59 protein-coding genes and 5 tRNA genes are annotated in these 49,498 nt (G+C 29.8%); 6 read left to right on the top strand and 58 right to left on the bottom strand.

The window, feature by feature from the left end:
- On the bottom strand, positions 1–1,369 hold a 1,369-nt coding region (gene mgtE / locus ACTT83_RS03430), incomplete at its 3' end, for a magnesium transporter (protein ID WP_440918744.1).
- Positions 1,370–1,429: 60 nt separating this feature from the next.
- On the opposite strand from mgtE, the gene lipB reads away from it, so the two are divergent.
- Positions 1,430–2,059 carry a lipoyl(octanoyl) transferase LipB gene (lipB, locus tag ACTT83_RS03425; protein ID WP_440918743.1) on the top strand — a complete coding sequence of 210 codons (630 nt, stop codon included), beginning with the start codon at positions 1,430–1,432 and terminating at the stop codon, positions 2,057–2,059.
- On the opposite strand, the gene ACTT83_RS03420 is transcribed toward lipB, so the two are convergent.
- The 42 genes from ACTT83_RS03420 to ACTT83_RS03215 all read right to left on the bottom strand — a co-directional run bounded on the left by ACTT83_RS03420 (position 2,034) and on the right by ACTT83_RS03215 (position 31,602).
- Entirely contained in the window at positions 2,034–2,945 is a 912-nt protein-coding gene (locus tag ACTT83_RS03420; protein WP_440918742.1) for an RluA family pseudouridine synthase, read from the bottom strand. The genes lipB and ACTT83_RS03420 overlap by 26 nt on opposite strands.
- A 19-nt stretch (positions 2,946–2,964) precedes the next feature.
- Positions 2,965–3,408 carry a 50S ribosomal protein L17 gene (rplQ, locus tag ACTT83_RS03415; RefSeq protein ID WP_440918741.1) on the bottom strand — a complete coding sequence of 148 codons (444 nt, stop codon included), beginning with the start codon at positions 3,406–3,408 and terminating at the stop codon, positions 2,965–2,967.
- Positions 3,408–4,436 carry a DNA-directed RNA polymerase subunit alpha gene (locus ACTT83_RS03410; protein WP_440916351.1) on the bottom strand — a complete coding sequence of 343 codons (1,029 nt, stop codon included), beginning with the start codon at positions 4,434–4,436 and terminating at the stop codon, positions 3,408–3,410. The genes rplQ and ACTT83_RS03410 overlap by 1 nt, the downstream gene beginning before the upstream one ends.
- Complete coding sequence (gene rpsK, locus ACTT83_RS03405) at positions 4,436–4,885, bottom strand: 30S ribosomal protein S11 (protein ID WP_440918740.1); 450 nt, start codon at positions 4,883–4,885, stop codon at positions 4,436–4,438. Before rpsK ends, ACTT83_RS03410 begins: the two co-directional genes overlap by 1 nt.
- 2 nt (positions 4,886–4,887) lie before the next feature.
- Positions 4,888–5,271: a 30S ribosomal protein S13 gene (gene rpsM / locus ACTT83_RS03400; protein WP_440916349.1), complete on the bottom strand. Its 384-nt coding sequence runs from the start codon at positions 5,269–5,271 to the stop codon at positions 4,888–4,890.
- 54 nt (positions 5,272–5,325) lie between these two features.
- Positions 5,326–5,889 carry an adenylate kinase gene (locus ACTT83_RS03395; protein WP_440918739.1) on the bottom strand — a complete coding sequence of 188 codons (564 nt, stop codon included), beginning with the start codon at positions 5,887–5,889 and terminating at the stop codon, positions 5,326–5,328.
- A 3-nt stretch (positions 5,890–5,892) separates the two neighbouring features.
- On the bottom strand, positions 5,893–7,173 hold the full coding sequence (gene secY / locus ACTT83_RS03390) for a preprotein translocase subunit SecY (protein ID WP_440918738.1): 1,281 nt from the start codon (positions 7,171–7,173) through the stop codon (positions 5,893–5,895).
- A 9-nt stretch (positions 7,174–7,182) separates the two neighbouring features.
- A complete protein-coding gene (gene rplO / locus ACTT83_RS03385) occupies positions 7,183–7,635 on the bottom strand; it encodes a 50S ribosomal protein L15 (protein WP_440918737.1) in 453 nt (150 codons plus the stop codon).
- Positions 7,635–8,150 carry a 30S ribosomal protein S5 gene (gene rpsE, locus ACTT83_RS03380; protein ID WP_440918736.1) on the bottom strand — a complete coding sequence of 172 codons (516 nt, stop codon included), beginning with the start codon at positions 8,148–8,150 and terminating at the stop codon, positions 7,635–7,637. Before rpsE ends, rplO begins: the two co-directional genes overlap by 1 nt.
- 1 nt (position 8,151) lies before the next feature.
- On the bottom strand, positions 8,152–8,508 hold the full coding sequence (rplR, locus tag ACTT83_RS03375; RefSeq protein ID WP_440918735.1) for a 50S ribosomal protein L18: 357 nt from the start codon (positions 8,506–8,508) through the stop codon (positions 8,152–8,154).
- A complete protein-coding gene (gene rplF, locus ACTT83_RS03370) occupies positions 8,508–9,047 on the bottom strand; it encodes a 50S ribosomal protein L6 (RefSeq protein WP_440918734.1) in 540 nt (179 codons plus the stop codon). Before rplF ends, rplR begins: the two co-directional genes overlap by 1 nt.
- Positions 9,047–9,442, bottom strand: coding sequence for a 30S ribosomal protein S8 (rpsH, locus tag ACTT83_RS03365; protein WP_440916342.1), 396 nt, complete (start codon positions 9,440–9,442; stop codon positions 9,047–9,049). The genes rplF and rpsH overlap by 1 nt, the downstream gene beginning before the upstream one ends.
- Positions 9,443–9,452: 10 nt before the next feature.
- The gene (gene rpsN / locus ACTT83_RS03360) at positions 9,453–9,758 is read right to left on the bottom strand and encodes a 30S ribosomal protein S14 (RefSeq protein WP_440918733.1); all 306 of its coding nucleotides are present in this window, start codon (positions 9,756–9,758) and stop codon (positions 9,453–9,455) included.
- A gap of 1 nt (position 9,759) precedes the next feature.
- Entirely contained in the window at positions 9,760–10,314 is a 555-nt protein-coding gene (rplE, locus tag ACTT83_RS03355) for a 50S ribosomal protein L5 (protein ID WP_440918732.1), read from the bottom strand.
- Positions 10,314–10,562: a 50S ribosomal protein L24 gene (rplX, locus tag ACTT83_RS03350; RefSeq protein ID WP_440918731.1), complete on the bottom strand. Its 249-nt coding sequence runs from the start codon at positions 10,560–10,562 to the stop codon at positions 10,314–10,316. The genes rplE and rplX overlap by 1 nt, the downstream gene beginning before the upstream one ends.
- Positions 10,562–10,930, bottom strand: coding sequence for a 50S ribosomal protein L14 (gene rplN / locus ACTT83_RS03345; RefSeq protein WP_075519964.1), 369 nt, complete (start codon positions 10,928–10,930; stop codon positions 10,562–10,564). The genes rplX and rplN overlap by 1 nt, the downstream gene beginning before the upstream one ends.
- Positions 10,930–11,166: a 30S ribosomal protein S17 gene (gene rpsQ, locus ACTT83_RS03340; protein ID WP_440918730.1), complete on the bottom strand. Its 237-nt coding sequence runs from the start codon at positions 11,164–11,166 to the stop codon at positions 10,930–10,932. The genes rplN and rpsQ overlap by 1 nt, the downstream gene beginning before the upstream one ends.
- Positions 11,159–11,350 carry a 50S ribosomal protein L29 gene (rpmC, locus tag ACTT83_RS03335; protein ID WP_440918729.1) on the bottom strand — a complete coding sequence of 64 codons (192 nt, stop codon included), beginning with the start codon at positions 11,348–11,350 and terminating at the stop codon, positions 11,159–11,161. The genes rpsQ and rpmC overlap by 8 nt, the downstream gene beginning before the upstream one ends.
- A gap of 1 nt (position 11,351) precedes the next feature.
- On the bottom strand, positions 11,352–11,762 hold the full coding sequence (rplP, locus tag ACTT83_RS03330) for a 50S ribosomal protein L16 (protein ID WP_440916336.1): 411 nt from the start codon (positions 11,760–11,762) through the stop codon (positions 11,352–11,354).
- A complete protein-coding gene (gene rpsC / locus ACTT83_RS03325) occupies positions 11,763–12,443 on the bottom strand; it encodes a 30S ribosomal protein S3 (RefSeq protein ID WP_440918728.1) in 681 nt (226 codons plus the stop codon).
- Complete coding sequence (gene rplV / locus ACTT83_RS03320) at positions 12,427–12,825, bottom strand: 50S ribosomal protein L22 (RefSeq protein ID WP_440918727.1); 399 nt, start codon at positions 12,823–12,825, stop codon at positions 12,427–12,429. Before rplV ends, rpsC begins: the two co-directional genes overlap by 17 nt.
- A 2-nt stretch (positions 12,826–12,827) precedes the next feature.
- Positions 12,828–13,127 (bottom strand): 30S ribosomal protein S19, encoded by a 300-nt coding sequence (gene rpsS / locus ACTT83_RS03315; RefSeq protein WP_440918726.1) that lies wholly within the window; start codon positions 13,125–13,127, stop codon positions 12,828–12,830.
- Positions 13,127–13,966, bottom strand: coding sequence for a 50S ribosomal protein L2 (gene rplB / locus ACTT83_RS03310; protein WP_440918725.1), 840 nt, complete (start codon positions 13,964–13,966; stop codon positions 13,127–13,129). Before rplB ends, rpsS begins: the two co-directional genes overlap by 1 nt.
- A gap of 1 nt (position 13,967) precedes the next feature.
- Positions 13,968–14,261, bottom strand: a complete 294-nt coding sequence (gene rplW / locus ACTT83_RS03305) for a 50S ribosomal protein L23 (RefSeq protein ID WP_440918724.1) — start codon at positions 14,259–14,261, stop codon at positions 13,968–13,970.
- A 1-nt stretch (position 14,262) separates the two neighbouring features.
- The gene (gene rplD, locus ACTT83_RS03300) at positions 14,263–14,886 is read right to left on the bottom strand and encodes a 50S ribosomal protein L4 (RefSeq protein WP_440918723.1); all 624 of its coding nucleotides are present in this window, start codon (positions 14,884–14,886) and stop codon (positions 14,263–14,265) included.
- Positions 14,886–15,596 carry a 50S ribosomal protein L3 gene (rplC, locus tag ACTT83_RS03295; RefSeq protein WP_440918722.1) on the bottom strand — a complete coding sequence of 237 codons (711 nt, stop codon included), beginning with the start codon at positions 15,594–15,596 and terminating at the stop codon, positions 14,886–14,888. The genes rplD and rplC overlap by 1 nt, the downstream gene beginning before the upstream one ends.
- Positions 15,597–15,598: 2 nt before the next feature.
- Positions 15,599–15,907: a 30S ribosomal protein S10 gene (rpsJ, locus tag ACTT83_RS03290; protein WP_008546080.1), complete on the bottom strand. Its 309-nt coding sequence runs from the start codon at positions 15,905–15,907 to the stop codon at positions 15,599–15,601.
- 1 nt (position 15,908) lies between these two features.
- Positions 15,909–17,987 (bottom strand): elongation factor G, encoded by a 2,079-nt coding sequence (gene fusA / locus ACTT83_RS03285; protein WP_440918721.1) that lies wholly within the window; start codon positions 17,985–17,987, stop codon positions 15,909–15,911.
- Positions 17,988–17,993: 6 nt separating this feature from the next.
- Complete coding sequence (gene rpsG, locus ACTT83_RS03280) at positions 17,994–18,464, bottom strand: 30S ribosomal protein S7 (protein ID WP_440916327.1); 471 nt, start codon at positions 18,462–18,464, stop codon at positions 17,994–17,996.
- A 2-nt stretch (positions 18,465–18,466) separates the two neighbouring features.
- The gene (gene rpsL / locus ACTT83_RS03275; RefSeq protein ID WP_440918720.1) at positions 18,467–18,838 is read right to left on the bottom strand and encodes a 30S ribosomal protein S12; all 372 of its coding nucleotides are present in this window, start codon (positions 18,836–18,838) and stop codon (positions 18,467–18,469) included.
- A gap of 166 nt (positions 18,839–19,004) precedes the next feature.
- Entirely contained in the window at positions 19,005–23,168 is a 4,164-nt protein-coding gene (gene rpoC, locus ACTT83_RS03270; protein ID WP_440918719.1) for a DNA-directed RNA polymerase subunit beta', read from the bottom strand.
- A 2-nt stretch (positions 23,169–23,170) separates the two neighbouring features.
- Positions 23,171–27,259, bottom strand: a complete 4,089-nt coding sequence (gene rpoB, locus ACTT83_RS03265; RefSeq protein ID WP_440918718.1) for a DNA-directed RNA polymerase subunit beta — start codon at positions 27,257–27,259, stop codon at positions 23,171–23,173.
- A gap of 57 nt (positions 27,260–27,316) precedes the next feature.
- The gene (rplL, locus tag ACTT83_RS03260) at positions 27,317–27,682 is read right to left on the bottom strand and encodes a 50S ribosomal protein L7/L12 (RefSeq protein ID WP_440916323.1); all 366 of its coding nucleotides are present in this window, start codon (positions 27,680–27,682) and stop codon (positions 27,317–27,319) included.
- A gap of 3 nt (positions 27,683–27,685) precedes the next feature.
- Positions 27,686–28,204, bottom strand: coding sequence for a 50S ribosomal protein L10 (rplJ, locus tag ACTT83_RS03255; RefSeq protein ID WP_440918745.1), 519 nt, complete (start codon positions 28,202–28,204; stop codon positions 27,686–27,688).
- A gap of 6 nt (positions 28,205–28,210) precedes the next feature.
- Positions 28,211–28,900 (bottom strand): 50S ribosomal protein L1, encoded by a 690-nt coding sequence (gene rplA / locus ACTT83_RS03250; RefSeq protein WP_440918717.1) that lies wholly within the window; start codon positions 28,898–28,900, stop codon positions 28,211–28,213.
- 2 nt (positions 28,901–28,902) lie between these two features.
- Positions 28,903–29,334, bottom strand: coding sequence for a 50S ribosomal protein L11 (gene rplK / locus ACTT83_RS03245; RefSeq protein ID WP_440918716.1), 432 nt, complete (start codon positions 29,332–29,334; stop codon positions 28,903–28,905).
- Between the two features lie 4 nt (positions 29,335–29,338).
- Positions 29,339–29,869 (bottom strand): transcription termination/antitermination protein NusG, encoded by a 531-nt coding sequence (gene nusG, locus ACTT83_RS03240; protein ID WP_440918715.1) that lies wholly within the window; start codon positions 29,867–29,869, stop codon positions 29,339–29,341.
- A complete protein-coding gene (secE, locus tag ACTT83_RS03235) occupies positions 29,869–30,060 on the bottom strand; it encodes a preprotein translocase subunit SecE (protein WP_075501425.1) in 192 nt (63 codons plus the stop codon). The genes nusG and secE overlap by 1 nt, the downstream gene beginning before the upstream one ends.
- A gap of 17 nt (positions 30,061–30,077) precedes the next feature.
- Positions 30,078–30,153: transfer RNA gene (locus ACTT83_RS03230), tRNA-Trp, on the bottom strand.
- Positions 30,154–30,162: 9 nt separating this feature from the next.
- Positions 30,163–31,353, bottom strand: a complete 1,191-nt coding sequence (tuf, locus tag ACTT83_RS03225) for an elongation factor Tu (protein ID WP_440918714.1) — start codon at positions 31,351–31,353, stop codon at positions 30,163–30,165.
- Between the two features lie 45 nt (positions 31,354–31,398).
- Positions 31,399–31,472: transfer RNA gene (locus ACTT83_RS03220), tRNA-Gly, on the bottom strand.
- 44 nt (positions 31,473–31,516) lie between these two features.
- Positions 31,517–31,602: transfer RNA gene (locus ACTT83_RS03215), tRNA-Tyr, on the bottom strand.
- Positions 31,603–31,732: 130 nt separating this feature from the next.
- Between ACTT83_RS03215 and rlmB the strand changes: the two genes are divergently transcribed.
- Entirely contained in the window at positions 31,733–32,476 is a 744-nt protein-coding gene (rlmB, locus tag ACTT83_RS03210) for a 23S rRNA (guanosine(2251)-2'-O)-methyltransferase RlmB (protein WP_440918713.1), read from the top strand.
- 33 nt (positions 32,477–32,509) lie between these two features.
- A tRNA-Thr gene (locus ACTT83_RS03205) sits at positions 32,510–32,585 on the top strand.
- A 132-nt stretch (positions 32,586–32,717) separates the two neighbouring features.
- Here ACTT83_RS03205 and ACTT83_RS03200 read toward each other — a convergent pair.
- Genes ACTT83_RS03200 through ACTT83_RS03190 form a run of 3 tightly spaced genes read right to left on the bottom strand, consistent with a single transcriptional unit; the run spans position 32,718 to position 34,732 of the window.
- A complete protein-coding gene (locus ACTT83_RS03200) occupies positions 32,718–33,488 on the bottom strand; it encodes a hypothetical protein (protein ID WP_440918712.1) in 771 nt (256 codons plus the stop codon).
- 40 nt (positions 33,489–33,528) lie between these two features.
- On the bottom strand, positions 33,529–33,933 hold the full coding sequence (locus ACTT83_RS03195) for a hypothetical protein (protein ID WP_440918711.1): 405 nt from the start codon (positions 33,931–33,933) through the stop codon (positions 33,529–33,531).
- A 1-nt stretch (position 33,934) separates the two neighbouring features.
- A complete protein-coding gene (locus tag ACTT83_RS03190; RefSeq protein ID WP_440918710.1) occupies positions 33,935–34,732 on the bottom strand; it encodes a phospholipase D-like domain-containing protein in 798 nt (265 codons plus the stop codon).
- A 415-nt stretch (positions 34,733–35,147) separates the two neighbouring features.
- Here ACTT83_RS03190 and ACTT83_RS03185 point away from each other — a divergent pair, with 415 nt between their 5' ends.
- On the top strand, positions 35,148–35,474 hold the full coding sequence (locus ACTT83_RS03185; protein WP_440918709.1) for a hypothetical protein: 327 nt from the start codon (positions 35,148–35,150) through the stop codon (positions 35,472–35,474).
- A gap of 6 nt (positions 35,475–35,480) precedes the next feature.
- On the opposite strand, the gene ACTT83_RS03180 is transcribed toward ACTT83_RS03185, so the two are convergent.
- Positions 35,481–36,689, bottom strand: a complete 1,209-nt coding sequence (locus ACTT83_RS03180) for a hypothetical protein (protein ID WP_440918708.1) — start codon at positions 36,687–36,689, stop codon at positions 35,481–35,483.
- Between the two features lies 1 nt (position 36,690).
- Positions 36,691–39,180, bottom strand: a complete 2,490-nt coding sequence (locus tag ACTT83_RS03175) for a DNA cytosine methyltransferase (RefSeq protein WP_440918707.1) — start codon at positions 39,178–39,180, stop codon at positions 36,691–36,693.
- Positions 39,181–39,515: 335 nt separating this feature from the next.
- Here ACTT83_RS03175 and ACTT83_RS03170 point away from each other — a divergent pair, with 335 nt between their 5' ends.
- The gene (locus tag ACTT83_RS03170) at positions 39,516–39,683 is read left to right on the top strand and encodes a hypothetical protein (protein WP_440918706.1); all 168 of its coding nucleotides are present in this window, start codon (positions 39,516–39,518) and stop codon (positions 39,681–39,683) included.
- 166 nt (positions 39,684–39,849) lie between these two features.
- On the opposite strand, the gene ACTT83_RS03165 is transcribed toward ACTT83_RS03170, so the two are convergent.
- From ACTT83_RS03165 to ACTT83_RS03135, 7 genes are all read right to left on the bottom strand, one after another.
- The gene (locus tag ACTT83_RS03165; RefSeq protein ID WP_440918705.1) at positions 39,850–40,620 is read right to left on the bottom strand and encodes an NAD kinase; all 771 of its coding nucleotides are present in this window, start codon (positions 40,618–40,620) and stop codon (positions 39,850–39,852) included.
- A 4-nt stretch (positions 40,621–40,624) separates the two neighbouring features.
- Positions 40,625–40,710 (bottom strand) — tRNA-Leu (locus tag ACTT83_RS03160).
- 128 nt (positions 40,711–40,838) lie between these two features.
- A complete protein-coding gene (locus ACTT83_RS03155) occupies positions 40,839–41,300 on the bottom strand; it encodes a hypothetical protein (RefSeq protein ID WP_440918704.1) in 462 nt (153 codons plus the stop codon).
- Between the two features lie 76 nt (positions 41,301–41,376).
- Positions 41,377–41,775 carry a hypothetical protein gene (locus ACTT83_RS03150; protein WP_440918703.1) on the bottom strand — a complete coding sequence of 133 codons (399 nt, stop codon included), beginning with the start codon at positions 41,773–41,775 and terminating at the stop codon, positions 41,377–41,379.
- Positions 41,765–42,064, bottom strand: coding sequence for a hypothetical protein (locus ACTT83_RS03145; protein ID WP_440918702.1), 300 nt, complete (start codon positions 42,062–42,064; stop codon positions 41,765–41,767). The genes ACTT83_RS03150 and ACTT83_RS03145 overlap by 11 nt, the downstream gene beginning before the upstream one ends.
- 279 nt (positions 42,065–42,343) lie before the next feature.
- Positions 42,344–43,756: a hypothetical protein gene (locus tag ACTT83_RS03140; RefSeq protein ID WP_440918701.1), complete on the bottom strand. Its 1,413-nt coding sequence runs from the start codon at positions 43,754–43,756 to the stop codon at positions 42,344–42,346.
- A 38-nt stretch (positions 43,757–43,794) separates the two neighbouring features.
- Complete coding sequence (locus ACTT83_RS03135) at positions 43,795–45,888, bottom strand: autotransporter domain-containing protein (protein ID WP_440918700.1); 2,094 nt, start codon at positions 45,886–45,888, stop codon at positions 43,795–43,797.
- A 336-nt stretch (positions 45,889–46,224) separates the two neighbouring features.
- Between ACTT83_RS03135 and ACTT83_RS03130 the strand changes: the two genes are divergently transcribed.
- On the top strand, positions 46,225–46,362 hold the full coding sequence (locus ACTT83_RS03130; RefSeq protein WP_440918699.1) for a hypothetical protein: 138 nt from the start codon (positions 46,225–46,227) through the stop codon (positions 46,360–46,362).
- On the opposite strand, the gene ACTT83_RS03125 is transcribed toward ACTT83_RS03130, so the two are convergent.
- From ACTT83_RS03125 to ACTT83_RS03115, 3 genes are all read right to left on the bottom strand, one after another.
- Positions 46,354–46,743 carry a DUF4149 domain-containing protein gene (locus ACTT83_RS03125; protein WP_440918698.1) on the bottom strand — a complete coding sequence of 130 codons (390 nt, stop codon included), beginning with the start codon at positions 46,741–46,743 and terminating at the stop codon, positions 46,354–46,356. The genes ACTT83_RS03130 and ACTT83_RS03125 overlap by 9 nt on opposite strands.
- A 70-nt stretch (positions 46,744–46,813) precedes the next feature.
- Entirely contained in the window at positions 46,814–47,794 is a 981-nt protein-coding gene (locus ACTT83_RS03120) for a DUF6492 family protein (protein WP_440918697.1), read from the bottom strand.
- A 4-nt stretch (positions 47,795–47,798) separates the two neighbouring features.
- Positions 47,799–49,498, bottom strand: a 1,700-nt coding sequence (locus ACTT83_RS03115; RefSeq protein WP_440918696.1) for a 3-dehydroquinate synthase family protein, incomplete at its 5' end; no start/stop codon positions are given.

The raw sequence follows: 49,498 nt of genomic DNA, 5'->3' as shown, positions 1-49,498 counted from the left end.
AAAAATAAGCCCCAACACCTAAAAAAGAAACAAAACCTATTACATCAGTTATTGTTGTTACGAAAACACTAGAGGCAATTGCTGGATCAATTTTCATTTTTTTTAACGTGACTGGAACAAGTATTCCAAATAAACCTGCCACTACCATTGTCAAAATCATTGAGATCGATATTATTAATGATAATTGGTAATCTTGAAACCAGACTTGGACGATAAAAGAACTTATTACAGCAAAAATTATTCCATTGAGAATGCCAATATTAAATTCCTTAATAATGTTTTGATTAAAGTTATTTTTTGTTAAATCATTTGTTGCTAAAGTTCTAACAGTGACTGCTAAAGTTTGCATACCTGCATTACCACCCATTGATGCAACTATTGGCATTAAAAATGCTAAGACAACCATTTGTTCAATTGTTGCACCAAACAAACTAATACAATATGTAGCCAGAAATGCTGTGAACAAGTTTAATAATAACCAGTTAAATCGTCTTTTAGTTTTTGTAATAACACCATCTGTAATTTCTTCGTCACCAACACCAGCTAATCTTAAAGCATCTTCCTCAGCTTCTTCTTTTAAAACTGTTAATACATCATCAGAAGTTATCATTCCTACAAGTTTATTATTTTTATCTACGACACAAGCTGAGTTTAAACCATAATTTTCAAATGAGTTACCAACTTCTTCTCTATCCATATCCACTGGAACTAAAAAAATTGAGTCATCCATAATTGTAGACATTTTTGTTTCTCTAGGTGTTCTTAATACTTTTGAAGATGGCACAGCACCAATAGGTTTAAAATTTTCATCAACAATGTAAATTTCTAAAAATTCTTCTGGTAAATCTTTATTCTCTCTTAAATAATCAATAGTTTGTCCAACCGACCAATTACTTGGGATTGCTGTAAACTCTCTTTGCATTATCCTAGCAGCACTATCTTCTGGATAACTAAGACCTTCTAATAATGCAAATCGATCTTTTGGGGGTAATAAACTTAATATCGAATTTTTATCTTTTTCTTCAACATTCTCTAAAATGGCTATGGCGTCATCAGACTCTAAATTTTTTAATATTCTAACAATTGCATCTGACGAAAGATATTTTATGATTTCCGATTGAACAGACTCGTTTAATTCAACAAATACTTCTGGATCAATCTTAAAATTATTTAATTTTATTAAACTTTCTCTGTCATTTTGACTTAAATGCTCAATAATATCAGCAGCATCAGCAGGATGCATTTCTTCAAAAGATCTGGTTATAAAAGATGCATCATTTGAGCTAATTTTATCTGTTACAACTTTTATATATTCTTTATTAAATTCAAAATTGACTTTTTTATCTTTAATTTTTTTTATTAAAGTCATAAATACACCTATTATTTAGACGGATCTTTTAATACATAATAAAAAGAATACAATTTTTAAATGACTATAGAAATTAAAAAGTCCCAAAATCCAGTAAAATATGAAGATGCGATATCATTTATGGAAAATCGACTTAAAGATATCGATCTAAAAAAAGTAGATGATTTAATTTGGGTTTTAGAACACGATCATATCTATACATCAGGAACAAGCTATAATGAAAATGAGATAATAGATAAATCTATAGATATTATAAAAACCAATAGAGGTGGTAAAATTACTTATCATGGACCAGGACAACTAATTTGTTATTTTGTAATTGATTTAAAGAAAGGTAAAAAAGATATTAGAAAATTTATTTCTGTAATTGAAAAATCAATTATTGAAACCCTGAAACTCTATAACATTGACACATTTGCTGATAAAGAAAATATTGGTATTTGGTATAATGATAATTCGACTATAAAAAAAGTTGCTGCAATTGGGGTCAGAGTAACTAAATGGATAGCCTATCATGGTTTTTCTATCAATATTAATAACAATTTAAAAAAATATGATGCAATAATTCCTTGTGGAATTAAAGATAAAGGTATTACTAATCTCAAACAAATTAAAGATCAAAATTATGATGAGTTAAAAAATAAGTTAATTGAAATATTTAAAACTAATTTGAAAAATTCAATCTTTTAGTCTTTAACAACTTATTAAAATAATCTGGTAATAAAGCTTTGTAAGTATATTTTTTTTCATTAATCATAAATTTTATTTGATAGGAATGAAGCATTAAATCTTTATTTATACCTTTAGAAGAAATAGATGAATTATATTTTTTATCACCAAAAATTGAATGCCCTATGTTAAATAATTGTTTTCGCAATTGATGTTTTCTTCCTGTAATTGGTTTCATTTGTACTAAACTAGCATTGGTATTTTTATCTATCACTTTAAAAATTGTTTTAGCTTTTTCTGTAATCTTTTTTCCATTGTCGTACCTTATCAAATTATCATTCCATTCACCTGAGTCTTTTTCAATTTCTCCATTACATATTGCCAAATAAGTTTTGTGTACTTTTCTTAATCTAAATAGAGAGGTCAATAGTTGAGCTGTTTGTCTATTTTTCGCAATAATAAAAACACCAGAGGTATCTTTGTCTAATCTATGAACAGAAAATGGTTTTGTTCCTTGAAATATTTCACTTTTTGCGAATATATCTACTAGATTTTTTTTTGACTTAGTTCCCCCTTGAACCGATATTCCTGCACTTTTATTTAAAACAATAAAATCTTCATTGTTATCTATAATCAGATCTTCGTTAGATTTTATTACCTCAATGGATGGATTAAATTGTTTTTTTTCGTATTTAATTTTTTCTTTAAAATTAAAATTGAAGAGTTCTATTTTATCATTTGTTTTAATCTTAAAAGAGCTTTTTATCTTTTTTTTGTTTATTTTAATTTTTCCTAACCTTAAACTCTTTTCAATAAGACTTTGCGGTATTTTTCCTAATTTATTTTTTAACCATCTATCAATACGCATGTTATTACACGTTGACTCAACGATAAAACTTCTAATCATGAATATTTAAGGCTTTTATTTATGCTGTGGCAGCTTTTTTTTCTTCTTTTTTTCCAACTTCTTTTGCTGGATCTTTCTTTTTTTTATCAACTTTTTTGGCTTGAATATCTCTATCAACAAATTCAATTATAGCCATAGGCGCATTATCTCCGTATCTAAAACCAGCTTTGATAATTCTTGTATAACCACCAGCTCTTTTTTCATATCTTTTAGACAAAGTTTTTTTTACTTTATTAGCTGATTTAATATCCTGCAATTGAGAAATTAAAATTTTAGTATTATGCAAACTATCTTTTTTACCTAATGTAATTATTTTATCAGCTTGAGGCTTTAAAAATTTTGCTTTTGGTAAAGTTGTTTTAATTTGCTCATACTTTATTAACGAATTAAGCATGTTTTTAAGTAGCGCTTTTCGGTGTTCAGAAGTTCTGTTTAACTTCTTATTTGCCATTCCATGTCTCATTAGATACTTTCCTCTAATTTTTTAGACATTTCTGCAATATTATCTGGTGGCCAATTTGGAATTTCCATACCTAAATAAAGAGACATACCTGTCAAAACTTCTTTTATTTCATTCAATGATTTTCTTCCAAAATTTGGTGTTCTTAACATTTCACCCTCAGATTTTTGAACTAAATCACCAATATAAATTATATTATCATTTTTAAGACAATTCATTGATCTAACAGATAGTTCAAGCTCGTCTACTTTTCTTAATAAATTTTTGTTAAATTCAGGCTCTGTTGAAACTTCTTTAACTGGAGCTTCTACAGGTTCATCAAAATTAATAAACATTTTTAATTGATCTTGAAAAATTCTTGCAGAATAAGCAACTGCATCTTCGGCAGAAATTGATCCATTTGTTTCAACTTCCATCGTTAATTTATCATAATCTAAAGCTTTACCTTCTCTTGCAGTACTTACTGAATAGGAAACTTTTTTAACGGGGCTATATAATGAGTCTATTGCAATTAAACCTAAAGGGGGCTCTTCTGGTTTATTTAAATCAGCTGGAACATAACCTTTTCCAGTATTAACATTCATTTCCATATGGAAGTGAGTATTTTCATCCAAATTACAAATAACTAAGTCAGGATTTAAAATTTCAACATCGGGAACTGATGTGATGTCAGATGCTTTTATTTCACCAGGTCCTTTAGCATCTAATACGAGTTTTTTTGTTCCCTCAGCAGCACATTTTAACGCTAGAGATTTAACGTTTAATACAATATCAGTAACATCTTCTCTTACACCTTTGATAGATGTAAATTCATGGAGTACACCATCAATTTGAATTGAAGTTACAGCAGCCCCTCTGATAGAGGATAGTAAAATTCTTCTTAGTGAATTACCAAGTGTTAAGCCATAACCTTTTTCTAATGGTTCAGCGATAATTGTAGCGTGAGTTAAATCATCGCTTATTTTAACATCAAGTTTTGCAGGTTTGATTAATGATTTCCAATTTTTTACATTTACATTTTCTACATCCATTAAACTCTCCTTTTTTTTGGTGGCCTAGTACCATTATGTGGCATCGGTGTTGTATCTTTAATTGATAAAATTCTAAATCCTCTTGCTTGTAACGCTCTTAATGCTGTTTCTCTGCCTGAACCAGGACCCTTAACCTCCACAGATAAAGTTTTCATGCCAAACTCCAAGGCTTTAGATGCAGCAGCATCTGCAGCTATTTGCGCTGCATATGGAGTTGATTTTCTTGAACCTTTAAAACCTTTTTGACCAGCTGATGCCCATGAAATTACATTTCCATTAGTGTCAGCGATAGAAATAATTGTGTTATTAAAAGTTGATTGAACATATGCAATTCCATTTAAGATATTCTTTTTAGTTTTCTTTTTTTTTGAATAAGAACTTTTAGCTGCTTTTTTTGGCGACTTATCTTGACTCAATTCTTTATTGTCTTTTTTTTCTGGTTTTGCCATGTTTATTTTTTAAGTGGTGTTAGTTTTTTTCCAGCTATTGCAATAGCTTTTCCTTTTCTCGTTCGAGCATTACATCTAGTTCTTTGACCTCTTACAGGTAATTTTTTTCTATGTCTCGAACCTCTATAGCAAGCTAAATCAATTAATCTTTTTATGCTCAGTGAATAATCTCTTCTAAGATCTCCCTCAACTTTAAAATTTTGATCAATGTATTCTCTTATTTTCAAAATTTCATCATCAGTAAGTTGGTTCACTCTTTTTTCTTTAGGTATTGCTAGTGATGTGCAAATTTGTTTTGAAAATTTATCACCAATACCATAAATATAAGTTAGCCCTACTTGAACTAATTTATTTTGTGGGATATTTATTCCTGCAATACGAGCCATAATTTTGAGATAAATTTAGCCTTTTATATAAGAAGTTCTTTCAAAGTCAATGTCTTAAACATTAAGAAAAGCATCTATTTTGGCGGTTATTTGTTCTATTTTAAGCGCACCATCTATTTCATAAAAGTTTGAATTTTTGGAATAGAAATCTAAAACGGGGCGTGTCATGTCCATATAGGTGTCATATCTTTTTAAAATAATATTGGAGTCATCATCAGATCTTTTTTCTAAAGTTTTTCTTTTTTCAACTCGTTTAATTATTACTTCTTTTTGGACATTAAGAAAAAAAATATAATCAATCTTTTGATTTGAACTTTCTAAAATAGTTTCTAAATTTTTAGCTTGTTCTAATGATCTAGGATATCCATCAAAGATAAGTTTGTTTTTATATTTTTCATCAAAAATGACTTTTTTAATTAATTCATTTACAATTTCATCACTTACAAATTTACCATCGTTCATGTCATTGATTATTTTTTTTCCTATTTCAGAATTTTTCTTGATTTCATCCCTTAACATATCACCTGTTGAAACTTGAAAACCATTTATCTTTTTAACTAAATATTTTGCTTGCGTTCCTTTTCCAGCACCGGGAGGTCCAAATAGGATTATATTCACGAATTATCTTCCGAATTTTGTTTTTTTAATCAATTGTTCGTATTGTGAACTCATTAACCTTGTTTGTATTTGCGTAACAGTATCAATTGCAACAACAACTACAATTAAAATCGATGTACCCCCCAAATAGAAAGGAATTGGATAATTAGCAATTAAAAACTCAGGCATTAAACAAACTAAAGTTAAATATAAAGCCCCGATTGTTGTCAACTTTGTTAAAATATTATCGATATAAATTGCTGTACTTTCTCCAGGTCTTATCCCAGGTACAAAACCACCATATTTTCTCAAATTGTCAGCTGTTTCTGTTGGATTAAAAGTTATCGATGTATAAAAAAAGGTAAAAAATATTATTCCTGATGCATAAAGTAACATATACAAAGGTTGTCCTTGAGTAAAATATGAACTTACATTTAAAAAAGTTTCATTATCAGAAAAATTAAAATTTGAAAAAGTTACTGGTAATAATAATAATGCCGAAGCAAAGATTGCAGGAATTACTCCAGCTTGATTAATCTTAAGTGGCAAATGAGATGACTCTCCTCCATACATTTTATTGCCAACTTGTCTTTTGGGGTAATTTATTAGTATTTTTCTCAAAGCTCTTTCCATAAAAACAATAAATAAAATTGTTAAGATTAACAAAACAAATAAAGCTAAGATCATTAATGTAGAGACTGCTCCTGTTCTACCAAGTTCGAAAGTGGTAACTAAAGCTCTTGGAATTTCTGCAACAATACCAGCGAAAATAATAAGAGATATACCATTACCAATTCCTCTTTGGGTAATCTGTTCTCCTAGCCACATTAAAAAAATAGTCCCAGAGACAATTGTGGAAACAGTTGAAATCTTAAAAAAGACACCTGGATTAATCACTAATCCTGGCGAAGCTTCTAATCCTACTGCTAATCCATAACCTTGAACTGTCGCAAGTAAAACAGTTCCATAACGAGTTATCTGAGTAATTTTTGCTCTACCAGTTTCTCCTTGTGATTTTAAATTTTTGAAATAATCAGAAACACCTGTTAATAGTTGAACAATAATTGATGAGGAGATATATGGCATGATTCCTAATGCAAAAATAGCCATTCTACTCACTGCACCACCAGCAAAAACATTAAACATTCCTAATAGGCCCTTTTGATTTCCTTCCATCATTGTTTTGAGTTGTTCAGGATCTATTCCTGGCAAAGGTACAAAAGTACCAAATCTATAAACCACTAAAATAGCAAGGGTAAATATTATTCTATTTCTTAAATCAGAACTTGATGATGATGCGCTCATTAAATCAAACTATTTTTTTAATTGTATTGAGCCACCAATTTTTTCAAGTTTTTCAACAGCAGACTTTGATGCAAGATCTGCCTCAATATTAATCTTATCTTTAATGGCTCCAGATCCTAAAATTTTTAATTTTATTGAATTTTGATCGATTAATTTAAGTTTTTTTAGTAAATTTGAATTCAGTGTATCTGTAGTTTTAATATTTTTTTTATCAATATAAGATTGGATTTTATCTAGATTTAATATAGCAATTGTTTTTTTATTAATAGGGTTGAATCCTCTTTTTGGAAGTCTTCTGTATAGTGGCATTTGTCCACCCTCAAAACTTTTAATTGCTACACCAGATCTGGATTTTTGACCTTTTACACCTCTACCAGATGTTTTGCCCTTTCCAGAACCAATACCTCTACCAACTCTAAGTTTACTTTTATTTATCTTATTTCTGTTATTTAATTTAATCATTATCCTCTTTTTTCTATAATCTCTGAAATCTTTTTATTTCTTATTGAAGATATTTGTTTTGGTGAATTTTGTTTCAATAGTGCTTTCATTGTAGCTCTGATCACATTGTGGGCATTTGATGTACCCATCGATTTTGCAACAATATCTTTTACTCCTAAAACCTCACACACAGCTCGAACAGGACCTCCAGCTATAATACCTGTTCCTTTAGAAGCTGCTCTTAATACAATTCTGCCGGATCCATCTTTAGCTTTAACATCATGATGAATAGTTCTACCTTCTCGAAGAGGTATATGAATAAGCTTTCTTCTTGCCATTTCATTTGCTTTTTTTATAGCATCTGGCACTTGTTTTGCTTTAGCGTGGGCTATTCCAATTTTACCGGACTGGTTTCCAACAACTACTAGTGCTGAAAAACCAAATCTACGTCCACCTTTTACAACTTTTGTTATTCGATTAATGTGAACTAATTTTTCTAAAATATCGTCAGTTTTTTTATCTTTATTATTATCCATGTTAAAATTCCATTCCATTTTTACGTAAAGTTTCAGCAAAAACCTTCACTCTTCCATGATATTTATAAATGCCTCTGTCAAAGTAAATCTTGGTAATCTTTTTTTCTTGTGCTTTTTTTGCTAACTTTTCAGCTACAATCTTAGATAATTCAGTTTTATTTACTTTTTCACCAGACTTAATATCTTTTTCAATTGATGATGCTGATAATAAAGTAACATTTTTCATATCATCAATTATTTGTGCAGAAATATTCTTTGATGATCTAGAAATACTTAGTCTATATCTGTCGTTAGAAGCAACGTTTTTAACTTTGTTACTAACTCTAAATCTTTTTCTTTTACTAGTATCCAATTTCATTATTTCTTCTTTCCTTCTTTTTTTAAAATATGTTGACCCTTTTCTCTCACACCTTTACCTTTATATGGTTCAATTTTTCTGAGAGTTTTTAGTTTAGATGCAATTGCACCTACTTGTTGTTTATCAGCACCACTTATTTTTAAAGTTGTTTGTTTTTCAACATTGATTTTAATTCCTTCTGGAATATCAAAATTAATATCATGGCTATAACCTAATTGTAGATTTAATTGATTGCCTTTTAAAGCAGCCCGATATCCAACACCTACCAATTCTAGTGTCTTTTCATATCCTGCGCTTGAGCCAATAACTGCATTATTAATTAAGCTTCTATTCATTCCCCATAATCGTTTGGTTTCTTGATCAATTTTTTTCGGTTTGATTGATATTTCTTTTCCATCTTTTATATCAAGATTGAATACATCTAAATCAATATTGATTGACTTTTTTCCAGAAGGCCCTTCTATGTTTAAATTATTTCCAGCCAAAGCAACTTTGACTTTTTCAGGGATTGAAATATTAATTTTACCAATTTTAGACATTAAAATACCTTACAAATTATTTCTCCACCCACTCTTTGTTTTCTTGCATCAATATCGGTCATAACACCTTTGGGGGTTGATACAATCGCTATACCTAAACCATTATTAATTTTTGGTAAACTTTCTGCACTAGAAAATATTCTTCTCCCTGGTTTTGAAACTCTTTCAAAAGTACTTATAACTGGGTTTCCTGAATGATATTTAAGCTCTAAAGATAATAAAGATTTATTATTTTCTTTGTTCACTTTGAAGTCTTTTATAAATCCTTCATTCTTTAAGATATCAGCAATCTTAGTTTTAAAATTTGAAGAAGGTAATTCAACTTTTTTATGGCTTCTATCTTGAGCATTTTTTATTCTTGCTATCATATCTCCAATTGGATCACTTAAACTCATATTTTCCTTTCTACCAACTTGATTTAATTAAACCTGGTATCTTTCCTTGCAGACCTAATTGTCTTAATGCAATTCTAGATATTTTCAATTTTCTATAAACTCCGTGAGGTCTTCCAGTGATCTGACATCTATTCATCACTCTTACTTTCGCAGAATTTCTAGGTAATTTTGATAATTTTTGTTGCGCTTTAAATCTTTCCTCTAAAGGGAGTTTTTTATTCATAACAATCTTTTTTAATTTTTGCCTTTTTTTAAATAGCCTGTCCGATAATTTTATTCGCTTATTGTTCTTATTTATTGAGCTTAATTTAGCCATTTTAGTTATCTCCTTTTTTAATAAATGGAAAATTTAACTTTTCTAAAAGAGCAAAACTATGCTCTTTACTTTTAGCTGATATTACAATCACAATATCAATACCACGAACCTTATCAGCACGATCAAAACTTACCTCGGGAAATATAATATGTTCTTTAACACCAAATGTGTAATTTCCAAATTTATCAAAACCATTTGCAGACAGGCCTCTAAAATCTTTAATTCTTGGTAAAGCTATATTCACAAGTCTATCTAAAAATTCATACATTTTATCTTTTCTAAGTGTTACCTTTAAGCCAGCATTTGACCCTTTTCTTGTTTTAAAATTTGCAACAGATTTTTTAAATTTAGTAATCACAGGTTTTTGACCTGTTATTTTTGCTAAATCCTCCTCACAAGACTTTAATATTTTAGAATCATTTCCGTCTAAACCTAAGCCCATATTTAAAACAATTTTTTCAATTTTTGGACCCATGTACAAATTTTTAAAACCAAATTGAGATTTTAATGCAGGTTGTATTTCTTTATAATAAAGTTCTTTCAATCTCGGAGTCATTATTTTTTAGCCTCGGTTTTTTTTGTTTTTGTTTTTTCATCAATTAGTTTCAAATTTGATAAATGAATAAAACTTTCCTTTGAAAAAATTCCACCTTTTTTTTCCTTAGTTGTTTTTATGTGTCTCTTTACCATATTAATATCTTTAACTTTTGCTCTATTGTTTGGTCTATCAATTTCAATCACTTCACCTTCTTTTTTTTTATCTCTCCCTGATAAAATTCGAACTTTTAAACCTTTTTTAATCATTACAAAACCTCTGGGGCTAATGAGATTATTTTCATTTGCCCTTTATTCCTTAATTCTCTAGTCACTGGACCAAAAATTCTAGTTCCAACTGGTTCACCTTTATCATCAACTAGGACAGCAGCGTTATTATCAAATTTTACTTTTGATCCATCATCCCGATGAATTCCTTTTTTTACTCTTACCACCACAGCTTTATGAACTGATCCTTTTTTTACTTTTCCCTTCGGAATTGCCTCTTTTACAGCAATAACTATCGTGTCTCCTATACTTGCATATCTTCTTTTCGATCCACCTAAGACTTTAATACATTCAATTTTCTTTGCCCCAGTGTTATCAGCTACATTTAATTCTGTTTGGACCTGTATCATTATTTTATGTTCTCCATTACTTGAAATTTCTTATTTTTTGAGAAAGGTTTGCTCTCAATGATCGATACTTTATCACCTGTTTTAAATTTGTTATTTTCATCATGGGCATTATATTTTTTTCTTACTTTTATTACTTTTTTTAATAATGGATGAGAATATTTTCGTTCAACTAAAACAGTTATAGTTTTGTTAGGTTTATCACTTACAACCACACCTGTTAATATTTTCTTAGGCATTTAATTTTCCTTTTAATATTGTTTTTAATCTAGCAATTGTTTTTTTTGTTTCACTAATTTTTGCAGGATTCGTAATCTGTGAATTCATCTTTTGAAATCTAAAATTGAATAAATCTTTTTTAAATTTATCGATGTTTTTTGTAATTTGATCTTTTGATAGTTTTTTAATTTCTTGTTTTTTCATATTAGGCAAATCTCTTTATAGTTTTTGTTTTAATTGGCAATTTTGCAGATGCTTTATATAACGCTTCTTTGGCTATCTGTTCTGAAACACCATCTACCTCAAATAAAATTCTTCCTGGTTTTACACGACACGCATAGAATTCTGGAGAACCTTTTCCTTTACCCATACGTACTTCAATAGGTTTTTTTGAAACTGGAATATTTGGAAAAATTCTTGTCCAAACTCGTCCTTGTCTTTTCATGTGCCTTGTTAAAGCAACTCTAGCAGCCTCTATTTGTTTACCAGTTACCCTATCAGGAGATAGTGCTTTTAAAGCGTATGCACCATAGTTAATGAAATTTGCTCTTGAAGCAGTTCCATGAATTCTACCTTTGTGAGCTTTTCTCCATTTTGTTCTAACTGGCTGTAGCATTTATTGTTTTCCCTCTTTAGGTGTGACTTTATTTGTTTCTTGACTAAATTCTTTAGCAAAGACCTCACCTTTATAAATCCAAACTTTTATTCCAATTATGCCATAAGTCGTAAGTGCTTCTGCCTCCGCATAATCTATATCTGCTCTTAATGTGTGGGATGGTATGCTGCCATCTCTTAACCATTCAGTTCTAGCAATCTCATTTCCACCCAATCTTCCACTCACTGAAACTTTAATTCCTTTAGCGCCCAATCTTAAACAAGATTGCATTGCTCTTTTCATTGCTCTTCTATAAGAAATTCTTTTAACTAATTGTTGAGCAATATTTTCTGCAACTAAATAAGCATTTGTTTCAGGTTTTTTTACTTCTTTAATATTTAAAGTAACCTCATTTGAAGTAAACTTAGATAAATTATTTTTTATCTTATCTATATCACTACCTTTTTTTCCAATAACAAAACCTGGTCTTGAGGTGTAAATTGTAACATAACATTTGTTTGCTGTTCTTTCGATCATCACTTTTGAAACCCCAGAATTAATTACATTTTTTTTGATATATTCTCTTATTTTAAAATCTTCTATAAGATAATTACCAAAATCTTTCTTCTTAGCGTACCAAACAGAGTCCCAGCCTCTGTTAACACCTAATCTAAAACCTACTGGATTAACTTTTTGTCCCATGACTCTCCATTTTTTTTGCCTCTGATAAAATAATTGTAACACTTGAATAAGGTTTTAAAATTGGTGCAGCTCTTCCTTTTGCTCTTGGTCTAAACCTTTTCATAGTAATTTTCTTTCCACAATATGCTTCTTTAACGACAAGTTTATCAATATCATACTGAAAATTATTTTCTGCATTTGCAACAGCAGATGAAATAGTCTTTCTGATATCACGAGTAATCCTTTTTTCTGAAAACTGAAGATCTCTAATAGCTAATTCTACTTTCTTCCCAACTATACCTTTTAAAATAGGATTAAGCTTTCTTACACTTGATCTAATATTGTTATTAATAGATTTCACTATTTTTTCTTTTTTTTTGACTAATTTCTTTTTTTTACTCATAATTATTTCTTCGCCTCTGCCTCAACGGGTTTTGCTTTTTTATCTGCAGGTGTATGACCAAAAAAAGTTCTTGTTGGTGCAAATTCACCTAACTTGTGACCAACCATGTCTTCAGATACAGTAATGGGAATAAATTTTTTTCCATTATAAATCAAAAAACTAACTCCTACAAAGTCTGGAATTATTGTTGATTTTCTTGACCAAGTCTTAATAGGAATTTTTTTGGGATCAGTCTTATATTTATCAACTTTTTTTATTAAGCTTTCTTCCACAAAAGGTCCTTTCCATACTGCTCTAGCCATTATTTTGTATCCTTCCTTTTGTTTCTTCTCTTCACGATGTATTTGTCAGTTCTTTTATTATCTCTTGTTTTCAATCCTTTTGCTGATTGTCCTTTAGGAGAGACTGGATGTCTTCCACCTGCTGATTTACCTTCTCCACCACCATGTGGGTGATCTACTGGATTTTTAACAACACCTCTTGTATGTGGTCTTCTTCCTAACCATCTTGATCTTCCCGCTTTACCAATTTTGATATTTTTTTGATCAGGGTTACTTAATACACCAATAGTTGCCAATGATCTTGAATCGATTTTTCTAACTTCACCTGATGCTAATTTAATCAAACTATAATTCCCATCCAATCCACTAATCGTAACAGAAGTTCCAGCAGATCTTGCAATTTTACCTCCGCCACCTGGTTGTATTTCAACATTGTGAATATCTATACCAACCGGGATATCCTGTAACGGCATGCAATTCCCGATTTTAATCTCTTTTTTTGATCCATTTTCAACTTTATCACCCACCTTTATTTTTTGTGGTGCCAGATAATATGCATGTGTATTATCATCAAATTTTACTAACATAATGTAACAAGATCTGTTTGGATCATATTCAATTCTTTCTACTGTCGCTGGCATATCAAATTTTTTTCTATAGAAGTCTACATGTCGATACATCTTTTTATGTCCACCAGCTCTATTGATAGATGTAATATGACCATTGTTGTTTCTCCCTTTCATTGCATTTTTTGGTGAAACTAAAGATTTAAATGGTTTACCTTTCCAAAGATCGGTTCTATCAACAAGAATTGTTCCTCTGGTAGATTTAGTATATGGTTTAAATGTTTTTAGTGCCATTTTAAATTCCAGTTGTTAGATCAATACTTTGACCTTTTTTAAGAGTTATAATTGCTTTTTTAAAACCAGAGACTTTAACTTTTCTTCCTCTAGTTAATTTAGTTCTATTTTGTTTATTGATAATATTAACCTTTGTAACATTTACTTTGAAAATTTTTTCGATGTTGTTTTTTATATTTTTCTTATTTGCTTTTGATGGCACTTTAAAAACAATTTTATTTTGTTCTGATAAATTTGTTGATTTTTCAGTCACTAAAGGAGATAAAATTTTGTCGTATAAATGTATCTTATCCATCTTAAGCATACCTCTTTTCTAATTCTTTTACAGATGTTTCGGTAAATACAACTTTTTCAAACTTGACTATATCAAAAGCACTAAAATGATTAATGTCTGTTACTTTAATATTTGGAATATTTCTAATTGATTTTTCAACATTATCTTTTGAGATTTTATCTAGGATTATTATTGAATTTGATATTTGAAATTTCTTTAAAATTAAGTTCATCTCTTTAGTCTTTTTTATCTTAGAACTAAAATCGCTAAAAATAAGAAGGTTATTATTCTTTATCTTATCACTGATTAAAGATGCTATACTTTGTTTTTTTTCACTCTTATTCAATTTTCTTTTTTTGTAGGATAACTCTCCTTTAGGACCATGAGCTATACCACCCCCAACAAAGATTGGGGCTTTTCTACTGGCGTGTCTAGCATTACCTGTTCCTTTTTGTGCATAAATTTTTGATGTTGGACCTGAGACTTCGTTTTGCTGCTTAGTTTTTGCGTGTCTACCTTTGTAATTAGCATTAGTCTTATATAAAACTGTATTCACTAATTTCTTATTTATCTTAGCTGAAAAAATCTTATCTAAGACTTCAATAGAACTTTTTTTACCATCTAAATTAATTTTATCAACTTTCATTATTTTTTCTTTTTCTCCGGTGTTTTCTTAGCTAATTCAGCAGCTTTATGTTTTTCACTGATAGTCATTTTTTTTATATTTTTAACTGAACCTTTTACGAGAATTTCAGAGTTTTTTGCTCCTGGGATAGAACCTTTTAAATATAGAAGCTCATTTTCTAGATCCGTTTTGATAATTTCGATATTTTGCATAGTTCTTAATTTATCTCCCATATGTCCAGCCATTTTTTTTCCCTTAAATACTTTACCAGGATCTTGTCTTTGACCCGTTGAACCATGTGATCTATGTGAAATTGAAACACCATGTGTAGCTCTCAAACCACCAAAATTATGTCTTTTCATAGCTCCTGCAAAACCTTTTCCAATCGTTTTTGATCTAGTATCTACAAATTTAACATCTTTAAAAATCTCTAAACCAAATTCATTTCCCTCTTTATAATTTTCAATATTTTGAATTCTATATTCTTTAAGTTTCCTTTTAGCTTCAGTATTTCTTTTTGAAAAATAACCTTTCATAGCTTTTGTTAGTTTTGAGTTTTTGATTTTTCCGTACCCAAGTTGAACAGCGGTGTAACCTCTTTTTTCTTTATCTATTACCTGGATTACTCTAGCTTTTTCCATTTTTAAAACAGTAACTGGCACCAACTGACCAGATTTATAAAACTCTCTAGTCATTCCAATTTTTTTTCCTAACAAAGCAATCTCACTCATAATTATATCTTAATCTCCACATCGACACCTGATGCTAAATCTAACTTCATTAAAGCCTCGACAGTTTGTGGTGTTGGCTCAATTATATCAATTAATCTTTTATGGGTTCTCGACTCAAATTGTTCTCTACTTTTTTTATCTATATGAGGAGATCTTAAAACTGTATATCTTTCAATTCTAGTTGGTAATGGAATTGGACCTTTTATTGTAGCCCCAGTTCTTTTGACTGTATTTACAATCTCTTCAGTTGAAGCATCTAAAATCTTATTGTCGTAAGCTCTGAGTTTAATTCTAATATTCTGTTTTTCCATTTTAGCCTGCTATTTTTTTTGTTACTTCGTCTTGAACATTTTGTGGGACTTTTGCATAATGATCAAAAAACATTGAATATTGTGCTCGCCCTTGTGACATTGATCTTAAACTATTAATATATCCAAACATATTCGCTAAAGGCACCATTGCAGTAATTACTGTTGCATTACCTCTTTGCTCTTGAGTACTTATTTGTCCTCTTCGACTATTTAAGTCTCCAATAACATCACCCATATAGTCTTCAGGTGTTACGACCTCAACTCTCATAACTGGTTCTAATAATTTTAAACCACCTTTTGTACAAGCATCTTTGAAACATGCTCTACTTGCGAGTTCAAAAGCTAATACGCTAGAGTCAACATCGTGATGTAAACCATCTAAAATTGTAACTTTATAGTCAATCATTGGAAACCCTGCTAAAATTCCACAATCAGATACTGTTTCGATACCTTTTTCAACGCCTGGAATAAATTCTTTTGGAATTGCTCCACCTTTAATTTTGCTTTCAACAGCTCTCCCTTTACCAGGTTCTTGCGGTTCTACTAATAATTTTACTTTTGCAAATTGTCCTGCACCACCACTTTGTTTTTTATGTGTGTATTCTACTTCTGAAGAGTTTTCGATTGTTTCTCTGTATGCTACTTGTGGGGCTCCAACATTTGCTTCAACTTTAAATTCTCTTTTCATTCTATCAACAATGATATCTAAGTGTAATTCACCCATTCCTTTTATAATCGTTTGTCCAGATTCTTCGTCAGATGAAACTCTAAACGAGGGATCTTCTTTGGCTAATCTGCCTAATGCTTCTCCCATTTTCTCTTGGTCAGCTTTTGTTTTTGGTTCAACAGCAATTTCAATAACTGGATCAGGAAATTCCATAGGTTCGAGAAGAACTGGATTATCTTTATTACATAGCGTGTGTCCAGTAATGGTATTTTTCAAGCCAGCTAGTGATACAATATCACCTGCATTAGCTTCTTTAATGTCCTCTCGAGAGTTAGCATGCATTAATAACATTCTACCAACTCTTTCTTCTTTTTCTTTTGAAGAATTATATACAGCCGTTCCTGTTTTTATTGTACCTGAATAAATTCTAATAAATGTTAATGATCCAACAAATGGATCATTAGCCACTTTAAATGCTAAAGCAGAAAATGGCGCACTATCGTCAAATTTCATTTCTATTTCATCCTCTGATCCCAATTTAGTTCCTTTTATTGAACCAATATCAATAGGACTTGGAAGATAATTAATCACTGCATCAAGTAGTGGCTGAACACCCTTATTTTTAAAAGCTGAACCAGTTAATACAGGAACAAAATCAAAATTTAATGTTCCTTTTCTTATACATTTAATTAAATCTTTTTCTTTAATTTCTTCACCATTTAAATAAGACTCCATCAATTTTTCGTCTTGTTCTACAGCCATTTCGACTAATTCTGTTCGGTATTTTTGAGAGATTTCTTTAAGATCCTCTGGGATATCTTTATATTCCCATTCGGCACCTAGAGCTTCATTTTTCCAAACTTGTGCTTTCATTTTAACAAGGTCAACAACACCAGTTAAAGAGGCTTCAATACCGATTGGTACTTGTATGACCAATGGTTTTGCTCCCAATCTGTCTTTGATCATATCTACACATCTAAAAAAATCTGCACCCGTTCTATCTAATTTATTTACAAAACAAATTCTCGGTACTTTATATTTATCAGCTTGTCGCCATACTGTTTCTGATTGAGGCTCCACACCTGCTACACCATCAAACACTGCAACTGCACCATCAAGCACTTTAAGTGATCTTTCAACTTCAATGGTAAAATCTACGTGACCTGGTGTATCGATAATATTAATTCTATGGTCTTGCCAGAAACAGGTTGTTGCTGCTGATGTAATTGTAATACCTCTTTCTTGCTCTTGTTCCATCCAATCCATGGTAGCTGCACCATCGTGAACTTCACCAATCTTATGACTTTTCCCCGTGTAATATAAAATTCTTTCAGTTGTAGTTGTTTTACCAGCATCTATGTGGGCCATGATCCCAATGTTTCTATATTTGTCTAATGTGTGAGATCTAGCCATAATATTTTACCACCTGAAGTGTGCAAAAGCCTTGTTAGACTCTGCCATTTTATGCACATCCTCTTTTTTCTTTACAGCAGCACCTTTTTTTTCATATGCATCATAAAGTTCATTAAAAATTTTATCAGACATATGTTTATCTTTTCTTTTTCTTGCTGAATCTATAAGCCATCTGATAGCCAAAGCTTGTGCTCTTTTACTTTTAACTTCAACTGGAACTTGATATGTAGCTCCACCTACTCTTCGTGATCTCACTTCAACAGTTGGTTTAATATTATTAATTGCTTCATTAAAAATATTAATAGGTTCATCTTTTGACTTAGTTTTAATCTTTTCAATTGCATCATAAACTATTTTTGTTGCTACACCTCTTTTACCATCGTACATAATATTATTAATTAACTTAGGAATAATTGTGGAATTAAATTTTGGATCAGGAACAATATTTTTTTTAGGTTGTGTTTTTTTTCTAGACATATCTATTTACCTTTTTTTGTTCCATACAAAGATCTTCTTTTCTTTCTATTTGCCACTCCTTGAGTGTCTAAATTACCTCTTAAAATGTGATAACGTACACCTGGTAAATCTTTAACCCTACCACCTCTAATTAATACAACAGAGTGTTCTTGAAGATTATGACCTTCTCCAGGTATATAAGCAGTTACTTCAAACCCATTTGATAATCTCACTCTAGCAACTTTTCTCAAGGCAGAATTAGGTTTTTTTGGAGTTGTAGTATAAACTTTTACACAAACTCCTCGTTTGAGTGGTTGTTTTTGTAATGCTGGAACCTTGTTCCTAACAATTGGTTTAGTTCTTTTTTTTCTTAACAACTGGTTAATAGTTGGCATATCTGTAAATTTTATAATTGTTTATTTTTGAATGAAATAACTGACAGGTTATTTGTGGCAGCGTTTAGTGTCTAAAGTTAACACTACATTCCAACCAAAAAATATCGCCAAAATACTTATTAATTTAATTTTGTCAAACTAAAACTAATTAGCAAACCTGTTATTTTTATTGATTTACAGGGGTTTCTGGCTGTTCAATCTGCTCTTGCTCAGAAAGAAATTTATTGTCATCTTGTAGAGCTTTTTTGTTCCATTTGTTTTTAATATTACCAGTTCCCGCAGGGACTAATCGTCCAACTATTACATTCTCTTTTAAACCATTAAGTGGATCAACTTTACCTTTGATAGCAGCATCTGTGAGAACTCTTGTAGTTTCCTGGAATGATGCAGCAGAAATAAAAGACTCGGTTTGCAGAGAAGCTTTAGTAATCCCCATTAAAACTCTTTCTCCAGTAGCTGGCTTTTTACCCTCAGATTTTAATTTTTCATTAACATTATCAAATTTAATTCTATCAATGATTTCACCCGGTAAATAAGATGAATCACCAGTTGTTTTTACCTCAACTTTTTTTAACATTTGTCTTAAAATAGTTTCTATGTGTTTATCGTTAATAATTACACCCTGTAATCTATAAACCTCTTGAACCTGATTAACAAAATATTCAGTTAAATCTTTTATGCCCATAATTCTAAGTATATCGTGTGGTAATGGCTGTCCATCTAATAAATATTCTCCTTTTTTAATTTTTTCACCCTGATTAAAATTAATATGTTTACCTTTAGGTATTAAATAATTAGATGGTTCTGATCCATCTTCAGGCACAATTGATATTCTTTGTTTTCCTCTAACCTCTTTTCCAAATATAACTTGTCCATCATTTTCAGCAATGATTGCGCTATCTTTTGCTTTTCTAGCTTCAAACAATTCAGCAACTCTTGGAAGGCCTCCAGTGATATCTTTAGTTTTAGTAGTTTCTTTAGGTAATCTAGCAATTACATCACCAGCAGAAACTTTTTGACCATCCTTAACTGATAAAATAGAGTCAGGAACTAAATAATATCTTGCTTCATTATCATCCGCCTTTTTAATAACGTTTCCTTTTTCATCTCTTAAAGTAATTCTTGGTTTTAAATCTGTACTTTTTGATTGAGAACGCCAATCAACTACTGATTTTGATGAGATACCTGTCGCATCATCTGTAGTCTCTTGAATAGATACACCATCGATTAAATCAACATAGCTTGCAATACCACTTTTTTCAGCAATCACTGGGGTAGTATAAGGATCCCATTCACAAATTTTTGTATTAGCTTTAACTTTGTCATCATTTTTAAAAAATAATTTCGAACCATAAGCTACTTTATAAACAGCAATTTGAACTCCATTATCGTCCTCAATAGATAATTGTGTATTTCTACCCATAACAATTAAGTTCTTTTTAGAGTCTTCTAAAATATTTGAGTTAATGATTTTTAAAGTTCCCTCATTTTTAGTTACTATTTGTGAATCTTGTTTAACTGAAGCAGTACCACCTACGTGGAAAGTTCTCATTGTTAATTGTGTCCCTGGTTCTCCAATCGATTGTGCAGAAATCATTCCGATAGCTTCACCAACATGTACCATTTGACCTCTTGATAAATCTCGTCCGTAACAAGTTGCACAAACACCTTCTTTAGAACTACACGTCATAACTGAAAAAACTTTCAATGATTTTATTCCAGCAGAATCAATTTTATCGCAACCAAATTCGTCTATCATTGATGATTTCTTAATTATTACTTCACCAGTTATAGGGTGCTTTACATCAGTTGCAACAACTCTACCTAAAGCTCTTTCAGATAAACTCACAACGACATTACCACCTTCTAATATTTCTGATAATTCTATAAAACCAGGATTATCACAATTTTTTTTAGTAATTGTTAAATCTTGAGCAACATCGCAAAGTCTTCTAGTTAAATAACCCGAACTTGCAGTTTTAAGGGCTGTATCAGCTAGACCTTTTCTAGCACCATGGGTAGAGTTAAAATATTCTAATGCAGTTAAACCTTCTTTGAAATTCGAGGTTATTGGACTTTCAATAATTTCACCTGATGGTTTTGCAATAAGTCCTCTCATTCCAGCTAATTGTTTCATTTGTGCTGCAGATCCTCTTGCTCCACTATCCGCCATCATAAATACTGAATTTATTTTCAATCCCTCTGAAGTTTTTTCTGTTGCAGAAATTCCTTTCATCATCTCACCAGCAACTTTATCAGTACATTTTGACCAAGCATCAACGACTTTATTATATTTTTCACCTCTAGTGATTAAACCTTCTGCATATTGTGTCTCATAATCAGCAATTAGTTTTTTTGTATCATCGATTAATTGAGTTTTATTTTCGGGGATAACTAAATCATCCTTACCAAAGGAAATCCCAGCTTTAAATGCATGTTTAAAGCCTAGATCTTTTAATTTATCACAGAAAATGACTGTTGTTTTTTGACCACAAAATCTAAAGACAATATCAATAATTTCTGAAACTGTTTTCTTTGGTAAAATTCTATCTATCAAAGAAAACTTAATATTATTATTTTTTGGTAATAAGTTAGCTAGTAAAAATCTTCCTGCAGTAGAAGTGTACTTCTCAAATTTTTGATTACCTTTTTCATCAATTGTTTCAAATCTAGAAATAATCGTACTATGGACTTTTATTTGACCAGAAGAAAGCGCAAATTCAATTTGATCTGCATTTAAAAAATATCCAGCTGGCTTATCAGTGACTGGTTCTTGAGATAAATAATAAATTCCTAAAATCATATCCTGACTTGGGACAATTATTGGCTTTCCGTTAGATGGAGAAAGAATATTGTTAGTTGATAGCATTAATATTCTGGCCTCAAGTTGTGCCTCCAAACTTAAAGGAACGTGAACAGCCATTTGATCACCATCAAAATCTGCATTAAACGCGGCACATGTTAAAGGGTGTAATTCAATCGCATCTCCCTCAATTAATTTTGGTTCAAAAGCTTGAACTCCCAACCTGTGAAGTGTTGGAGCTCTATTTAGTAAGACTGGATGTTCTCTAACAATTAATTCAAGTGCATCCCAGACAGCGTTAGTTTCTTTCTCAACTAATTTTTTTGCTTGTTTAATTGTTGAAGCTAAGCCTAATTTATTAAGTCTTGCATATAAAAATGGTTTAAATAACTCTAACGCCATTTTTTTTGGCAATCCGCATTCGTGTAATTTTAAGTCTGGACCTACTACGATGACTGAACGACCTGAATAATCAACTCTTTTACCAAGAAGATTTTGTCTAAATCTTCCTTGTTTTCCTTTTAACATCTCAGCTAAAGATTTTAATGGTCTTTTACCTGTTCCTGTAATTACTCTACCTCTTCTTCCGTTATCAAAAAGTGCATCAACAGACTCTTGTAACATTCTTTTTTCATTTCTGATGATAATATCTGGTGCCTTAAGATCCATTAGTCTCTTTAAACGATTATTTCTATTAATAACCCTTCTATAAAGATCATTTAGATCCGATGTTGCAAATCTTCCACCATCTAAAGGAACTAATGGTCTTAATTCTGGTGGAATAACTGGAACAACAGTCATGATCATCCACTCAGGTTTTTGACCAGTTTCAATAAAAGACTCAATTAATTTTAATCTTTTAATAGCTCTTTCCTCATTAACTTTTGATTTTGTCTCTTTGATATAGTCAACAAGATTTTTTCTCTCTAAATCTAAATCAAGATTTTTAAGCATTTCCAGAACTGCTTCAGCTCCAATTCCTGCTGTAAAAGCCTCCTCACCATATTCATCTTGATATTTTGCTAGTTCTTCCTCATTTAAAAGCTGATTTTTTTGCAGACCTGTTAAACCTGGTTCAATCACAATAAAATTTTCAAAATACAAAACCCTTTCGACTTCTTTGAGCTTCATATCAACAGCAAGTGCTATTCTACTTGGTAGTGATTTTAAAAACCATATATGTGCAACAGGTGTTGCTAAATTAATGTGACCCATTCGTTCTCTTCGAACATTTGATTTTGTTACTTCAACACCACATTTTTCACAGATGATGCCTCTAAATTTCATTCTTTTATATTTTCCACACAAACACTCGTAATCTTTAATTGGACCAAATATTCTTGCACAGAAAAGACCATCTTTCTCTGGTCTAAAAGTTCTATAATTAATAGTTTCTGGTTTTTTAATTTCACCATAGGTCCAAGATTTTATTTTCTCTGGGCTAGCTAATGAGATCTTGATACTATTAAAATTTTGAGCTTCAGATATTTCTGAATTTTTAAATAGATCTGTAAGTTCTTTTTTCATAATTAATTTAATTCCACATTTAATGCCAAAGATTTAATTTCTTTAACAAGTACGTTAAATGATTCTGGTATTCCAGACTCAAAGTTTTCTTCACCCTTAACAATAGTTTCATAAACTTTTACTCTTCCAGCAACATCATCAGATTTTACAGTAAGTATCTCTTGAAGTGTGTATGATGCACCATATGCCTCAAGTGCCCATACCTCCATTTCACCAAACCTTTGTCCACCTAATTGAGCTTTTCCACCCAATGGTTGTTGAGTTACTAAACTATAAGGACCAGTAGATCTAGCGTGAATTTTATCTTCCACTAAATGATGAAGTTTAAGCATGTAAATTATTCCAACAGTGACTGGTCTGTCAAATTTTTCACCAGTTCTTCCATCCCATAAATAAGTTTGTCCTGATTTAGGTAAATTTGCTAACTCTAACATTTCTGTTACATTTTTTTCCTTAGCACCATCAAAAACTGGAGTGGAGATAGCTATACCATTTTGTAAATTTTCACATAAATCCTTAAATTCTGTTTTACTTAATTTATCTACTTTTTGATCAAATATTTCTTCACCATAAACAGATTTTAAAAAACTCTCTATTTTTTCATTCCTCTCAATTTTTTTATTATTTTCATTAACTAAATTCTTAATTTGTTCACCAAATTCTTTACAAGCCCATCCCAAGTGAGTTTCAAGTATTTGCCCTACATTCATACGACTAGGCACACCTAAAGGATTTAAAACTATATCTACTGGTCGTCCATCCTCTCTGTAAGGCATATCTTCAACTGGTACAATCTTACTAACAACTCCTTTATTACCATGTCTTCCTGACATTTTATCACCTGGTCTTAGTCTTCTTTTGATGGCAACAAAAACTTTTACCATTTTCATCACACTAGGTAATAAATCATCACCACTTCTTATTTTTAAAACTTTATCTTCAAATCTTTCAGTAATATCTTGTTTTGCTTTGTTATACTGATCTTTTAATTGTAAAAATGCATTCTCATTTTTTGAATTTGAAATAGTTAATTTAAAAAGATCATTAATTGATATTTTATTAATAGTTTCAAAATCTAATTTAGAACCAACTTCAACATCTTTTATTTTCTTAGAAAGGGTTTCTCCTGATAAAATTTGAGCAGCTCTTTGCTTAATACTTCTCTCCAAAATTTCTTCCTCAACAATTTTATCTTGTTGCACTTGATCAATTTCAGCTCTTTCAATTGTGATAGATCTTTCATCTTTTTCTATTCCGTGTCTATTAAACACTCTTACATCAACTACAGTACCACTACTTCCTCTAGACATCCTTAAAGATGTGTCTGTCACATCAATTGCTTTTTCTCCAAAAATTGATCTTAACAATTTTTCCTCAGGACCTGATGCTGAATCTCCTTTTGGAGTTACTTTTCCTACAAGTATATCGCCCGCATTTACCTCTGCACCAATATACACTATTCCTGACTCATCTAAATTTTTTAGAGCTTCTTCATTAACGTTAGGTATGTCTCGTGTTATCTCTTCTTCACCAAGTTTTGTATCTCTTGCCATAATCTCATACTCAACAATATGTACTGAAGTAAATACATCATCAGTTACGCATCTTTCTGAAATCAAGATAGAATCCTCAAAATTGTATCCTTGCCATGGCATAAATGCTACGGTAACATTTTTGCCTAAAGCTAACTCGCCTAATTTGGTCGAGGGACCATCTGCAATAATATCACCAGTTTTTACTTTATCCCCTACTCTGACCAAAGGTCTTTGATTAATACATGTGTTTTGGTTAGATCTTTTAAATTTTTGTAAATTATAAATATCAACACCAGATTTTGAGAAATCAGTTTCTTCTGTAACTTTAATTACAATTCTTTTACCATCAATTTTATCTACTACTCCGTCTCTTTTAGCAACAATTGTTACCCCTGAGTCTAATGCAACATCACTTTCTATTCCAGTACCAACCAAAGGTGCCTCAGGTTTTAATAAAGGAACTGCTTGTCTCATCATGTTAGAACCCATTAACGCTCTGTTCGCATCATCATTTTCTAAAAAGGGTATTAATGAAGCTGCCACCGAAACCAATTGTTTAGGTGATACGTCAATATAATCTATCGTTTCAGGTTTTGCTAAAAGGAAGTTTAAGTTTTGTCTACAAGAAACTAATTCCTCCACTATTTTACCATTTTTATCAATTTTAGTATTTGCTTGAGCTATGGTAAATTTTGTTTCCTCCATTGCTGATAAATATTCTACTTTATCTTGAACAACACCTTCTTTGACCCTCTTGTAAGGACTTTCAATAAAACCATATTTATTAATTTTTGCATAAGTAGATAAACTATTGATTAAACCAATATTTGGACCTTCTGGAGTCTCAATAGGACAGATTCTTCCATAATGTGTTGGATGCACGTCTCTAACTTCAAACCCCGCTCTCTCCCTTGTTAGTCCACCAGGGCCTAAGGCAGAAACTCTTCTTTTATGAGTAATTTCTGAAAGTGGGTTTGTTTGATCCATAAATTGAGAAAGTTGAGAACTTGCAAAAAAATCTTTTAGTGAAATTGTGAGTGGTTTTGCATTTATCAAATCTTGTGGCATTGCTGACTCGATATCTAAAGTGGTCATTTTTTCTTTAATAGCTCTTTCCATTCTATAAACACCAATACGAGCTTGATTTTCAACTAATTCACCTACAGATCTAACTCTTCTATTTCCAAGATGGTCAATGTCATCAACATCATCTTTACCATCCCTTAAGTCCAACATTTTACGAATTATTGCTAAAATATCATCATTTCTTAATATTGTAATTTTATCTGAGCATTCTAAATCTAATCTAGAATTCATTTTAACTCTTCCTACGTCAGACAAGTCATATCTGTCTGAACTAAAGAATAAATTATTGAAAATTTGAGTTGCTATTTCAATTGTTGGAGGCTCACCAGGTCTTAACATCTTATAAATTTCAGTAATTGCCTCATCTTTAGTATTATTTTTGTCATTCAGGATTGTAGTGAGTAAATAAGGCCCTTTGTTTATAGAATTTGTTACAGAAATATCTAGACTTGTAATATTTGCATCTAAAATTTGTTGAATGATTGTCTCATTTAACTCAGTACCAATTTTTAATAATCCATCTTCTTGATCATTTAATTTAATATCTTTATGTAAAAACTTTCCAAATAATGATTCTTTTGCAACTAGTATATCTTTTAATCCATCATTAGATAATTTTTTTGCATTTAAATAATTAATTTTTTCTCCTAATTTAATTACAACTTTCCCTGATTTAGCATCAACAACTTCTTCAGAGAAATTTTTAGCTTTATAATTTTCAAGGTTAAATTTTGTTTTCCACTTTTCTGATTTTGTATCAAAAATAAATTTTTCTGATTCATAAAATTCATTTACTATTTCACTTTTTGAATAACCAAGAGCAAGTAATAAAGTAGATGCAAGAATTTTTTTCTTCCTATCAATTTTAAAATATAAAAAATCTTTAACATCATATTCAAAATCTAACCAAGACCCTCGATTTGGTATTACTCTACAATTAAACAAAAGTTTACCACTTGCATGGGTTTTACCTTTGTCATGATCGAAAAAAACTCCTGGACTTCTATGCATTTGGTTTACAACAACCCTTTGAACACCATTCGTTATGAATGTACCACTATTAGTCATCATGGGCACTTCACCCATATAAACTTCTTGCTCTTTTGCTGACAAAATATCTTTAGTGTTCGTTTCTTGATTTATTTCATAAACAACTAATCGTAATGTGCATTTTAAAGCAGAGGAGTAAGTTAAGCCTCTTGCAATACATTCTTCTACATCAAATTTTGGTTTTTCAAGTCTGTATGATACATATTCTAAAGTTGCTTTATCATTTAGATCTTCAATAGGAAAAATACTTTTAAATACTCTGTCAAATCCTTTAGTTAAATCACCTGCTTCAGGGTTAAAAAATGTTAATTCGTCGTATGAATTTTTTTGAACTTCTATTAGATTAGGAATGGATAAACTTTCTTTAAGTTTTCCGAAACTCTTTCTAATATTTTTCTTTTCAGTAAAAGATATTTGCATCTATGTCTTAATACTGATTAAATTTAATTAATCAGTACTTAAAAATTTCCTGTTAATTTACTTAAGTTCTACTTTTGCCCCTGCAGCTTCTAACTTAGCTTTAATTTCCTCTGCTTCTTTTTTAGGTACACCAGCTTTTACTTCTTTAGGTGCGCCCTCTACCAAGTCTTTTGCTTCTTTAAGACCAAGAGAAGTTGCTGCTCTTACTTCTTTAATAACATTAATTTTTTTATCTCCTGCAGAAACAAGCATGATTGAAAAGTCATCCTTATCTTCTGCTGCCGCTGCTGCTCCTGCTGCAGCTGGAGCTGCTGCCGCCATTGGCGTAACACCCCATTTTTCCTCTAATTGTTTTGAAAGATCTGCTGCTTCAGCAACAGTTAAACTTGATAAGTCCTCAATAATTTTATTTAGATCTGGCATAATTTACTCTTTAGGTTGTGTTTCAGAATTTTCTGGGGGTAAACTACTCATTTTTTCCGATCGTGCAAGCAAAATACTCACTAATTTTGATGCAGATGCATTCAAAATACCCACAATATTAGCCCTTGCTTCGTCTAAAGTAGGTAAATTTGCGACATTCATTACTCCAGCTTGATCAAGAATTTCATTTTCCATCATTCCACCAATTAATTTAAGATTCTCATTATCTTTTGCAAACTTAGATAAAATTCGAGCTGACATTATTGCATCTTCTCCAAAAGCAACAGCTGTCGGACCAGTAAATAAATTTGATAAATCTTTACACTTAGTTTTTTCTAATGCTAATTTTGTAATTCTATTTTTTGTGATTTTAAAAATTATATCATGTTCTCTCATTTTTGATCTTAATTCGTCTAATTGAGTCATTGTCAGACCTTGATAGTGAGTAACCATAACTGCTTTACTATTCTCAAATTGCGTTGTCATTTCAGCAATATAGTTTTTCTTTTGCTCTTTATTCATCATAACTTAAATATTTTTTCCTAATTTTAATTTATACGAAACACCCATTGTTGATGTTAAAAAAACAGATTTTATTAAATCTCCTTTTACAGTATTATTTGATTTTTCCTTTTCAAGTGTATCTATAACAGCATTAAAATTTTTAATTAACTTATCATCAGTAAAAGATTTTTTTCCTATACTTACACCTATATTTCCATCTTTGTCATTTCTAATTTCTACTTGGCCAGATTTTGCATCTGAAATTGCAGTTTTTAAATTTTCTGTCACAGTTCCTAATTTTGGATTAGGCATCAAACCTTTTGGTCCTAACACTTTTCCTAACTTTGACAATTTAATCATCATGGATGGAGTACAAATTAATTTTTCAAAATCCATTTCACCATTTTTAATTTTTTCAATAAATTCATCATTACCAACAATATCAGCACCAGCACTTTTAGCTTCATCAGATTTTGTATCTTCACATACGACAGCAACTTTAATCTTTTTACCAGTTCCACCAGGAAGATTTACTACAGTCCTAATATTTATCTCACTTTTTTTTTGTTTATTGTTGATCTGAAAACTTAAATCGACTGACTCATCAAATTTAGTTGTACAATTTTTTTTAATTACCGGAAGTAATTTTTCAATTACCTCAGGTGAAAGTTCTGTAGTTTTTTCAGGAAGTTTTTTAAATCTTTTTGAAGACATAATTAATCTTTTACCTCGATACCCATTGATCTTGCGGAACCAGCTATAATTTTGACCGCTTGATCTAAATCAAGAGCATTCAAATCTTCCATTTTTTGTTTAGCAATTTCTTCAGCTTGTTTTTTTGTTATTGAAGCAACAATATTTCGGCCAGGTTCTTGAGAACCACTCTTAAGTTTTGCGGCTTCTCTTATAAAAAAAGACGCAGGTGGAGATTTAATTTTAAAATCAAATTTTTTGTCTTTGTAGACAGTAATTTCAACTGGTACAGGTTTGCCAGCTAACTTTTTTGTTTTGTCATTAAAAGCTTTACAAAATTCCATAATGTTTACTCCACGTTGACCCAATGCTGGTCCGACTGGCGGAGCAGGATTTGCTTGACCACCTTTAATTTGTAACTTTATAAAACCACTAATTTCTTTTTTAGCTGCCATAAATTTAACTTACTTTCTCCACTTGATTATATTCTAAATCAACTGGTGTTGGCCTTCCAAATATAGAAACTGACACCTTAAGTCTAGACTTTTCTTCATCAATTTCTTCAACCATTCCACTAAATGAAGCAAAAGGTCCATCAATAACCTGAACTTTTTCACCAACTGTGTACTCTATTGCTGATTTTGGTTGGGCAACTCCATCTTTTATCTGACCTAAAATTTTATCAATTTCTTTGTCTGATACTGGAACAGGCATACCCTTTGTTCCCAGGAAACCACTAACACGTTTTATATTTTTTATCATATGATAAATATCATTATCCATTTCACTCTTAATCAGAACGTAGCCTGGAAAATATTTTTTTTTTCTTTGAATTCTTTTACCTCTTTTAACTTCAGTAACATCATGAGTTGGAACGATAATTTCCTCAAATTTTTCTGAAATTTTAGCCTTGTCTGCTTCTTCTTTTATTAGTCCTGCAACTTTGTTTTCAAAACTTGAGTGCGATTGAACTATGTACCAGTTTTTCATTATATGCTCACTTTAAGTAATAGTTCTAAGAAAAATTTTAAAACTTGATCTAACAATAAAAAAAATAAAGACATTACGACTGCCATTGCAAAAACCATTAATGCACCTTGGAGCGTCTCTTTTCCTGTAGGCCAAGAAACTTTAAATGCTTCTTGTTTTACTTCTTGTATAAATTTAATCGGGTTCTTCATATTTATCTATTTTATATTGGCAGGAGCGGAGGGACTCGAACCCTCAGCCTCCGGTTTTGGAGACCGGCGCTCTACCAATTGAGCTACACTCCTATATAGAGTTTACTCTATAATTTTAGTTACTACTCCAGCTCCAACAGTTCTTCCACCTTCACGAATAGCAAAGTTTAATTTCTCTGACATCGCAATTGGTGTAATTAGTTTAACAGTGAATTTAGCATCATCACCAGGCATAACCATTTCAGTCCCAGCCGGTAACTCTACTTCTCCAGTTACATCTGTAGTTCTAAAATAAAATTGTGGTCTATACTTTGTAAAAAAAGGTGTGTGTCTTCCACCCTCTTCTTTTTTAAGTACATACGCTTGAGCTTCAAACTTAGTGTGTGGTGTTACAGATCCTGGTTTACAAAGAACTTGGCCTCTCTCTATATCAGTTCTCTCTACACCTCTTAAAAGTACTCCAACGTTGTCTCCTGCTTCACCAGAATCTAAAAGTTTTCTGAACATTTCAACACCAGTACAAACTGATTTTTTAGTTTCTCTAATACCAACTATTTCAAGTTCATCTCCAGTTTTTAAAACACCTGACTCAACTCTTCCAGTTGCAACAGTACCTCTTCCTGAGATTGAGAAAACATCCTCTACTGGCATCAAGAAATCTTTGTCTTTTGGTCTATCTGGTTGTGGAATAAATTCATCTACATTCTTCATCAATTCCAAAATTGAATTTTTTCCAATCTCTTCATCTCTGCCTTCAACTGCAGCAAGTGCAGAACCTTTTGCAATTGGAGTTTTGTCACCTGGGAATTTATATGAGGTTAATAATTCTTTAATCTCTTCTTCAACTAGATCAATCATTTCTTTATCATCAACTTGATCTACTTTATTTAAATATACACAAATTGCAGGAACTCCAACTTGTCTTGCTAAAAGAATATGCTCTCTTGTTTGAGGCATAGGACCGTCAGCAGCGTTGACAACTAAAATTGCACCATCCATTTGTGCTGCACCCGTAATCATGTTCTTTACATAATCAGCGTGACCCGGACAATCTACGTGTGCGTAGTGTCTTTTTTCAGTTTCATATTCAACATGTGCTGTTGAAATTGTAATTCCTCTTTCTTTCTCCTCTGGAGCTTTATCAATTTGATCATATGCTACTGCCTGAGCTCCACCTGTTTCAGATAAAACTTTAGTGATCGCAGCAGTTAAAGTTGTTTTACCATGATCGACATGACCGATTGTCCCAATGTTACAATGCGGTTTATTTCTTACAAATTTTTCTTTCGACATTACTTATATTCCTCACTTTTGTTTTTTTATAAACTATTTTTTTCTTGGAGCGGGTAAAGGGAATCGAACCCTTACATCCAGCTTGGAAGGCTAGCGTTCTACCATTGAACTACACCCGCACAACCCCAAGAGTAACACTCCAGTATTGCCCAAGATTATTGAATGGTGGAGGGGGAAAGATTCGAACTTTCGAAGACCGAAGTCAACGGGTTTACAGCCCGCCCCATTTGACCGCTCTGGAACCCCTCCCTTAGGGGAAGTGTCCCCTTGTTCAATAAAGCTTCAAACAACAAGCGTTTTATATATTTTATTTGTCTAAATGCAACACGTGATTTAATGGGAAAATATTTAAAAAAACGTGTAAAACAAAGGAAATTTTATGAATAAATCATCTTTTTTTATCATTGGACAACATGCTGTAATTGAGGCTCTTCGAAACCCTAAAAGAAAAGTTTTAAGAGTATTTTTAACTGAGGACACCAAGAAAAATATTCACAAAAAAAATCCTAATAAAAACTTATTAAATGATGTCAAAGTATATTTTAAAACAAAAAAAGAACTTGATAAGTACAGCACTAGAGAAAATCTACAACATCAAGGATACGTTGCAGAGGTTGAACATATACAAAAACCATTGCTTAAAGAATACATCAAAGAAAGGGATAATATTACATTAGTTTGTCTTGATGGTGTGACTGATCCAAGAAATATTGGATCTTTGATAAGAAGTGCAACTTCTTTTGGTATTGATGGAATAATTATTAAAGAAAGAAATTTCCCTAGTGAAAGTAAACTTTTGTATAAAGCAGCAAGTGGTGCAATTGAATATATGAATATATTTGAGGTTTCTAATATCAATTCAACATTAAAAAATCTTAAAGAAAAAAATTTTTGGGTATATGGCTTCGATGGCGATGGCAAAGAAGACTTTACCAAAATTGAGTGGAAAGGAAAAAATATATTATTATTTGGGTCAGAAAGTTCTGGTATGCATAAACACACATCCAAATATGCAGATTTTTTAGTTAAGATTGAAATAAATGAAAAAATTGAGAGCCTAAATATATCAAATAGTGCAGCAATTGTATTCCATCATTTAAGTTATCTAAAAAAAAAGAGTTGATTAATTAATAAATAATTAATAATTATTGCGCATGCCCTTGTAGCTCAGCTGGTAGAGCAATTGATTTGTAATCAATAGGTCCGCGGTTCGAATCCGTGCGGGGGCACCATCACTCAATAAAATTAACGTTAAATTTTTCAAAAAGTTAAATTTCTATCCTGACTGTGCTTATAGTGTGCTTTGATTGTGTATAGAGTGTGTATAGATTGTGTATCAATCAAGTAGTCGTTAGATAATTATATTAAGTTAAAGATTTTAAATATTGTCCCAAATTTTTATAAACATCTTTCAAACTTTTAGAAATTAGTTGCTCTTTTTTTGGATAAGAGGTTGGATGATGAGTTACAAAAAATTTATTATTTGAACATACTAAAAAATCTTTTTTAATATCTTCAAATTTTGAATTGGCTATTCTTTCCCAATATGGTCTAAAATTTAAACCAATACTCAAAAAAACAATAAATTTAAATGAACTTAATTTAATAAAATTTTGAATAATTTCTATTCTTTTATTAGTTATATAATCTTCATAATTTTTTTTTGTATTTAGGTAGTTTAGTTTTGAGAAAGATTTATAAAACCACTCTGATCCTCTTAAAGATTTTGATGGCAAAGGTCTTAATTCTATAAGTGAATGGTTCTCATTCTTTCTGCCCAATCTATTAATTTGAAAATTTAAAATATTGGCGTGTGATAGATCTTGGTTTTCATAAGAAAGAATAGTTCTTATAATTCCTTCCCAGGTTTTTTGTATAGCTGATGTTTCTTTATGCCATAAATCGTTTGTTTTTAGATGGAATTCTTTCCCATCTACCAAATGACTCTCTCCTAATGTTTTCCAAGTTGATAATTTTTTATTAACTTCTTTAAAACCAAGGTCTGGTTTTTCTTCCAAAAGTTTGCCACTAACTCCAATACCCTCTTCCAGGCCAATAAAGCATATGTCTCCATTAATATTTCCATAACCCAAAAAGGTATTTATATATTTCTCTAGTATTTCGTCGTTAAACATTTTTTAAATCAAATAAAGGATTGAACCCTCTAATATGTTTTCATTTTAATTTAATTATTTCTTCTGGATGTTTTTTAATACGATCTAAAGACTTTTTATCTTCATAGCTTTTATATAAATTATCTATTCCAGCTTCTTTTTTAATTTTTTCAAGATTTTCTAAATAATCATCTGGACCACCGTGCATTTTTAATTTCTGCATTTCATCTCTCATTTTTTTATATTTTAGATATGTCAGTGTTGCTGTTGCTTTTTCTTTTTCATTAAGTTTTTCTCTCAAATCTTTTATTAGATAATCTTTTTCCTCCCCTTCTAGCCTCTCACTTGCTTCAAGCGAAATTAAAGTACTTTGAATAAACGCAAAGGTTCTATCAATTATGTGTTTTTGTTTTTCAATATCCATTATTATTGAATTTAAAACTTTATGTTTATCGTCTTTATTCATTTTAATATTTAGAGAATGGTACAAAATTCTTCATCAATTGTCTTCGTGAAAGAGGTTTTTTCGGATCATAAAGATTTTTCATAATTTCAACCAATTCTTCTTCAATAAAACTTCTATTATAAATGATATAACTACGTTCTTCATTTTCACTACCGCCACTGTTCGAAAGCCAGTTGAAACTTCCCATAACGGCATATTTGGTATCACAAATTAGAATTTTAGAATGATTAGGGAAATAAAATGTCTCCAGCGTCCCTTTAGTTTTGTTTGAGGCTGTCCATTCTTGAAGTTCTCTGACAGCCTTTTCTCCAGCATTCTTGTGTTCAGAAGAAATGCTTCCTGATTTTTTGTAGCCCCAAGCAATAATAATATCTACTCCCCTATCTAAACAACTTTTTATCTTATTCCTAAATTCTTCATTAACTGAATAATCAGTTAACCATCCTGAAAAAATGACGATTGTTTTTTTTGCTTGATCTAAGGTTTTTAATAAAAATTTTCTATGATCTTTAGCATTTTCTATAACTTTAATTTCGTTGTTTGAAATATTATTTATGTTTGAATTGAAGTTTTGATTATCAATTTTTTTAAGATTTTTTTTTAAATCATTAATTAGGTTTTTATTTTTCCAAGTTTTAAAACTAATATAAAAAACAACTACAACAACTCCTAACTGGACAAAAAGAAGTTCACCACTTAAAGCATAGCCTACAAAGACTGCAGATAACCCAAGTGTCCAAGCTAACCAAAAACCACCTACAGCTAGTCCTGCTATTTTTCCTGCAAATTTTCCTTTCATATTCCACGCAAGAAAAATTGTTATTGCTATTATAATTGAATAGAGAAGAGGTTTCATAGTTTCTTTTAATATACTAGTGTGTCTATAGTGTGTATAGATTTGAAATAACTTTCAATTAACGTTGGTAGTATTTATCTTTTTGAAATTAGACTCTCGATTTGTAATCAATAGGTCCGCGGTTCGAATCCGTGCGGGGGCACCATTAAAATCTTACTTATTTCAAATAAAAACTTAAATTACCTTATTTTTTTTAGAATTAGAAATTGTTGAATAAGACTGCAGAAAGGAAGAGAGAAGAACTCTTTGTAGTGAATTTGTAGTGAATTTTAATTTACCCTATTAGGTTCTATTTATCCTTAAAGGTTTAGTTGGGTGGTTATAGAGAAAATTTTTTAATTTCTATATAATTTATAATATGAAAAAAAAAGCTCATAAAATAGTTGATAGGTTTTTTAAATTTTTTGAAATGAACGTATTTGATCCTGAAAACATTAAACATAAAAAGATTGTGCAAAATAGGATCAATAAAATGATGCAAACTGAGTTAATGAATAAATGGTTAAAAGAAAATAATTGGTTTAATACAGATGTTATATTGACTGAGGAAGCAATCAAATTTCTAATAGATTGTGCTGTATGTTTTTTTGATGAAAAGGAATTTGAGGAAAAAATTAATTATAATTCTCAAGAATGGTTAGAGGCATTGGATTTAAGAATTTCTAAGGTAAAAAAAACAAACTAGTGTTTATTAATTTAAAGTTTTAAGTCTTTTAATTAAAAAATCTTTGATTTCATTTTCGCTTGCATTATCATCTAGCTGTTCATTAAAACCAGTATTAAGTACTTTGATAAAGTTTTTTAAGTTATAGAAATCATCGTTTCCATTTATAATTTTTATAATAGACTCTAGTTTTTTAATTAATAAATTGATCTGAAATTTTTTGTCTACCTTTTTTACATTACCCATAGGATGAGCAATATCAAGGTGTTCACCGGAGGTTATTAAAATTATATTTTCTCGAATATATCTTAAATCAGGGAAATCACCTTTTGGAAAAATATGATGGGCATGATTTGCTTTTTCTCCACTGTATTCACTAAGATGATTATGTTTTTCTTTTACATCTCTTTTGGCACCATTCTCAAAAACATCTTCTTTTTTATTTTTTTCCTGATTCTGGTAGTATAATTTTCTCCATTCAGCCCTAGATATATCTTTTGGTTTTCTGGTATCATGATCATGCCAATTTTTAGAATTATATTGTAAATCCTCTAGCAAAATTGTGTCATGTGATATAGCACCTTGGTTACCATAACTTCCTTTTTTACCTAAATCGTAAGCTAAATGATTTATTATCTTATTGTAAATTCTTGATGGCTCATGCGGATTTGGTCTTCTTTCTCCAATATTGGTATTTGCTCTAATAAAAATATCCAAATTTGTTCTTAGGTCTTTGAACGAGTCAGATGTCTCTTTGCTAAAAAAATCATTAAAATAATTTGATAGATTGTTTTGTTTTGCAAATTCTTGCGAAACAAAAACCAGAAATTTCAAAGATCTATCTGATTGAGAGTGTATATAACTTAAAACATTCTGATCTAAAATCTTAAATTTATGTGGTATTTTTTTTTCATCTCTACTTAAAACACCAAAGTAACTCAATAAATTCATTGGTTGAGCAAAAAATTTATCATATTCATTTTTTTTATTTTCGTCATAAACAGAGCCTTTGCCATAAATTTTAACCAATTCATCTGACACATCATGTTTCCAAATATAGCTTTTTGTAAAATGATCAATTTTATCTTTTTTAGTAATTTCAGAAATACATTTAGCAACAGTGTAAAGATTATCCATAGTAAGTTTTTGATCGAATGGTCTTGGATTAGAATTTTTTTTTGTAAGTTTTAGATTTTGACTTGATAAAAAACTTTTAACTTCATCATCTGAAAGCATATTAATTAGCTTTTTTTAGTCCCCAGAAAAAAACACTATTTTTATCTATATTAAGTGATCTGGTTCCAAAATTTCTGGCTATACGATAAAAAGCTGTAAATTCTTTTGAAGCAAAGAACTCTAATTGTTTATTATTAATTTTTTTATTTTTTTTTGGAAATAAAAGTGCCGCTGAACCATCAACAATTGAGTTCTCTGGTAGCTTACATGCTCTTGGATAATAAGTAAGGTTTGGAACTAAATATACATTTTTCTTATTCAAATATTTAGATACTGCGAAACTATCTATTTCATTCAGATAAGTGTCATACCCATCAAGTGAAACAATATTATTGTTGGATATATTTCTTGATTTTAAAACTCTTATTTTACCCTTATTCAAAGTATGTTTTTTTGTGATTTGTCTATCTCTAAAAAAGTTAAAAACGCCAAATTCCATTTTTTTACAAACGTCATCAAAAAACTTATCTCTATAAAGTAACCAGTATGGAAATTTTGAGTCTATTATATAGTCTTGATTTTGTAGGATGTAATTTTTATTAGTATAACTATAAAATTTAACTTGGTTATCTTTTGTTTTTTTTCCGTTTAATACAAGGCCAATTGTTTCAATTTTAACTCCCTTAAAACCATTTTCTCCAAAATCTAAAATTGAATATATATTTTTTTTCTCAATTTTTGATCTTATCTGATCATGTTCTGGTGATGATATTAAACTCTTTGGTAAAACGAGAGCAACATTTTTACTCAAACTTAAAGACTTATTAAGAAACAAGGTAAAAAGATTATTAGTGGTGCTTAGACCATGTTTTTTATATTCTTTTAGAGTGTTTTTTAACTTTATTTTACCGAATGGAGGATTTCCAATAACTAAATCATAATTATTTTTAAAAGTATGCGTTAAAAAATCTTTATTGAAATATTTAATATTGATATTTTTAGGAACTTTTATTTTTTTAAGTAATAATTTTAATAAACTTAAAATTTCTGTATCTATATCAAAAACATCAATTTGAACTGATGGTAAATGAGAAAATTTCTTAATCATTTGAAGTAGAAAACTTCCTGAGCCAACCGATGGTTCAAGTATTCTAATTTTTCCTTTAAGTGTTGGAATATTATTCAATATATCAATACTAAGAGAGCTATCCGTAAAATAAGAGGAGTTCTTTTCTTTATCTGGATTAGAAAATTCCAATATTTTAATAACAAAATCTAAATCGAGTTTATTGTAAAATTTGTTAATAAAAGCTTTCTTATTATTAAAATTAGTCAAATTGTGTAATTTAATAATCTTATTAATTGATTGAAGATTATCTTTAAAACCAATGTCTTCTATATTTGATAAATCTTTAATTTTTTTTGCAATATTATTGAAAACTTTTGTTGGTACGGCCTCCCCTATACATCGCCTAATATTCAATTCATTCTTTTTTAAAAACTTTTTCTTATTTTCAAGGCTCAATGAATTTAGAGTTTCTTCTTTTATATCGGACCATTTAAAATCATCCGGTATAGACATAAATCGCATTAACTCTCTAATACTGAAAACTCTATTCTCCTTTGGATGAATGGTATTCTGACTAGCTAATATATCGTTTCTTGTATGAATACAGGGTGCAACTTGATTTAAAAAATTTCTTTTATACTTGTCACCATTTTTTTTCTGATTAATTACAATCTTATTATCAATAATTTGATGAGGTTTACGAAAACTTTCTCTATTATCAAAAGCACTTTCACCTTCTTTAAGTTTCTCAATCCATGGAAGCATTTTTTGATCGTAAGGTCTAAAAGAGTGATAGATATCTTTTGATATCTCACCTAATTTATTCAATTTTTTTAAGCTTTTTGTTAATTCTTTAATTGTTTTTGGTTCAGTTATATCTGGAAACAATCCCTCTGGATTAATTTTCTGATCTCTTCTAACACCTATGACAATAGTTCTTGTTCTGCTTGAATTTGAACCATAATTCTTAAGATTAAGTACTTTAGATGAAATAAAGTAATCTTGTAATAAATTTTTATTCATAGCGTCTTGAATTCGTATCAATTCACCATCAATATCTGTGCAAAGAGTTTTTAAAAAGCTTTGAACGTTTTCATAAATAAAAAATTTTGGTTTAATCTTTTTAGTAATTTTAAAACTTTCAACAATTAAAGAATTTCTATTTAATTCATTTTTTTTCTTATGGTTTGCAACAGAAATACCTTGGCATGGTGGTGTAGCAATTAATAAAGTTAAATCTTTGACGTTATTATTTTCTTTAAATATTCTTACATTTTTGAAAATTTTGTCTTGTATTTCACTTTTTTGAATATTGCCTGTTATATATTGTTCAGGGTCTTCACAAATCTGATTATTTTTCTGAATCTCTATTCTTTTTGGATCTATCTCACAAGTCGATATACACTTAAAATTTTCTTGATTGAAACCATAACAACCTACACCAGCTGAACTGAAAAGAGATATATAATTTAGTTGTTTCATATTCATAGTATATATCACAAAATTTTGGTCCTTATATTAAAAGGAATTACTATTAAATTTTGATATTTTTTTTTATATTTTAACTGTGATTCGTTTCAATAATTTTTGAAACGATTTAATGAATTTTTTATAGATATACATAGGTAAAACACCCAATAGGAGAACTTCCCATAACATTTGAAAATTTTAATATAAAAGAGTGTTTATATTTTTTTTAATTTATTTTTAAGTGTATTAAATTTGTACTTTAAGACTTTATATACTATAATTAAATTGTCCTGATTTAGAATTAACTCTACTTGCTGGGACTTTAAACACAACGCTAAAGGAGAAAAATGAAACTAATAATACAATCAATCAAAAACTATTTTAAATCAAAAAAAGATAAAGGTTTAGAGCCTGTATTCTTTGAAAAAATAGGTGATAAAAATACTTCTAGAGATGAAATGAAAGAAAATTTAATTAAAGCATTAAAAAAGAATGGCTGGACTATAAAAAAATAATATTAATACAACAAAAAAACATGTAGTGAATTTGTAGTGAATTTATTTTACTTGCTTGATGGGGATTTCAGAAGTTACTAATATCAACGTTAATGAAAGGAAATTTTAAGAAGCTTTTTGATTTGTAATCAATAGGTCCGCGGTTCGAATCCGTGCGGGGGCACCATCAAGAAGTTTCTCTTCTTAATTGTTCTATCTTGATTTTCTTTTGTAGACTTCTATTTCTATCGTAAAGAAGATTAAATTTAATTTTTTGATTAGTTTTTACTATAATATTTTTTGCATTCCTCACTTCACTATTATCAGCAACAGCAGAAATTGGTCTTTTTTTAGAATTTAAGTTCCTAATATTAATTTTAGATTTATCACTTACAATTTTACCTTTCCATCTTCTTGGTCTAAATGGACTTATTGGAGATATAGATAATCTTTTTGAATTCAAACTTAATATAGGTCCATGAACTGATAAATTATAAGCAGTACTTCCAGCGGGTGTGGAAACCAGGACACCATCGGAGACAAGTTTTTTTATGACTTGTTTAGAACCATGATAAATAGATAAAGACGCGGCTTGCCTACTTTGTCTTAAAATAGAAACTTCATTTATAGCTATATGTTTTTTTGTTTGGTTTTTATTATTTTTAACAGACATCTCTAAAGGAGAAATAGTTATCATTCTTGCTTTATGTAAATTGCTTATGATATTTTTTGATGAAAATTTATTCATCAAAAATCCATAACTTCCAGAATTTACACCATAAAAAAACTTTTTTGATTTTTTATTCTTTTTTAATGTTTGTAGCATGAAACCATCACCACCAATAACAATTATAATATTGGATCGTTTTATATTATTTTGTTTAATCTTTTTTTGAATTAATGATTTAATCTTTAAAGATTTTTGATTTTTATCAGATATGATTTGAACTCTATTCATTTAATGGTGCCCTCGGCCAGACTCGAACTGGCACTCCGCAAGCGGCAAGGATTTTAAGTCCTTTGTGTCTACCAATTTCACCACGAGGGCATTAATGAATTTCATGAGTGTTTATGCCAATATTTATAATTGAACAAGAGGAATAAGTAAAATTTTTTTATTTTATCTCTCTGTGTAATAGTCTAGTAATAGTTATCCTAAAAAATCCTATAATAGATTTAATTCTTTGCCTCACCATTGATAACAGAACCAGGATTATATTTGTAACCTTCTCCGTAAAGTTTGCCATCTACACTTCCCCCAATAGTTACTTTATTATAATTAATTATGTCACCAGTTAAACTTCCATAAATTCTTAAGTCCCCATAATTTTCGATATTACTTTCGGCGGCTCCCCACATTATAACTTTAGCATTTTCCTCAATTTTAATATCACCAACAGTCATACCGTAGATTGTTATTGATGAATTACTTCTTATAACACCTCCTCCAAACATATCATAAATTGTTTTGCTACCTCCTATTGATTTAGCTTCTAATTTTTTTTGAACAACTTTAACTCTTGCACAATCTCCAACTGTTTCTCCAGTTGAGGTATTTACTGCACAAGAAGTTGGTTCAAAGCAAGATGTTAGAAACAAAAAAAATAATGGCAGTATATAAGTCAAAGTTTTTTTCATTAAATAATTGTACAATAAATCCATCTCTCTGTTTACTGGTCTTGTACTGGTTGTCCTATAAAATCCTTGAACTTAATTAATCAAATTTACATTGAAGTATATTTGTTAAGTTATTCCATTTACTTGTAACTTTTTCAGTTTTTTTATCAAATGTAAATCCTCCATTACCATTTTTTACATACAAGTAGTCATCTGTAACCAATAGATCAAATTTTTCCATTTCAACTATACCATCAAAAGCCGTTATTCTTGTTGCTGTTTTATCTTTCAGATTTAATTCCCAGTCCCATATTAGTGAAACTTTCCTTCCTTCAATTTGTAAAGATCTTAATTTATCTAATTTATGTTTGTAGCTTTTGTATGGACGATCATAACATTCAGTCACATTGATTTTTCCATCAAACCAACCAGCATTTACAAAATTACAAAAGGCAAAACTTACTAAAATTATAAATATAAATTTATTAATTTTCATATTTTTTATTAATCTTTTTTGCACAATATTCAGCAGCAAACTTTGTTTTCTTATTTAAATATTCTATACCTTTTGACACAAATGCATCTAATTCTTTATCAGAATATTTTTCACTAACTTTTTTCACGGAGCATAAGCAATATTCTCTTGATTTTAATTTATTTTTACCTGCACTAACCATTATGTCGACGCATTGTTGAAATTCTCTTCTTTCTCTATCAATACTCAAACTATATGAGTTAACCGATGTAAAATTAAAAAAAATTAAGAATATTAAAAGTTTTTTCATCAATAAAAGATACAACATTATCTCTCTGTGTAATAGTCCTGTAATAGTTTGAGCAAATTAATTAACCCTTATTTTCTAATCTTGATTGAAGGCTAATTTAATGTTATGTGATTTTATAAGATGTTTGGACTACGTTAGACTACCACGGACTGACTCGTCTGTGAATCCCTCGGCTTTTAAGTCCTTTATGTCTACCAATTTCACCACGAGGGCATGAGTTATTTTCATGAGTGTTTATGCCAATATTTATAATTGAACAAGATGAATAAGTAAATTTTTTTAATTTACTCTGCCGTTTTTTATTGGATCTAATAAAAGTTTTTTAACATTATATCTAAATTTCTTATTGTTATAATGCAAAGAATTTAGAACAACTATTCTTGAATTTTCTACATCAATCAAAATCGCCTGACCACCAAAGCCTCCTAAACCAAAAACTACCCTATTTTTTAAACCTGGATAATCCATATGAAATTGTCCACCATAAGTACTCGAGAGATTAAAGCCAGGTTCGTGTCCTTTTTTTAAATTTTTTTTAATTCTCCTTTCATGAATTTCTTTTAAATATTTACCTACACAAGTATCATTTTGATAATCATCCATGATTGCTTTTGCAATTCTTAGATAATCATATCTACTAGCTCTAAATGAATATCTTCCTGGACCTTGCTCATCTGAAATTCCTTTTTGTTTTAAAAAAAACACACTATTTTCTACTTTGGCTTTTTTTTGAAAAATTTCATTTAAAAGTTTTTGAAAATCTTGATCAGTTTTATAAATTACATAATTCATTATAATATTTGTTGCTAAACCATTATAATGATACTTTTTAGAATTAGATGGTTCTGAATCTTTTAATTCTAAATCAGCAAAAGCAGATATAGGAAAGCTATTGTACCATCTTCCAGTCTTTTTTAATCCATCATGATCATCAACATATTGTTGATCTCCAGCAGCCATGTTTAGAATATCAATTAATTTTTTTTTAGAATAGAGAGTGTTCTTGATCAAAGGCCAGTCGTTTAATGTTGTATCAATACTATCAATATAACCGCCACAAATTGCATGACCTGTCACGTAAGAAACTAAGCTTTTACCCATCGACATGGAACTCCATTTAGTATCATTTTTAAAGATAATACCAAAACGATCCTTAGGTGAAATTTCATCAACAATGATTTCATCATTTTCAAAATAAAGATAACTTAGAATTGCTTTTGTTTGTAATTGTTTTTTTACAATTTTATCATCTATTAAATTTGATTTGAATTTAATTGGATTTTTAGATGGTTGTACTAAATATTTACCAAATCCTTTTATATCCTCTAAGTAATGAAAAACATAAAAGAGTAAAGTGCCAAAATTAGGATTGGCTTGATAATTTATTTCGTTTCCACCTCCCCTTTTCATTATTTTTACATCTAAATTATTTGGATAAATTAGAGTGTATTTACGATCTTTGGTTGGTATTAATTTTCCATCAGCTCCAACACATTCGTCCCAAGTTGCCTCAGATGTACAAAGCGATCTATCAAGCACCATATCAACAGGATCTCCTGTTTTATCTAAATACTGATCATAACCATTTAAGCTTAGCCATCTATTAAATTTTATCAAACTTTCATATGGTCCTGCAAAAGCATTATTGTTTAATATTAGTCCCAGAAAAATTATGCCTAAGAATTTTTTCATCAGTATGAATATATGTTATTCACTCTCTTTATAATAGTTTAGAATGTATTTCTTAATTCAAGGTTTGTTGCATATTCAGGAATTTCACTCATTAAACTATAGTTAGAACTTATGTTGATATCAAAACCACTTAAATTTCTTTTATAATTTAAAGTTGCTTCATTATTATCTAATTTCATAGCATACTCAGTACTTTCATCAGGCACATAGCCAAACCCTATATATAAAGTGTCGCTATGAGCAATTTCACTTTGACTTCTTTCATAGATCGTCATTAAAGATAAACCATTATCCATTTCTAAATCAAATCCAATATTGCCTCTAATACTTTTAGAATCTTGACCAATACCTCTAGTATATTCTGTTGTTTGTGAGATATACCTATATGTTGCATCTGATGTTGGGCTAAAGTCTAAGCTAAATTCTAAACCTGCATTTGGCTCAAGTGTTAATGAATTATAGTCAATAATATTACTTAAATTAAAACCTGAAGATATCATTCCAGTTTCAACTACTTGTTTATTATAAACAAGACTAGCTACTCCCGTTTCTGAATACTTAGATAATTCTGTGTAGCTGAGATCAATTCTTATATTAGGAGAAATATTAAATTTTTCTTTTTGGTAAGTAGAAAAATAATTAATTGAGCCAAATACTTGTGATCCATTTCGATTACCTGTTCTAGTATTCCCTCCGCCTTTTCTAACATGATCAGTCTTTAACTTGCTTACTCCCAAAATACCTTCAATAAATCTTTCATCATCCTGTGGAAAAGTTCCATAAAGTGATAAACTAACTGAATCAGTATCTAGTGTCGTGCCAAAAGAGCCTACATCCACTTCATCTCGACCATACCGGAATGCGTATCCATATAATTTATTTTCACTTATCTTTTTATCCATTCCAAACGAGACACCTTTACTATCAATTTTTTTTGACGACGAATGTGAGGTATCTCCTGCTCTTCCAAAACTAATACTGCCCTCACTCCAAAATGACCATTCATCCGACAATTTATCTAAAAACTTATTAGTTTTATTAGATACTGGAAGCATTTCTGATAATGAAGCCATCATTGAATTAGAAAAATTTAATCTAATATTTTGGTTACTTAATTGGTCATTACTTCTATGACGTCTTAACCAAAACATACGATTTAATACTGGCGTGGTGGCGTGGATAGCAATTTGTTTTGCTGTTGCTGTTTGAGAGTCAATTATAGCTAATTGATCTTTACCACCTTTATATTTACCAACAGGGTCATCACAAGCACCATCGATTACACTCCAATTACAGCTTAGGTTAAATTCAAAAACTTTATCATTTTTATCACCAATGAAAAACATTTTACTTCCATCGTTGCTAAAAGCCATTTCTCTTGGTTGGATATCATGAGAACTTACATCAAAGTTGCCTTCAAGGGATAAAGTAGAAGCATCATAAGGTGTAGTTAATTTAAACTGAGAAATCCTATCTTGAGCACTATTAATGATAAACATTTTGGTACCATCGTCTTTAAAAGTAATTCCATCTAAGTAATTGTGAGAGGAACTTAGGTCTTCAGTATTAAGATGAGTAACTGTGGAGCTAAGATCATATGGTGTATCAAGTGAATATTCATGAATACGATGTTGGGACATATTTCCTGCACCAACAACAAACATTCTGGTACCATCATTGTTAAATGCAACTGAATTTGCTCTAATTTCTTGACCAGAAATAGGAAAAGCACCATCGTGTGTAGCAGTTGAAATATCAAATGCAGTGGTTAGTGACCAATAATCTATTTCCTTATCATGACCATGGTTAACAATAAACATTTTTGTTCCATCGTTATTGAACACTACTTGTGTTGCTATAAGACTTCCATCTACATATATATTTTTAGTTTGGTTTTCGGTTGCCGTTGAAATGTCATATGCGGTACTTAATATAAATTCGATAACTACACTATTTGTATTAGCACTTTTTAGTGCATACATTTTTGTACCATCGTTATTAAATGTAAATCCATAATAATTATCGGCTGTCTCGAGTGATTTACTTTGCACAAAGGTTGGCTCCGCTATAGCTTTTGAAAAAAATAAAGCTAAAAAAAATACAATGTAATAAATTTTATAAATATTTTTCACAACTATTAATCATTAATAACTCAATTTATTCAATTAATGAGTGTTAAAAATGTTAAAACATTATAATTCAAATGTCTAGGTAGGACAAAATTCATGATGAATAAATATCTTTAATAGTTATTATTATTTAATGAAAAACAATATTGTTAAATCTCACTTAAAAAAAAAATCACAGGCAAAGCTTGCCTTATCAATTAGCCTATTTTTTGTGCTTTTAACCGCAACTGGATACCTCTTTAATTCCAAAGAAGTAATTTTTCTATTTTATATTTTTTGTTTTGTATTTTTCTATAATTTAGTAATTCAATTTTTATTAGAAAGGTTTGATATTAAATCATGATAAAAACACTTATTAAATTAAAGATATTAAAATTAATACTAATTGGTGGGGTATCAACAGCTTATGTTTTTAAGAAATATTGTGATCAAAAAAATGAAATAAAAAGTAAAAAAGATAAAAAACTTTTAAATTAAAAGAAATACCAAACAAATCATTTGAACAAAATTAATTACTACTGAGATAAAATGTGAATATTTGAATTTTTTATCCTGTTTTTCATCTCTATATTTATTGATTAACGGCATTAATAAATAGTTCGATATAGCAAATAAAATTGTGATTAATAAAATTAGATAAAAATCAACGCCTAATTTACTTAAAAATAAAAATAGTAGTAGAACAACAAAGCTAATCGCTAAATTAACATTATAATAAAAAGGAAATATTCTTCTTATAAACTTTCGAGCATTATCTTCATCTAGAGTAGTAAATACTACTGGAGCAATCACAAAGGAAAAAAATAACATTATCCCTAGAATCATTGCTATTAAATAAATACTAACTTGTTCAATCATAATTTAATTTTCAATTGAATTTTTTTCCATCATTAATATTGATCTTCCATCATGAACATTATTAAATCTTTTAATCTCTATCATAAACTTTTTCTCTCCAAATAGATCTTTTTTCCTCAAGGTGGATATTCTCATCTTTTTTCTTTGTGTGCCTGATATTCGTTTCAAATGATAAAGAAGAAGGAGGTAGCTGATAATTTTTATCTATAAAATTTAATATAGACGAATAAGACGGATAAAAGTCTTTTTTTTCATCAAAATTACTAAATTTCTTGTATTTTCTTGAAAATAAACCATTGCCATCATCATAAAATCTTTCTGTGGTTAAACCATATTTTTCATAAGGATAATAATTTAAATCATCTTTATTTATATGATTTACCCAACTGGCATAAGTCCAATATTCGCCAAAAGAACCATATATATTTGTAGCTTTTATTATTAATTCAATCCAATTTTGGTCTGATTTGAAGTGATCTTTAAATTTTAACTTAAGACTTTTTAAATACTTTTTTTTAAAAACCATATGATGTGAAGTAAATGTTCCTCTGATGTCCTCAACAGGATTTATTTCCAATACATTGATAATTAAATTTTTCCATGAATTTAAAACATCCTGGTTTCCATATGATTTATCTTGAAGTAAAGCAAACTTCTCATTATTTTCATCAATGATCGGCCATGATTTTACTGGTAACAAATCTGCATCCCATACTAAAAAAACATCCTCTAATTCATCTATAACATCACTAGCTCCTAATTTAATAATCTGTTGATACAACCAACCAGGGGAATAATTGGGTTTATTTTGAGTAATTTGAGAAAAGATATCTTTTTTTGTTAAACCATATTTATTTAAAAAAAAATTATTCTCTTCCAGCAATGTTAAATTTTCAATATCCCAAGAATTAGATTTATCTTTAAAAATTTTTATCTCATGATCAGAAGTTACGACATAAATTTGTTTTGGTTTATATTTTTGGGAAATTCCCTCGAGAACTGATCTTGTACTCCAATTCACATGGTGAATTGGAATCACAAATTGGTACATTTTATTAATTTAATTTTGCTTCTTTTAATATATTTTCATCTGCTTTAAAAACAGTGACTGGATCTTCAAGGCCTGCATCTGAACAAAGAGGTTCAACACCCAATCCTTTTCTAGGATATTTTGAAACTACTTGTTTAAATTCTTGTATGATTTCTTTTAATTCAGGTTTTGTTAAATCATTAATATATTTACATTTTCCGATAGCAATTGGAACTGGAATAGCTAGGTTACCACCTCTTTTTTGAAGAATTTTATCAAAACCTTCATTCATGCATTTTTCATCTAACAATATGTCATGCCATAAACTTAATTCGTATTCGCTAAATAATTTCAAAATTCTATGTAAATCTTTTTCACTTAACCAGCCTCTTTTGTAAGACATAAAAGAACTTAAGGTCATTTCAACACTTATAGCATGACCATGTAGTAATCCTGCTTTAAGTTCAAAGTTTGCACTTAATCCATGGCCAAATGCATGATCTCTGATGCTGTGAACTTCGTGTAAATTATCATATTCACTCTCAACATAGCTTTTTAAAGACAATCCGATAATTTTTTTTGATTTAGATACTATTTCATTTTGAGAACTGCAATTTATTGTACCAAAATGAGTTTTCATCAAATCAAGCCCTGTGTCCTCAAGTAAAATAAATAATTCTTTGTCTCTAATTACTGCCATCTTATGAATTTCGGCAATCCCATGCCTAACCCAAGAAGTTCTCAGGCTTTTAAAAAATGATCGATCAGATATATTTAGCACTGGTGCATGAAAAGATCCTAAAAGGTTTTTAAATCCACCAGCGTCACAACACGATCTTGGACTAGGTCCACTATCTATTGCGCTGACAACTGATGTTGATAACATTATATAAGGAGTGCTTCTATGATAAATAGATGCAGCAAAAGCTCCTATGTCTCCTATAACTCCTCCACCAATTATCAAAATAGGTTCATTTCTGTTTACACCTAATTTTCTAAAATCCTCAACTATTTTTTCCACATTTTTTATATGTTTATCAACCTCCATAGCTCTATAAACCAATTTCTCTAATATAATAGAATGATGATTAAAATAATTTTCAATTGCTAGTCCATAATTATCCTCAATATTTTGATCTATTAAACAAACACATCTTCCAAATGATTTATAGTTATCTCTTAAAAGAGGATTGTTGATATTAAGCGTGTCCTCTTCAACCTTAATTGATGTAAATGTGTTTAAGTTCATTGTTGCTTCTATTTGTTGATAATCTTTTGAGCTAACAACATGTCCATTAGAATTTCTATAACTGGAAGTTGGATACAAAGCTAAGGGATTTTTCTGCTCATAATCTAAAATAAGCTGTTTATAAAAAGCATGTTTGGAGCTGTTAAGTAAATTTGAGATTAATTTAGAGTTTCCAAACTCTGTATCACTGATACTTGAAGATAAAAAATTTAGGTTTTTTGATAAATCTTTATTAAAGGGTAAAACTAAATGTGAAAGTTCAAGAAAAAATCTTTCAGTTGTTAAATTTAGAGAAGTTTTTAAAATTCTCAAATGAGGTAGTGAGGAAATAGCATTTAGTTTTGAAAATTCATTTGCTATTTTTACATCATAGGGATTTATTTCTGTAAGATTTATCAATAAATTTTCAAAATGATTATTATTTACAAAATTTTCTATTAAATCTTTATTAATTACAAAATTTTTTTTACTTGAAA

Origin of the sequence: Candidatus Pelagibacter sp. (assembly GCF_052049775.1) — a bacterium.
In the GTDB taxonomy this organism is placed as follows: domain Bacteria; phylum Pseudomonadota; class Alphaproteobacteria; order Pelagibacterales; family Pelagibacteraceae; genus Pelagibacter.
This window is presented reverse-complemented; position numbering and strand designations above follow the sequence as displayed.

Bases quoted from the DNA above. Each gene is read 5' to 3' on its own strand.
- lipB (WP_440918743.1), top strand. From the start codon at position 1,430: ATGACTATAGAAATTAAAAAGTCCCAAAATCCAGTAAAATATGAAGAT.
- ACTT83_RS03420 (WP_440918742.1), bottom strand. From the start codon at position 2,945: ATGATTAGAAGTTTTATCGTTGAGTCAACGTGTAATAACATGCGTATT.
- rplQ (WP_440918741.1), bottom strand. From the start codon at position 3,408: ATGAGACATGGAATGGCAAATAAGAAGTTAAACAGAACTTCTGAACAC.
- ACTT83_RS03410 (WP_440916351.1), bottom strand. From the start codon at position 4,436: ATGGATGTAGAAAATGTAAATGTAAAAAATTGGAAATCATTAATCAAA.
- rpsK (WP_440918740.1), bottom strand. From the start codon at position 4,885: ATGGCAAAACCAGAAAAAAAAGACAATAAAGAATTGAGTCAAGATAAG.
- rpsM (WP_440916349.1), bottom strand. From the start codon at position 5,271: ATGGCTCGTATTGCAGGAATAAATATCCCACAAAATAAATTAGTTCAA.
- secY (WP_440918738.1), bottom strand. From the start codon at position 7,173: ATGAGCGCATCATCATCAAGTTCTGATTTAAGAAATAGAATAATATTT.
- rplO (WP_440918737.1), bottom strand. From the start codon at position 7,635: ATGATTAAATTAAATAACAGAAATAAGATAAATAAAAGTAAACTTAGA.
- rpsE (WP_440918736.1), bottom strand. From the start codon at position 8,150: ATGGATAATAATAAAGATAAAAAAACTGACGATATTTTAGAAAAATTA.
- rplR (WP_440918735.1), bottom strand. From the start codon at position 8,508: ATGAAATTGGATACTAGTAAAAGAAAAAGATTTAGAGTTAGTAACAAA.
- rplF (WP_440918734.1), bottom strand. From the start codon at position 9,047: ATGTCTAAAATTGGTAAAATTAATATTTCAATCCCTGAAAAAGTCAAA.
- rpsH (WP_440916342.1), bottom strand. From the start codon at position 9,442: ATGAGTTTAAGTGATCCAATTGGAGATATGATAGCAAGAATAAAAAAT.
- rpsN (WP_440918733.1), bottom strand. From the start codon at position 9,758: ATGGCTAAATTAAGCTCAATAAATAAGAACAATAAGCGAATAAAATTA.
- rplE (WP_440918732.1), bottom strand. From the start codon at position 10,314: ATGACTCCGAGATTGAAAGAACTTTATTATAAAGAAATACAACCTGCA.
- rplX (WP_440918731.1), bottom strand. From the start codon at position 10,562: ATGATTAAAAAAGGTTTAAAAGTTCGAATTTTATCAGGGAGAGATAAA.
- rplN (WP_075519964.1), bottom strand. From the start codon at position 10,930: ATGATACAGGTCCAAACAGAATTAAATGTAGCTGATAACACTGGGGCA.
- rpsQ (WP_440918730.1), bottom strand. From the start codon at position 11,166: ATGCCTAAGAAAATATTAACAGGTGTGGTTGTAAGTGATAAACCTAAC.
- rpmC (WP_440918729.1), bottom strand. From the start codon at position 11,350: ATGAAAAAACAAGAAATTAAAAAACTATCAAAAGATCAAATTACAAAA.
- rplP (WP_440916336.1), bottom strand. From the start codon at position 11,762: ATGCTACAGCCAGTTAGAACAAAATGGAGAAAAGCTCACAAAGGTAGA.
- rpsC (WP_440918728.1), bottom strand. From the start codon at position 12,443: ATGGGACAAAAAGTTAATCCAGTAGGTTTTAGATTAGGTGTTAACAGA.
- rplV (WP_440918727.1), bottom strand. From the start codon at position 12,825: ATGAGTAAAAAAAAGAAATTAGTCAAAAAAAAAGAAAAAATAGTGAAA.
- rpsS (WP_440918726.1), bottom strand. From the start codon at position 13,127: ATGGCTAGAGCAGTATGGAAAGGACCTTTTGTGGAAGAAAGCTTAATA.
- rplB (WP_440918725.1), bottom strand. From the start codon at position 13,966: ATGGCACTAAAAACATTTAAACCATATACTAAATCTACCAGAGGAACA.
- rplW (WP_440918724.1), bottom strand. From the start codon at position 14,261: ATGGATAAGATACATTTATACGACAAAATTTTATCTCCTTTAGTGACT.
- rplD (WP_440918723.1), bottom strand. From the start codon at position 14,886: ATGAAAGTTGATAAAATTAATTTAGATGGTAAAAAAAGTTCTATTGAA.
- rplC (WP_440918722.1), bottom strand. From the start codon at position 15,596: ATGAGTGAGATTGCTTTGTTAGGAAAAAAAATTGGAATGACTAGAGAG.
- rpsJ (WP_008546080.1), bottom strand. From the start codon at position 15,907: ATGGAAAAACAGAATATTAGAATTAAACTCAGAGCTTACGACAATAAG.
- fusA (WP_440918721.1), bottom strand. From the start codon at position 17,987: ATGGCTAGATCTCACACATTAGACAAATATAGAAACATTGGGATCATG.
- rpsG (WP_440916327.1), bottom strand. From the start codon at position 18,464: ATGTCTAGAAAAAAAACACAACCTAAAAAAAATATTGTTCCTGATCCA.
- rpsL (WP_440918720.1), bottom strand. From the start codon at position 18,838: ATGCCAACTATTAACCAGTTGTTAAGAAAAAAAAGAACTAAACCAATT.
- rpoC (WP_440918719.1), bottom strand. From the start codon at position 23,168: ATGAAAAAAGAACTTACAGATCTATTTAAAAATTCAGAAATATCTGAA.
- rpoB (WP_440918718.1), bottom strand. From the start codon at position 27,259: ATGCAAATATCTTTTACTGAAAAGAAAAATATTAGAAAGAGTTTCGGA.
- rplL (WP_440916323.1), bottom strand. From the start codon at position 27,682: ATGCCAGATCTAAATAAAATTATTGAGGACTTATCAAGTTTAACTGTT.
- rplJ (WP_440918745.1), bottom strand. From the start codon at position 28,204: ATGAATAAAGAGCAAAAGAAAAACTATATTGCTGAAATGACAACGCAA.
- rplA (WP_440918717.1), bottom strand. From the start codon at position 28,900: ATGTCTTCAAAAAGATTTAAAAAACTTCCTGAAAAAACTACAGAACTT.
- rplK (WP_440918716.1), bottom strand. From the start codon at position 29,334: ATGGCAGCTAAAAAAGAAATTAGTGGTTTTATAAAGTTACAAATTAAA.
- nusG (WP_440918715.1), bottom strand. From the start codon at position 29,869: ATGAAAAACTGGTACATAGTTCAATCGCACTCAAGTTTTGAAAACAAA.
- secE (WP_075501425.1), bottom strand. From the start codon at position 30,060: ATGAAGAACCCGATTAAATTTATACAAGAAGTAAAACAAGAAGCATTT.
- tuf (WP_440918714.1), bottom strand. From the start codon at position 31,353: ATGTCGAAAGAAAAATTTGTAAGAAATAAACCGCATTGTAACATTGGG.
- rlmB (WP_440918713.1), top strand. From the start codon at position 31,733: ATGAATAAATCATCTTTTTTTATCATTGGACAACATGCTGTAATTGAG.
- ACTT83_RS03200 (WP_440918712.1), bottom strand. From the start codon at position 33,488: ATGTTTAACGACGAAATACTAGAGAAATATATAAATACCTTTTTGGGT.
- ACTT83_RS03195 (WP_440918711.1), bottom strand. From the start codon at position 33,933: ATGAATAAAGACGATAAACATAAAGTTTTAAATTCAATAATAATGGAT.
- ACTT83_RS03190 (WP_440918710.1), bottom strand. From the start codon at position 34,732: ATGAAAGGAAAATTTGCAGGAAAAATAGCAGGACTAGCTGTAGGTGGT.
- ACTT83_RS03185 (WP_440918709.1), top strand. From the start codon at position 35,148: ATGAAAAAAAAAGCTCATAAAATAGTTGATAGGTTTTTTAAATTTTTT.
- ACTT83_RS03180 (WP_440918708.1), bottom strand. From the start codon at position 36,689: ATGCTTTCAGATGATGAAGTTAAAAGTTTTTTATCAAGTCAAAATCTA.
- ACTT83_RS03175 (WP_440918707.1), bottom strand. From the start codon at position 39,180: ATGAAACAACTAAATTATATATCTCTTTTCAGTTCAGCTGGTGTAGGT.
- ACTT83_RS03170 (WP_440918706.1), top strand. From the start codon at position 39,516: ATGAAACTAATAATACAATCAATCAAAAACTATTTTAAATCAAAAAAA.
- ACTT83_RS03165 (WP_440918705.1), bottom strand. From the start codon at position 40,620: ATGAATAGAGTTCAAATCATATCTGATAAAAATCAAAAATCTTTAAAG.
- ACTT83_RS03155 (WP_440918704.1), bottom strand. From the start codon at position 41,300: ATGAAAAAAACTTTGACTTATATACTGCCATTATTTTTTTTGTTTCTA.
- ACTT83_RS03150 (WP_440918703.1), bottom strand. From the start codon at position 41,775: ATGAAAATTAATAAATTTATATTTATAATTTTAGTAAGTTTTGCCTTT.
- ACTT83_RS03145 (WP_440918702.1), bottom strand. From the start codon at position 42,064: ATGAAAAAACTTTTAATATTCTTAATTTTTTTTAATTTTACATCGGTT.
- ACTT83_RS03140 (WP_440918701.1), bottom strand. From the start codon at position 43,756: ATGAAAAAATTCTTAGGCATAATTTTTCTGGGACTAATATTAAACAAT.
- ACTT83_RS03130 (WP_440918699.1), top strand. From the start codon at position 46,225: ATGATAAAAACACTTATTAAATTAAAGATATTAAAATTAATACTAATT.
- ACTT83_RS03125 (WP_440918698.1), bottom strand. From the start codon at position 46,743: ATGATTGAACAAGTTAGTATTTATTTAATAGCAATGATTCTAGGGATA.
- ACTT83_RS03120 (WP_440918697.1), bottom strand. From the start codon at position 47,794: ATGTACCAATTTGTGATTCCAATTCACCATGTGAATTGGAGTACAAGA.